Below are 57,671 nucleotides of genomic sequence, written 5' to 3' on the forward strand. Positions count from 1 at the left end.
GTGGCAAGGCCGGCGGCGCCGGCGAGACCGGTGGCAAGGCCGGCGGCGAGAGCGGCAAGGGCAGCGGTGGCGCTGGCTAGGCCGATAGAAGCTTGAGACTATCGGGTGCCGGTAATGGTTGTTCCCTTATCGGCATCCGTGTCCAACAACTGGCGCAATTCATCCGCGCGAGCAGCAAGTCCCATCACTGGTCACCAGTCCGAACCGGCATAGCGCGCGGCCTCCTTCCACAGGGCGAGCGCAACCTGTGGGGAACGGGCTTTCACCTCGAAATCTTGACCTTTGTATTTCCCGGCCGCGACCCAAACTGTTTTTGAGCGCTGATAAACAGTGACGCCTAGAGCGCCGGCGAGCGTTCGCCATTGTGGATCATTTGCATTCATACATTCCAGCCCCCGCGCCATGTAAGAAGCAACGAGGGATGCCAGATTGGAGTTCCAAGGAATGTGATCATTTTAACACTTCCCGATCCGAACCTCCCATTCGGCAACCGAAACAACCCGCCGCTGGCGTGAGCGGCGGCATCGATCCGGTCTTCGACGATTGCAAGCCACCAAGGGGCCAGGCACTCCCCCGACCAAAAGTCTAGCAAGAACACCCAAATGCCTGTCTGGGATCGTTGGGCCTAGCGGCGATACCATGCACCTCATGATCTGCGCGTAACAGCAGCCGCTTCGCTTGGTGCGCAACGCTTGATCGCCCGCCGCACCAACATGCGGAGAGCAATTCTCATCGGATGGTGCGCATGCCTGTATCGCCAAAAGCCTGGATCGCCAAAAGTCCCTTCGCCTTCGGGCAAAATTCAGCGCGGTTTGGCCCTCTTCATCTCCGGAGGACCGACAGCGTCCCCTGCGATTCATGGGAGCGTGCACCGTCCTTGTCCAGAAGAAGGTCCACCCTGTTGGATGATCGGCCGTAGGTAAGGTCTTGCTATGCGGGCACTGTCGCGAAGGACGTTTGGGCAGGGAGCCATATTCGGCTTGCTGCACTGGCTGGGCGCTGGCAAGGCAGCCGGCGCGTACGCTCAGCCAGGCGATGGTGTGACGTTGGTGGCGGGAGGCAGACCCGCCGTCACGCTGGTTATCCCGGACAGGCCGAAGGACTCCGTCCGCTATGCTGCCGTGGAGCTCGGCTGGCATATCGAGAAAGCGACCGGCTTCCAACCTGCCATGGCGACTGAAAGCGAAGTGACGTCGGCGAGCCTGGGCAAACCCCATATCTATCTGGGCGATACCCGGTTTGCCCGAAAGGCCGGCATCGATTCCGGCGCATTGGAGCCGGAATCGTGTGCAATCCGCACCGTTGGCCGCCATCTCTGTATCGCGGGGCATGACACGAGCGGCAGCCCTCTTGATGAGGACACCTCCGCGGGAACGCTCTTCGGCGCATACGAACTTCTCGATCGCTACTTCGCGGTTCGGTGGCTATGGCCAGGCGAACTGGGAACGTTCGTTCCAAGAGCGGAGTCCGTGGTCGTTCCTTTTCAAGACCGTATCGTAACGCCTCGATTCATGCAGCGCCACGTGCGCTCGGCTGCGGGCTTGAAGGCCAAGGATCATCCCGAGCTGGGCTTCACTGCCGCGGCGGCCGAAGAATACATGAACGCGCAGGCAACATTTCTGCGCCGCAACCGCATGGGCCGCCGAATCCCGGCGAAGTACGGCCATGCCTTCGTGGACTGGTGGCGGCAGTATGGCGCCGAGCATCCTGAATGGTTTCAACTGGTCAACGGCAGACGAGGCCCCTCAAGGCTGGGTGCGCGCTTCTCCATGTGCATTTCCAATCCGGGTCTGCGCGAAGAGATTGTCGCGCAGTGGCGCGAGCATGGAGGCGATACCCCGGGGCACCTTCCAACCTTCGTCAATGCTGTCGAGAATGACGTGCCTGGCCAATGCGAATGCGATGCATGCAAGGCGCTCGATGGCCCGGAGCCACCGGATTATCGAAAATTCATTCCGTCGAAATCAAAGATCGCCAGCAAGCCTTTCGTATCCGACCGATATGCGCGTTCATGGCAAGCCATCCAGCAGATCGCCGCGAAATACAATTCGAACTCGGTTGTCGTCGGCTACGCCTACATGAACTACTTCGCCGCCCCGACCTCGGGCATAAAACTGGGGCCGAACATCATGATCGGATTTTGCCCATCATCCTGGTTCTATCCCCGAAGCGGCGACGAGCAGGATTGGATGAAAGCCCAGTGGCGAGGATGGGCGGAAACCGAAGCCCGGCTTTTCATGCGGACGAACTATTTTCTGGACGGATATTGCATGCCGCACATATTTTCCAGCCAGTTCGCCGACGAGTTTCAGAGCGCCGCGAACAACGGGATGATCGGGACCGATTTCGATTCGCTGACAGGTCATTGGGCGACACAAGGCCCAAACCTTTACCTGTTGCTCCGCTTGCAGATCCACCCCGACATGCCTGCCAGCTCCCTGCTGTCCGAATATTACTCCGCCTTCGGACCCGCGGCGGCTGACGTGAGGAGATATTTCGATTTCTGGGAGGCGTATACGTCCGGTGGGCGAGCCCGGCTGCGTGACACTTTCGAGGCTCTTGGGGCTTCGCGTTGGCGAAGCTGGGCGAAAGCGGCGCATGCGATCTATCCAGAGGAGAGCTTCGCGCCGGCCGAAGCATTGCTCGACAAGGCAGCCTCCTCCGCGGCGGCAGACCAGCAAGCGTCAAGGCGGGTGCAGTTCCTTCAATTAGGATTGCAGCACGCGAAATTGTGCTCTTTGGCCTCCACCAAACTTACGCTCGGCGATCCGGAATCCAGCTACGAGAGAGGCAAGGTGGAATTGCAGGCGCTGTTGGAATTTCGACGAGCGCACGAGCGCACGTGGGTATCCAACTTGAATCACTGCGCGTGGGTCGAGAGCACCAGCTGGGCCCTTCCCGGCGCTGCAGTCCAATTGCAGGCGCCCGATCCGGAGTGACCTTCTTCAAGCAGCGAAACTTCCAGCCTGGCCTTCAGTCACCAACAGGGAAGGCACCCCGCCAGCATGCACGCTGGCAAGGGTGCGCTCTTTGCGACCTGGCAGGATCGGCAGGGCGGTCAGCCGCCCTTGCTGCCGCCACCGTCTCCAGCGCCGCCGGATTTCCCCCCGGACTCACCGGCGCCGCCAGCCTTGCCACCGGACTCACCGGCGCCGCCGGCCTTGCCACCGGTCTCGCCAGCACCGCCGGCTTTGCCAGGTTCTGCAGCGCGCCCTGCCTTTCCGGGTTCTGCGGCGCGACCTGCCTTGCCTGCTTCCACAGATTTAATTTTGGTCGCCGATTCGGCAAAGCTAGTCGTCGAGACGGATGCGACAGATACAGCAAGAGAAATTGCGGTAAGAATGCGAATGATCATGATAAGCCTCCTTAACAGGGTGACATTCAGCCCCTGAGGATCTTGTCGTGTATTTTTCCGGGAAGATCGAGTCTTGTACGAGGGTAAGCCCGTCGGCATGTTTTATAATTAGTGAAAAAATTTTCGAACGAAATTTTACTCATTTTTCTTTGGAAATAGGCGCATTAGTGATTTCTTGGATATCTGCCTAAAACTTGCAACTCAATGTGATCGGTCGCAACAGTCACCTGCATCGATCGCGAGGGCCAGCGCTCCGGTGTGGCGTCGCCAAGTAGAAAATGACGTATCTATTTAAAACTCCGGGGAGCTGGATCGTCAGCTCGGTTTGACTGTTCGCACATTCTTGACGTCCGAGCCGACAAATCCCAAAGTTCAGAGGCAACAATTTGTTAACTATCTGACAATGTTGTGGTGATGGTCGCGTGCAGTGTTGCACTTTGGGCACGCACATAGCGATTTCCGTCTATCCGCCCCGATCTTCAGGCTTGTGCCCGGCGATCGACAGGTCAATCGGGCCAACCGCGCGTGAGCCGGGATGGCCAGCGCCTGGGGCTGCGAATGGATGCTTACGCGTCGGCGATCCCGGTCACTAAATCCGCTGACCAGCATATTGAGCGGCTTCCATCCATAACGTGAGTGCAACCGCGGGCGAGCGGGCTTTCACCTCGAAAAGGCGGCCTCGGTAGCTTCCCGTGGCCACCCACACTGTTTTTGAACGTTGAAGGATCGAAACCCCAAGAGCATCCGCCCGATGGAAAATCTCGTCGTGATCGCGGTGCATTTGCTCTGGCCTTTGGCTCCTAAAACGGGCGAAGGTGCTCCTTCATTGGCAAACCATAGCTTGGTCTACGTTCATATGGGGGCGCTGTCATTTGCATTTGACATAGATGCCGGCTTCGTACGAATCCGTCATAGCATCCCAACAGTCGCTATGACCGTGCAAAGCCACGGCCTTGATAGGTCAGCAGCCAGCCGCTCACCCTCATCGCCCATGGGACTTCAGTCTTATTTGCGTTATTGCTAATATGTCTATAATTTGAGCAGTGCGGGGGACACCCAAACCAACCCGCAGTGGCCGGTGTGGCGCAAATCAAGCTGCCCAACGCAGCGCAGCCGCACCGGCCATTGGTTCCCAAAAGCTCGGAGTTTGTCATCATACGGTTGCAATGACATCTCGACTGCGACGCCTTCCGACGCCGCTTGGCCTCATCGATCAGCTCGCCACCCAAAGACCTGAGTTGTCGATAGGCCGCAAAGAGATGAGATTGGATCAGATTGCACTTTGATGGCGCGAGCCGCGCGGACCCGTGACGGCTCGAGCAAGGTCCGGAGCCGATCCAGGCAGCCGACACGCAGGCCAAACCGATCATATCGACGATGGGACGCTCAATCGGCCGAAGACTAAACGGAGCCAAGACTTGCCGTCTCGTTTCATCACATAATCTTCAGTCTTGGCCATTTTCTTACACCAGCGGCCAATCGTCGACGGAGTTCCTGGGAAATAGCGCGAGCAGTAGCCGCTGCCTCTTCATCGTCGTCGATATCGTCTTCAATCAGCATAGCCAGCGTTTCGACATCGTCGAATGGAAATTCATCGGCGATGTCATCGGCAGCACCCCGTATCACCTCGGCATGGGCACATACGATTTCGGCGGGCTCTTCCAACATCCGCAATTGCCGGAACAGCGATGCAATAGTTTCGGATTGTTGGGACATCGCTCCATGCCTCCGTGTGGGGCAGGAGTAAGTCTATGGCTCCCAAGCGCTAGCGCCCAAAATATTTGCTAACGACAGCACTCCTTTTAGGGTTTCGTGCAAAACCCGTAAAGTCAACTGGCGAAGAAAACTGTTCACAACCCAAGCCAGGTCCGCGCGTCCCGGCAACAGGGACAGACCATTCGCGCTCCTGGTCCCTGCGGCGAGCCGCCGAGCTTGAGCCGTCTCGCGGCTGCGGATGCTCGAGCTTAAAACGCCGAACCTCTATAACGTGTCGCTTCCTTCCACAAAGCGATCGTTGGCTTTGGAGCACGCCCCTTCACCTCGAAAGTACGGCCACGATAGCTTCCCCTGGCCACCCAAACTGTTTTTGAGCGTTGATAGATGTTGATGCCCAACGCGCATGCTCTTGCAAGCAATTCTCTATCATTTCGCATTTTGATCGACCTCGTCACGGCTCCTTGAAAGTTGAGATAACAATGATGCCCAGAGTTTGTTGCAGTATCGTGTCGGACCCCATTCCGTCAGGTAACCTGTCGTCACGAAGGGCCGATGCTTCCGCGTTCGCGAGGCGACCCATCTAAGAAACCCGCCGCCCCATTCACGGCAGCGACGGGCCGCCCCTGTGATTTTTGGGACTTGCCGGGCGTTGGGTCCCTGCCACCACCAAACCATTAGATAGACCTCATGTTCCTGGATCGTCGCGATGGTACTTTTTTGACGATTCATCGTCGCACGGGCGAAGCTGCGTCATGCGGCGCAGCCAGCGCGCGGTGAGTTTTGAGACTACATTCCGCAGGTGTGGAGCTTCACAGTTCTTGGGCCTAAGCGGGTGGCTGCGCGTGCTTGCGGTCGCTAAGCTCCCGAATGACGTGGCGAGTTCCTTAGCCCTTCGGTCGCTGAGCTTCACCCCATGGCGGAAGCCCACTGTCCAAATGGAGAGGCGGAACAAGACGCATCCCGTTTAAATTGGGCCTCGCTGACCATGGAGGCCCGCTTGAGGTTCATCGCGTTGCAAGATCCGGCCGACAACTGGATGGTGTATGATCTACATTCCGAGGTTCCGGCGGAATTCACTTGCAAAGTGCTCTACGGTCTCTCGCGCGAAGAAGCAGAGCATCTGACCGTTCTGGCCAATGCGAAATTTCGATCCAGAACAGCTATCGCGGAGCCCATGCTTGGCCGACCGGCGCTGGGTTGAAGGATCACACGCCCCTCACAACGCTGGATATGGGACTGGTAGCTTCCTGCCCGGATTTGTGCCTGGGGGATGCGCCGGATGGCTCGGGGAAAGGCGGCAGCGCTCTCCCGCGACCAAATCATGATTAGAGTTGACTCGGGCGTCGAACAAGGCAGGGGATCGTGCTGTGGCAGGCTGCGATCCCCCTTGGCATTCAGCGCATTATCCTTTGCCTTAGCCAGGCAATAAACCTGTTCCCGCCAATCGTCGCGCGGACCCGGCTGGCAGCCCAGCCCGCCTTCATCGTAGCGCCGACGTGACAATCGCAGACGATGTCGTGCAGTTGCCAGTCGCTCAGCCCGAAGAAGCGTTTTGCCTCACCATAGCTGTCGTCTTTCAGGCCCGATGCGCGCAGCACCGGATCTTCGAAGGCCACAGAAATTGCCGATCCTTCCCCACGCACGCTGTCACGTTCCTCCAGGCGCAGATATTCGGTGCCTGTAAACGCTGCAAGGCGTCGCTCGGGATGTTGTTCGAGAAGTTCGGCCCAACGTTCGATACGCTGGTTCCGCGTCATCTCCGAATATGCCGCCGAGGATTCGATCTTGGCGACGGCATGCAGTTGGTCGAGTGTCTGATGTTTCATGGCAGGCTCCTGTCGAGAGTGAGAAGCACCCACGCCTTCAGGGAAATTATCGCGCGGTGATGCCCCGACAAGAGCGGGAGATTGAGGCGGTCAGGATTGTAAATGGACCGATTGCATCGGCCAGCAGAACCAGGCTGCCCAGAACCGGGCTGCATGAATCCAGCGACTGCAGCTACTTTTTAATGATGTTTCCGTTGCGCAGGTCGAAGGCTTCGGAACCGCGGGTCTGGCGGTAGAAATCATCCTGCAGTTCGCCCCATTCGCCAAGAAAGGCACCGCACTTGCTGCAGTGAATTGGCGTCGACTCCTCGGCGTTGTCGGGAATGTCCATTTGGATAGTCCCGCATACCTTGCAATCGAGTTTGTCGTCCAGCCGGCGTTCCATTTTCCAAGGATTGCGCATTTTCAGTCAAGAGCCAATTGTTGGTTTCGTACCAAGGAACATAGACCAGCGCCAAACCTTCGGCCATCGATCACTCACGAGAGTCAAAAAGGACGGCTAGGCCCAGTTCCCGTGCCAGATCGACGATCTTCTCGGTCAACTCGTCATCCGTATCTTGCAGATAGGGCGCATCCCTGCGAGCGGCCTCTATTGCCGCTTTGACCGAGACGATATCGCCATATCGCGCACTTCGAAGCTCTGATGCCAGAAACTCCCTAGCGGTACCGACGGGTCTTGTTGCCCATCTGGCGATGCTCATGCGGTTCCTCCCATCACCCTCGGCTTCATCTTGATCCCGTCCAAGGCGCCGATCAATCGATGGTACGATTCCGTACCAAATCGCTCAGCCATAAGAAGGCAACGGCGGCACGGCATCGGCCGGGCCTTGGTTTGGGTGTCGCGAAGTTGGCCGCGCGAAATTGTCCGGCGAGGCAATCGCGATCTACGAAAGGCTGGCTTAGTCATCGCACTTTCCGCAGCGGTCATCATGCTGCCTATCTACCGGCAAACCGCCGACCCAAGATCGATTGGATCCTCGCGTCGGCGTTACCACAAAGCGCCGCCGGTCACCTGGATGTTCTCCATGGTGATGCCCCTGGCGGAGTCCGAGCACAGGAACACCGCGAGCGCCGCGATTTCCTCCGGCTGCAGCATGCGCTGCTGCGGGTTGCCGCGAACGATTTCGGCCATGGCTTCCTCTGGCGTGCGGCCCTTGCCCTCACGCTCGACCACTTGCGCGACGTTGCGGCGCATCAGTTCCGTCTCCACCCAGGTCGGGCTGATCATGACGCAGGTGACGCCGTGTGCGGCCCCTTCCAGCGCCACGCAGCGCGTCAGCCCGAGCAGGCCGGCCTTCGAGGCGCAATAGGCAGGATTGTCCTTCCAGCCAACCGAGGCCGCGGTGGAACCAATGTTGACGATGCGGCCCCAGCCGCGTCCGATCATGCCCGGCAGCACGGCGCGTGTGACACGGAAGGCACCGGTAAGATTGGTGTCGACGATCTTGTCCCAGAGTTCGTCGGAATGCCCCACGACCGGCTGCTCGGCTGTGGTGCCGGCGGCATTTACGAGGATGTCGGCCGGCCCGATCGCCGCCTCCGCCTCGGCCACGAAACGATTGCTGAGATCGCTGTCGCGCACGTCGAGATGCGCGGCGTGGACGCTTGTGCCATGCGCCGCCAAAGCCGAGCGTACCCGTTCGATCTCGCCGGCGCCCGGATAGTAGGCGGCATCGGTCCGGCCCGGGCCCGGCGCGGCCACGTAGGAGCCGACAGCGACATTGGCCCCGGCCCTGGCAAGCGCGGTGGCGATGGCGAAGCCCATGCCGGAAAAACCGCCGGTGACGATGGCCCCGCGGCCCGAGAGGTTGGTCATCGAACTGGATCTCCGCAATCAAACCACAAGGCAGTCGCCACCGACCGTCATTTCGGAAGTCGCGACGAACCTATCCAAGGCCCGGCAACCGGCCTGGTCAAGGCTGCAGCGGCTTGCCCAGCCATTCGCGATAGAAGCCTTCGAGGTCCGGCTCGAAATCATGCACGATTGGGTAGCCAGGCGCGGCCGCTTCCACTTCGTGCATGGTCCCGCATTGCGGGCAGATGAATTCGCGGATCTCCATCCACTGCGGATCGGGAATATCGCTGTTAGGATAGATTTCGCGCAGCGTCTCCTCGGTGTTGCGCACGATGATCGCCGCCTTCAGCTTCCAGTTCTCGCGATAGTCGCCGAAGGAGTGGCCGCACTCACAGCGGGTCACCCGCTCGTCACCGCTCTGGCAGATGAACAGATGATCCGAGACCGGCAGCAGGATCGGATCCTTCCAGCCGACGCGATCCTGCAGCACCGCGACGTACTTGAAGAAACGATCGTCGTCCTTGTAGGCGCTCATCACGCGGCGCGTCTGCGGCCAGGGCAGCGTGCCCGCGACCAGATCGGCGATGACTTCCTTGCTGTACGAGGTCATGGCTTTGCTCCCGGCATGAAGATCGATTTAGCGTCGACGTTCCAGAAATCGCTGAATTCCCTGGTGAAGCGCGAGGAAAGCCCGATCGCGCTGGCGTACATCTTCTTCACCTCGGGCGCGAAGTCGGCCTTCTCGACACGGTCGCGTTCGGTGGCGATCCACTCCGACACCGGCTTTGCCTGCGCGATCCGCCTGGCGCGCATCTCGGCGCGGTGACGCTTGGTGGCCTCGATGTTGGCAACGGGATAGCCATCCCCATCTTCGTCGAGGATGATGCCGAAAATGCCCTCGGCCGCTTCCTTGGTGAGATAGCCGTTCTCGACATCCAACGCCGTCTTGAGCGGATCGCGCTCCAGCACGTCGCCATAGCCGCCACCGCCATTGTAGGAATGGGTGAAGACGTCACCGGTCTTGTGCGGGGCGGTGATGTAGGGGCCCTCCATCGTCACATGCTCGCCCTGCAGCCGCAGCTCAAGCTCCGAGCGATGCGGATCGGTGCCGGTGTGGTGCGCCAGCGGTGCCCTTTTTTCGGCAAGCTCGAAGATGTTGGAGTTGCGCACCGCGCGATGCTTCTGGCAGGTCGGCGCCGGATAGCCGCCGCACATGCCGCCATTGTCGAACACGCGGGACGAATGCTCGGATGTAACCAGCCTGAGATGATCGGTCTTGCTGACCAGCCAGGTCGACAGGAAGGAACAGCCGCCGCGATACTTGCCGGCGCCGCCGGAATTGGGAACGATCGAGCGGCCGATATAGACCATCGGCATGTTCTGTTCCCAGATCTCGATGTTGCCCATGTCGGATTCCGGGTTCCACCCGACATAGGCGGTGTCGAGCCCGTCCTTGATCGCCAGCGCGCCGGAACCGGCGGCCGCGCATTCGAAATGCGCCATGCCGAACAGCTTGCCGTACTGGCTGGTGCCGCCCATCTCGATCATCGGGCTGTTGACCTGGCCGACGAAGGCTTCCTCGACAAAGCCGCGTCCGATGAAGGAGCGCGACAACAGCCGCTGGAACACGCCATAGGCCGGAAGCAGCAGGGCCCATGAGGTGGCGGTCGCCACCATTTCGTTGTCCGGGTTGGTCCATGTGCCGTGCGGCAGTTTCAGTTCGGTCGCCATCCAGGCCCCGTCATTGACCAGCCCCTCGAAATTCATGTGCTGGGTGAGCGTCACGAACATGCCGCCATCCATGCCGGCCGGGGTGCAGTTCATCGAATGGTACCCCCAGGGTTGCGTGCCCTCAAAGTCCATGATGATCTTGCCGTCGGTGGTGATCTCCATCTCGATCGGGATGTTGTACAGCCAGTCGGGGTCGCCGAGCGGCTGGTAGCCGGGCTTGCCCGCTGTGACATGGCCGTAGAAGGTGTGGCCGCGGTAGATGCCGGGCACGGTGAGCTGGCGCGTGCGGGCGAGCTGGGCGCGGCGGCCTTCCTCGATGAACTCCTTCGACACCTTCATCCAGTAGTCCAAGCCGATCTCGTCGATCAGCGCCTTGACGCTTTCGCGCATGTCGATGCAGGAGGCGACCTTGGCCTTCTCGTCCAAGACCCAATAGATCGGCATGCGCAGATTGCGCTCGCAGCGGATGACATAGTCGCGGCGGATCTCGTCGTTCTCGCCGATTTTTTCGGCGCAGACGAACAGCCCTTCCGTGAAGCGCTCCTGCGCCAGCGCCACGTCACCACCGGGCGTGATACCGCCGACCTCGAGCTCGTGGCAGACCGCGCCCGCCCAGCCGACCAGTTTGCCCGAGTGGAAGATCGGCACCACGTCCATCACATCGGGCACCTGCACGGTGCCGATGAAGGCGTCGTTGTTGGCGAAGATGTCGCCGTCGCGGATGCAGGGGTTTTCCTCATAGCCCTGTCTGATCATCCATTTGATGAAGCGGCTCATCGTGTGGACATGCACCATGATGCCGTTGGAAAGCGCGATCGCATCGCCTTCCGGCGTGTAGATGGCGACCACCATCTCGCCGACCTCGCGCACGCCGGGCGAAGCCGAGATGCGGCGGGCCATCTCGCGGGCCGAGACACAATAGGCGCGCAGCTTGGTGTGCAGCGTCTCGAATTTGAGCGGATCCTGGTTGCGCAGCGAAAGTTCCGTGATGCCGTCGTAGCAGCCGGTCTCTTCCATGAGCCGTTCGGATTCGATCAGCCGTTCGCGGATGCGGAGCGCGGAGGCGGGTTTGTCCAGCATGGCGTTCGCCCTTCTCAAGCGTGGTTGTAATGCAGCAGCGTCCATTCATCGACATGGACACGGTCCTGCGGGTGAACGACGAGCGTTGTGGCGGGATGTTCGATGATAGCCGGGCCGGTGACCTCGTGGCCGGGCTGCAGCAGATCCATCTCGTAAAGATTGGCCTTGTGCCAGCGGCCGCCGATATAGGCCTCGCGCACACCCTTGTGGGCGGCTGCCGGATCCGACTTGCCGAGCGGACGCCTGAGCAGCACCGGCTTGACCTTGTCGGCGGTGGCGATCAGGCCAAGCTCGGTGATCGAGAAGCCGGCTTCGCCATAACGCGAGACGCGGTGGTTGACCTTGGCATAGACGGCCTCGAATTCATCGATGACACCGCGCATATCGTCGGCCGAACGGATGGCCGAGAGCGGCGCCATCACCTCGACATCCTCGAGCTGGCCGGTATAGCGCATCATCAGGAACGGCACGGTCTTGATCTTGTCGCGCCCATGGCCGTCCTCGATCATCTCGTCGACGGCTGCCTTGGTGAGTTCGTCCCAGACATTGGTGACCTTCGCACCGAAGGCCATCAGTTCTTCATCGCTGGCGCGCGCGCCGATGTCATGCTGCGTCGACACCGAATGGCGGCGCATGAAATCGGCCGTCGTGCAGCCGAAGGCCGAGAAGGCGGCGGCGAACTGGAAGGTGATGATGTCCTTGAAGCCGATTCCCCTGGAGCAGCCGGCCAGATGCAGCGGGCCTGAACCGCCATAGGAGAGCAGCGTGAATTCGGAGGGGTGGATGCCCTGGCCGGAGATGACGCGCCGCAATGCATTGTTGGCGTCGGCCTCCAGCATGTCGATCATGCCCTCGGCGGCCTCCTCGACGCCCACACCGAGCAGGCGCGCGCACTTTTCCTCGAAGGCTGCCCTCGCCTTCTCGACCTGCAGAACGACCTTGCCGCCAAGGAAATAATGCGGGTTTAGGCGGCCCAGGATGGCGTCGCAATCGGCGATGGTGGGTTCGGTGCCGCCCTTGGCAAAGCAGATCGGGCCGGGATCCGAGCCCGCACTTTCCGGCCCGAGCGAGACCTTCTTGGTCAGGGGATCGACCTTCAGGATCATGCCGGCGCCGGCGCCGATCGTGTCGAGATGCAGCGTCGGCACGTTGAGCTTGAAACGGTCCATCAAAGGCTCGTTCTCGATCCGCGTCTGGCCGCGCGTGATGACGCCCATGTCGAAGGAGGTGCCGCCCATGTCCGAGCAGATCAGCGAGTCGTTGCCGATCAGCTTGCCGACATAGGCCGCGCCGAGAATGCCGCCGATCGGGCCGGAGATCATGGTTTCGTGCAGGCGCGGATGGTTGATCGAGGTCAGGCCGCCGAAGGACAGCAGCGTCTGCACGCCATATTTGAAGCCGTATTTCTTCGAGACGTCCTCGATACCCTTGAGCTGCTTGCGGCCGCGCGACGTCGCGTAGGCCTCGATCAGCACCGAGTTCAGCCGTGACTGTTCACGGATGACCGGGCGGACTTCGTGGCTGGTGTAGACGGTGATCTCGGCGCCGGCCTTTTCGATCTCCTCGCGGCAGATCTCGGCGATGCGCTTCTCGTGCACGGGATTGACGTGCGAGAAGATCGTCATGATGCAGATGCCCTCGACCTTGTCGGCGATCAGCTTCCTGGCGGCGGCAGCCACCTCGTGCTCGTAGAGCGGCAGGATGATGTCGCCGAACTGGTCGATGCGTTCGGTGACGCCATGGGTGCGGCGGCGCGGCACCAGCGGATCGGGATGATGATGGGTCACCGCATGCAGCCGGTCGGCATAGGAATAGTCGGCCCAGGCCTGCAAGCCGCGGCCCATCAGGATCATGTCCTCCAGGCCCTTGGTGGTGATAAGCCCGAGCCGGCGGCCGGTACGCGACAACAGCGTGTTGAGCATGCCGGTGCCGGAATAGAGCACGACGTTGACACCGGAGAAGAGCTGCTCCAGCGAGATGCCCCAGGCATCGGCCGCGTCTTCGGCGGAGGCCAGGAAACCTTCGGCTTCGTTCTTCGGCGTGGTCGCCGACTTGCCGATCTTGAAGTGGCCGTCCTGATCGACAAGGATGGTGTCGGTCATGGTGCCGCCGGCGTCGATACCGATGACGATTGGATTGCCAATGATCGGAGGGGTGCCGACGATCGGGCCGACGGGATTGAGTTGGGTCACGGGCGCCTCGGAATGTGGTCTAGGTTGAGGCAAGGCTAGAATCCTTGGGCGGCCTCGCGCCATATGCCAAAAGACACAATGACGGTCGGGCCGGGATCGCCGAGAAAAGGGCATGCGCATGGGCAATATCTGGGCGCCGCTCGCCAAGGCGATCGCCGCCACCGGCACGGACAGGCATGTCGACTGCCTGATCGACCTGATCGGCGCCGACATCGAGCATGACCTCGTCACGGTGACGCGCTATTCGGCGACGCAGACACCGGAATTCGTCAAGCACCGGCGCTTCTCGGACGAGATGGTGCAGCGCTATCTCGCCAGTTACTACGTGTTCGACCCGTTCTATGCCTCGTGGCGGCGCGAGCGGCGGCTTGGCATCATGCCGCTGAAACGGCTTGCCGACGACGAGGCCAAGCGCGGCCAGTACATAGCCGGCTTCCTGGCGCAGTCGGAAATCTGCGACGAAGTCGGCATCATGCTGGCGGATGGCGGCGACTGGTGTCTCGGCATCTTCCTCGACCGTTCGAGCGCCGCTTTCAAGGACAGCGAGATCGCGCGGCTGGAAGAGCGGCTGCCCGTGTTCGCAGCCCTGCACGCACTCGACATAACCGCGCGCGGAAACGAATTCTCCCGCACATCGATGCCGACAGGACCCGGCGCTTCGCCGCAGCAGAAGCCCAGCATTCCAGCCAGCCTCTGGCCAGAGCTTTCACAGCGGGAACGCGAACTCGTCCAGCTCGTCCTGGCCGGACATCCGACCGCCAGCATCGCCGAGCGGCTGGGGATCGCGGTCGGCACGGTCAAAAATCACCGCCGCCGCATCTATGAAAAACTCGACATCACCACGGAGCGCGAATTGTTCCTGCAGTTCTTTCAATCGCGGGCATCCCGGTTGAATGGTCCCTGAGATTTCGGGCTAGACCGACCTGTTTCGACGCCGCTGCACGCCTATTGCTTGACCGAGGTGGAAGTCCCCCATGTGTCCGACAGCACGTAGCCTTGCGGGTATGGGTCCGTCGGATCGAGGTAGTAGGCATGCTCGCCGGTGATCCAGGCTCGGCCGGTGATTTCCGGAACGATCGCCTTGCGGCCGCCGATCTCCGTCAGCTCCACGATCTTGCCGGTGAAGCGCGAGCCGATGATCGATTCGTGGATCAATACGTCGCCAACTCCCATCAGGCCACGGGCCTGCAGCACGGCCATGCGGGCCGACGTGCCGGTTCCCGTCGGGCTGCGGTCGGAGCGTCCCGGCGAGACGATGCAGGTGTTGCGGGTGACATTGCCGGGACCCTGGAACGGCATGGCGAACTGCACGATCGACACGCCGCGCACATGCTCGAATTCAGGATGCACGACATCAAGCTGTTCGCGAGCGGCCCGTCGAACCTTCTCGCCCATCACCGCCAGCTCGCGAGCCTCGTCGGGGGCGACCGAGAAGCCGAGCGCCTCGGCATCGACGATCGCGTAGAACATGCCGCCATAGGCGACGTCGATCGTGAGCGTTCCCAGCCCCTCGACTTCGAGGTTGGCATCGAGACGTTCGGCGAAGGCAGGCGCATTGCGCAAGGTGATCGACACGCATTTGCCGTCACGGCATTCGGCGCGCACGTCGATGACGCCACCCGGCATGTCCAGCCTGAAGCGCGTCTCGGGCTCCTGCATCGGCACCATGCCGGTCTCCAGCAGGACCGTGGCGACGCAGATCGTATTGGAACCGGACATCGGAGGATATTCCGTCGGTTCCATGATGATGGCGCCGGCGATGCAATCGTCACGCGTCGATGGTACGAGCAGGTTGACATGGCGCGCGACGCTGCCGCGCGGCTCGCAGATCAGCATGCGCCTGATATGGTCGTGATCACGTTCCATCGTGATCATCTTCTCCATCATCGTGCGGCCCGCCGGCGGCAGCACGCCACCCACGATGACGTCGCCGACCTCGCCTTCGGCGTGACAGCCGACGACACGAATGCTGGCTTTGGTGCGCATTGTTGAATGCCTGTTCTAGACGGCGCGCGTTATGCCGCCATCGACGCGGATGTTCTGGCCGGTGATGTAGGCCGCGCCATCCGACGCAAGGAAAGCGATCGTGGCGGCGATTTCCTGGCTGGTGCCATAGCGCCCCAACGGCACGCTGTCGCGACGTTCCTCGGTTGCGGGCAGGCTGTCGATCCAACCTGGAAGAACGTTGTTCATGCGAATGTTGTCACCGGCATAGGTATCCGCGAAGATCTTCGTGAAGGAAGCCAGTCCGGCACGGAAGACGGCAGAGGTGGGGAACATCGGGCTCGGTTCGAACGTCCAGGCGGTGGAGATGTTAACGATGACACCCGATTTCTGCTTCTGCATGATTGGTGTGACCAACCGCGTCGGACGAACGGCGCACAGGTAATAAACGTTCATTGCGTCATGCCAATCCTCGTCGGTAATCTCGAGGATGGGCTTTCGTGGGCCGTGGCCAGCACTGTTAACAAGCACGTCGACGCGACCCCACCGCTCGACAGCGCCGTCGACCAGCCGCTTGAGATCGTCATTGGATTGATTCGAGCCGGTGACACCGAAGCCGTCGAGTTCCTTCGCCAGCGCTTCACCTTTGCCTGAGGACGAGAGAATCCCGACCTTGTAGCCGTCCGCGGCAAGTCGACGGGCGGTCTCCGCGCCCATGCCGCTTCCGCCAGCGCTAACCAACGCAACTTTTTGTCCTGTCATCGTACTTCCTTCGGCTACCAACTCTCGTGCATTTTGCGAAATGCGGCAAAGTCTGACACATCGCCGTGGGTATGGCTAAACAGAAAATCGGCCATCGCCCAATAGGAAAATTATCGAATGACTCAAATGGCTGAAGGGATCGCCTCGGGGCTCCGCGCCAACTTCCGTCGAGCAATGCGGGAAAAATAGCCGTAGGCGGTCACTCGCCCAGTATGACCCCGGATGCCATGATCTGCGCCGTGCGCTCCGTCAGTTTTCCGCATTTTACAAGCGTGGGTTTGACGTAGGTTTTCTTCTTCATGATCGCCATCCGATGGCAGTGGCACCGGACTAAACGACCTTCGGCACAGCAACGTTCCATGAGATCCGGCCGGCATCGAAGGCAGCCGCCTTCTCCTCACTTTGCGCTCAACGCGACCATGCGGTCGAGCGCAGCGCTCAGGCCGTGCAGCGACACCGGAAATGTCAGCGGGGTCTCGGCATCCGTCGTGACATTGAGCTTCAGCACCGTGCCTCCCCGCATCTTTCCAACCAAGGACCGATCGATGGCAAAGACGGCGAGGCAGCCCGTCGGCAAACAGGTCCTGAAACGCTGTTGGGACGATGGCGGCTGATCGTCGATCTGCAGCGTCACACCCGAATCGAGCAGGATGCCGAAAGGCAGAAGCAAGGTAGCCGTCGTCGAGCCGTCCGCGCGTCTCTGTATCTCCACGGCAAGCAACCTTTGGCCGTTCTTCTGGACCTGGTCCTGCGAAAGCGAGCAGACCCTCGCATTCTCCTGGACAGAGCAAGCCACGCTCCAGTCCTGGTAGACTTCGCGCAGCGATGAGGGGCCATCCGCAACAGCCGCCACCTGTTGCTGTGCCGATGCGGGCGCCATCAACGAAAACAGAATTGCCCCGCATGCCGAGACTGCCTTGAGGCCACGCTTCATGTGCAGACCCATTCGCGGATCTTGCATTTCTCGCCCGTCGCCTCGCAGGCCTGCAAGGCGAGGTCCTCGGCTTCGCGGCGGGTCTCGGCCGAGTTCACGCCCCAGGGCGTGAACCGGTTCTCGACTTTGTCGGCCAGTGCGAGCGCACCGCAGTGCTTGTAGGGAAAACCGGTTTTGTCGTCATCGTTCCAATGGCGATGGTTTCGGAAGACGGTGACGACATTGCAGGCCTTTCCGCCCGCGTTCTCGCAATATTTCTGCGCGATGTCCTTCGCCTCCTGCCGCTTGTCGGCGCCCCAGAAGAAGCCGTATTTGCTATCGGCCTGCGAATAGGCGATGGCCGCCCAGATGCCTTTTTCCTCTTGCTGCGGCTCCGATGGAGCCACCAGGTCGGCCGAGACGACTTGTCCGCTCCACAACAAGGTCAAACCCAAAACCGCCAAAGCTTGCAATCTCATGGTCGGCACCCCTTTCCTCGATCCCACTCGCTCGCCTACTTCGCCGCCGAAGCGACCGAGATCACCACGCAGCTTTTGCCAGTCGGCAGGAGAAGCGCTTCACCGGCGTTGCCTCCGAGCTCATACACCTCGACCTGCCCGAGATGGTCGGTGATCTTGCTGCCTTGCGGCAAGATGGCGGGGATGTCCGCGCACGGGCTGGCGAATGGCGCCACCCGCACCATGGCCCCCTCGCAGCCCGACGCGGTGGGCGATGCGAAAACGACGCCGGCGGCCGGCCCGTTGTAGCGTTCCGACGCATAGTCCATGCCGACAAAGGCCTGGACCGCATGCTTGTCGGCGGCCTGGTCGTTCCACAAGGATTTGACGCTGTATTTCGTGCCTGTCGTCAGGATCTGTCCGAGCACCGGATAGACGGTCGAGCAGGCCTGCACGCCGGCTTGCTTGACGTGCTCGAGGAAAGGCGTGTCCGGAAGCGCGGGCGACGGCGTCGAAGCCTGTGCGGCGGTCGCGCCGCCGACCAGATTGGCGATCGCGGCATAATTCCCGGCGGCGAAGCCTACGCCCGCCACCACCAGCCCCAACAGGGAAAATCCGACGACGCGCGGCCACCGCCGCCGCGATGGCTCGACGAGCCTTTGCCGATCCGCCTCGACGGCCGGGTTGCTGCGTTTCGCGGACATGAACTGGTCCTGCTGGCTCATTGGTGCTGCCCCCTTTATTTGACTGGCGAAAGGGCTTCCGTCAGCCCCCTGAGCGTTGCGGTCACGGTGATCGTCTGGCCGTCGACGGTTGGATAGGAGATCGCCGGGGTCGCCTTGCGTGCAATCTGCTGGCGCATCACCGGCCCCACCGGCAGCATGCCGACACAGACCATTTCGTTGCAGCCGTTCAGGTGCACGTCGATCGGCTGTGCCTGTCCATCGAACTTCAGCGATACCAGACCGTCGCTCCTGGCATTCGGCGCGGTGCGCAGGATCATGTAGGGCTTGCCGTCCTGCGTGGCGGCAAGCGACCAGCTGAAGGCCATCTTGCCAGCAGCATCCTCGATGATCTGCGAGACGTTGCAGACCTTCTTGCGGGCCTTGAGGTTCTCGTCGCAGATCAGCGTCCAGTTCTCGAACGGACGGATGGTGCGCTGGTACTCCCCCAGTTTTGCCTCGGGAGGCACCACCACGTCCGAGGGCTTGATCCTGTAGGGCGATGTAACCTGCCCGGCGGCCGGCACGAGGCCGCCGCAGAGCGCCAGGCAGGTCAGGGCAACAAGTCCTTTCATTCCTGCCTCAGTTCAAGGTGAAGCTGATGCCGGCGCCGACGCCGACATGGCCACCGGCGGCAGTACCGGACAGGTTGCCGCGGATGCGGCCGTCCTCGCTGGTGTAGCCGGCGCCGAAGGCCAAGGCGCTCGAATCCCGCCAGAAGCCGCCACCCGCCGCGACGCTCAGCTTGCCGGGACGATCATCGTAGCGCAGCGAGGCAGCGGCGAGCCCGATCGCGGCCGCTTGCCGTGCTTCGTCGCGTATGCCGCCCAGGTCCGTATTGAGCTGGCTGAGCTTCTGATCGGTATAGTCGTTGGCCTGTTGCAAGGTCGTGCCGGCCACCTTGTCGGTATAGGAGTTGGAAGTGTTGATGGCGTAATCCACGCGGTTGTTCATCTGGTCGACATTGACCGCATCGTTGCCCTTGACGCCAGGGCCGACATTGGAGATGACGACCGGCGCGTTGACGTCGCCGCCCTGCAGCGTGATGGTGTTCGTCTTGGCGCCACCCTGGGTATCATAGGTCACCGCATTCTGCGTGAGACCCCCAACGCCGGCTTTCAGATCCTCGATCGCCGTGTTCGTAGCGTAGAGCTGCGAGCCGTTTATCGCGTCGGTGCTGTCTGAAGAAACGCGGCCTGCGGCGACATTGGTGATCGTCCTCTCGGCGCCGGCATCGCCGACACTTACGGTCCCGGTTGGAGTCGTCCCGGCATAGGCATAGGTCTTGCCGTTGATGACGGTGCTGGCGGTGCCGACGGCGGTCTGCGTCACCGACCCGGAACCGAGCGCCACATCATTGGCATTGTTGGCCTTGGCGCCCTGCCCGAGCGCGACGGCGCCCTGCCCGGTGGCCGTCGAGCCATTGCCGGCGGCGAGGCTGTTGGTGCCGCTCGCCACGCTGGCCGGACCGATCGCGACGCTGTCGGTGCCGCTGGCGATGGAGTCGGCCAGCGTCGAATTGGCGTGGAAATACTTGATGCCGCCACCACTGGTGATATTGGTCAGCGCGTTGTCGACCGCCGTGAGCCCGTCATAGACGGTCGTGTAGGTGTTGCCCTGGACGGTGTAGGTCGGTCCGGTGATCGATCCGTCGGGATTGACCGTGGTGCCGCCGCCGAACAGGTTGCTGATATTTTGCGACACGCCGCGCAGTTGCGAGACGTTGACGCCATCGGTATCGGCCGAGCCCGCCGCGACATTGGTGAGCTTGCGTTCGGCCCCGGCGGCGCCGATCGACACCTCGCCGACCGAGGTCTGCGGGGCGGTAAGGCCAAAACCCGTGTAGCCGGTCTGGGCGCCGACCGAGGTGATCGACTGCGCGCCGAGCGCGACGCTGTTGATGAAGGTGCTCTGGGCACCGGCGCCGAGCGCCACCGACTGGATGCCGGACGCCAGCGAATTGGTGCCGAGCGCCAGGCCGTCGGCCAGCATCACATGCGCGTTCTGGCCGATGGCGGTGCCGCCAGGTGCTGTCTGGTCGACGATGGCACCATTGCCGATGCCGATGCCATTGTCGCCGTTGACGACCGTCGTCGGACCGACCGCGACCGACTCGGCCCCGACGGCGAGCGAGTCTCCCGCCGTCGAATTGGCATGGAAATACTTGGTCGACGTCGCCGATACGGAAGCGATGGCGCCAGCGAGCTGGCGCACCGTCACCGCATCCTGATCCTGCGTGCCGTCGGCAACGTTGGTGATCTGCCGGTAGGACGTGGCGGTGCCGACCGAAACGGCGCCGAGCAGCGTCTTGTCGGTAGTGTTGTACTGGATGAAATTGGACGGGCCGGCGGGCAGTTGTCCGGAAGCGGGAGCGATCGCGCGATCGGAGACCGAGCCGGAACCGAGCGCCACGCTGCCGTCGATGCTGGCCTGTGTGGCGCGGCCGAGCGCCAGCGCGCTGTCGCCGGTCGCCGTCGCCTGGTAGCCGACGGCGGTGGAGCCAACGCCTTGCGCGAAGGAATCGGTCTGCGCCAGCCCGGCCTCGTTGGTGCGGGCGTAGCGGATGCCGATGCCGTTGGCGTCGGTATAGGCGGTCGAGGTGTCGCCGGCGATGGTGTTGAACGTGTTTCCGAGATTGGTCACGCCACTGTCGATGTTGGCAATGTCGGTTGTGTTCTGCGTCACCTGCTGGTTGGTGGCGAAGAGCTGCGAGCCGTTGACCGCGTCGGTCGAGCCGCCATTCAACTGTCCGGCCGCGACGTTCTGGATCTGGCGCTCGGCGCCCGCCGAACCGACCGAGAAGGCGCCCGCCGGCGTGCCGCCGGCGAAGGTATAGGCGGTACCGCCGATCGTGGCGCCGCCGACATTGGTCGTTGCGCCCGACGTCGAATTCAGGCCGATCGCGACATCGCCGGCATTGTTGGCCACCGCGTTCGGGCCGACGGCGACGGAATCGGTGCCCAGCGCCTGGGAGTCCGGCAAGGTCGAGTTAGCGTGGAAATACTTGATGCCGCCGCCGACATTGATGGTGTTGAGTTGGGCGCCGATGGCGTCCACCGCCTGGTTGGTGGCGAAGAGCTGCGAGCCGTTGATCGCATCCGTCGAGAGCGCACTGATCCGCCCCGCTGCCAGATTGGTGAGCGTCCGTTCCGCGCCAGGTGCGCCGATGCTGACCGTCGAAGTCGGATTGGTACCCTGGAAGGCGTAGGTCGTTCCGTTGACCACACCGCTGGCCGTGCCGACCGCCGTAGTGGTGACCGAGCCCGAACCGAGCGCGACATCGCCGGAGCTTGCCGCCGCCGTCGCGCCGTCGCCCAGCGCGACATTGCCTGCCAGACCGGCGGCTCCCGCGGTCGAGCCATTGCCCAGCGCCACGGAGCCCTGCCCGATCGCCTTGTTGTTGTTGCCGATGGCGACAGCACCGTTGGCCGTATTGGCTGCGGTGGCGGTCGCTGTGCCGTCGCTGTTGGCGATGTTGTTGGCGCCGCCGGTGAAGGCGCCGGTGCCGCTGGCGTAGCTGGGGTCGCCGATCGAGACCGCGCCGTTGCCAAAGGCGGTGTTGCCGGAACNCGGAACCGATCGAGACCGACTTGCCGCCGGTCGCCACCGCATTGGTGCCCATGGCGACCGCCTCGGCGGAATCGGCCTTGGAATTCATACCAACGGCGATGGCGCTCGTGGCGCTCGCCGTTGCGCCAAGTCCCATCGCGGTTGCTTGCGCGGCGGTCGCGGTGGCGTTGTTGCCGACTGCCGTGGCCGAGACCCCGGTAGCCTGTGCTCCCGATCCCATTGCCGACGAACCCGTTCCACTCGAAACAGCCCCGTTGCCGATTGCGGTGCTAAAATCGGCAGTGGCCTGAGTGGCCTGGCCGAGCGCGACGCCGAAACCGCCGGAAGAGACCGCATTGGTGCCGATGGCTATGCTGTTGGGCAGAGCCGTGTTGGCCTGGACGCCTGCAATCGCGCCCGTGCCCAATGCGATCGACTGGTTGCCCCAGGCACGGGCGGTGGTACCCATCGCCATGGCGGCCGTCCCCGTTGCCTTGGACGCGCGTCCGATCGCAGTGCTGTCGGCCTGAGACGCCGTCACATCCGTACCGATGGCAATGGCGCTCTGGGCCAATGCCCCCGTTCCGGCGGCGGTGCGCGAGCCGAGATAGACGGCGTTTATCGCCGTTGCGGTCGACTGGAAGCCGACAGCGATGGCATTCTGGCTATTTGCAATGGTGTTGGTACCTTGGGCAACGGTGTCCAGTCCCGAGGAGACTGCCTGGCTCCCGATCGCGATGGCGCGCGTCCCGGTGGCCTGGGACCCCCAGCCTCCGGCGAAAGATGTGCCACCGCTGGCCAAGGAGCTGACGCCGACGGCAGTGGAGTTGCCGCCCGAAGCAACGGCAAAAGTGCCGAGAGCGCTAGCGCCGGCCAAGGTGGCGCTGGCATTGACGCCGATCGCTACCGTATTGACATTGTTGGAGATTGTTCCGGAGCCGATCGCCACCGCGCCGCCGGCACCCGTCGCCGATGCGGTGCGGCCGATAGCCACGCTGTATTGTGCTGCCGCGTTGGACTGAAAGCCGAGCGCTATGGCCCAGTTAAGGCTGGCTGTTGAGCCATTTCCGATCGCGACGGCCTCGGGAGCAGTCGCTGAGCCGCCGCCGGCTTGATATTGTGCCAGAGCAGGCGTCGCGGCCAAACCAATCGCGAAGACACTCAGCACCGCCGCCGACCCGCCGCCAACGCCAAGCGTTCCCAACCCCAAGCGCTTACGCCCCATGCTAAGCGCGCGATGCGCCATCCGCAGCACCGCCATCAGGCGGCGGCGAACCGAGCGCGAACCATGATCGGCCCCCGCGATCCACTGCCCAGCGAAATGCGCCGCGCGACGCTGAACAAGCGAGCCGCTCGCAATCTGGCCGCTCGAAATCTGGTTGTCGGTCATGGTTCCCTCTCCGCTGGCCGGCACGAAATGTCTGACAATTCCGTTCGCCACCAGAAAGGCATGATTCCTGCTCGCGGTATTTCACGAAATTGCTGTCTTGTGAGAAAAGATCGGAGCAAACCGACAGAGGTTAACGGCGCGTTACCTTAGGAGACGCTTATAAGCCAAGTAGTCAAACAATTTCGTAAGCGCCGTTTCATCTAAGCTTGGCGTTAAGCTTGCCCACCCGCGCCTGCAATGGCGTCGTCTGCCGATATTTCTTCATAAGGGTGGTAAAATGGCTCTGGCTGGAAAAGCCGGCCAGATGGGCGATGTCGGCGATCGTCATCCGGCTCTCGGCAAGCAGCCTTTCGGCGAAGTCCAGCCTGAGGTCGAGCACATACTGATGCGGCGGCATTCCGAACGTCCTGGAGAAGGCTCGCATGAAGTGATAGGGTGAAAGCCCGCAAACCGCAGCCATCTCGCCAAGCGCCAGCTTGCGTGTGAAGTTCTCATCCAGGAATTCCTGTACCTTGCGTGCGCTGCGGACGGAAAGCCCGCCTTTTGCGTGCAGCGCCGGCTGTTGTGCGGAACCCGTCCCGGGAGCCGATCCCGCAGGATCATCATCACGCCGCCGCATGCTCCGGCCTCCTGATACGTCCCAGTTGGAACTCAACCCTAGGCTGCCCTCCCTGTTCCCCTGAAAAACAATTCGTGATGGATCCGACGGTAATGCTGGCCGACCTCATCTCAACGATCTGCAGCTCATCCATGCCGAACGGGGGCGGCTGAAGCGATGTATCGGGGAAATCGACCTCATGGGCCGGGGGCAGGAACTTCTGCGGCCCGGGATCGCGGACACAATGGATGACGCCCCGCGCGAGGTAACGCTCCCGCGCGCCGGGGTATGCCTGGGACCGGCAATTTCCGGAATGATGTCCAAGAGGTATCGGGCTGTCCGATCGACGCCCCGGGAAACGCCGCTTTCCCGAGCTTCGTCCGCTTTGTTCATGCATGCCGCCTCAGCCGTCTTGCTGTAGCTTGAAATCCCCTTGCCCGACCCGCAACCAGCGTAACGCACAGGCCTTGGATAGGAAAGAACTTCCACGTGCAAAGAAAAATTTTTGTTCGAGAAAACAAAGAAGTGACCGGTGGAGGAAGTTGGCGAGCATTCCATTTCCGCCGCATGGCGAGCCTTCGCCATGCGCGAGTTCCGCGTATCAGCCTGGCGAGAGCGATTCCGCGATTTTCATTGATTGTCAAACAGGGCCTGCTGCGCCTAAGCTGGCGTCGTGACGTCCAGTGTCAGGCTGACCGGCAATAGGGGCCTGTGGCAAGAACACGGGTAACAACACGCCCCTGGCCGCTGCGAACTTCAAACTGAGGCGTAATTTTACAGATCACCGCGACGTTTCTCGTAGAGATCCCAGGAGAGTTCCACAAAAGCCAGAAGAACATCGTCCCGGCTCCACCCCGCCGCGACCGCTGCCTGGACGATTTCATGGATGAAAGGCAGCAGCTGGCCCTGGCATTCGGCCGACACGTCGCCGTCCCCCACGGGAGGCCCCTTGAAGTTGAATGTCATCATTCGGCGCTCCCCCTCGCCTCCGATCAAAGTGTTATATCGCCAATTTCATTCCTCTTGATATACAATAGATGTGGCACCAAAGTACAGGAAGCCCTGGAGTATCAAAACAGCTCAGGACGATGCCGGATCGCGCCAGTTCTATGCTTTACCCAAGGTCAGGGAGGGCTTTGCACGACGACATTCTATCGGAGCTTGGTCGGCTCACTCTCTGACGTGAAGGATGGTATTCTTCAGTCGAACCGCATACCGTTTGGCAGCCCTGCAAGCCCCGTCAACATCACGCGTGCCATCGCAATGGCGCCAGGGAAGGCATCCCTTCTATCGCGCTGCCCGGTTTGCCTCCGTCGAGTTGCTGCAGCAGGATTCGTTCGGCCAGGCGTACCATCTCGTGCGGGCTCTGGCGTCGCCGCCTGGCCGACCTCGGTTCAAATCCTTGGCCAGCGATACCACGCCATCGGGCTGCGAGGCATGAGCTGATGCATTGCCTTCTGCAATCGCTCGCTGGATAGTCCCGGCAATGTTCGAGACTATTGCGACTCACGGGACCACAATCCTGGCGATCATCTCAGTGGCGATGGCAACCGTCGGCATCGCCCACGCCGTCATGACCAAGGAAGACGTCCGCGCTGCCACCGGCTGGGTCGGCGTGATGGTGCTGTCGCCGATCCTCGGCGTGCTGATCTATGCCGTCGCCGGCATAAACCGCATCCGTCGTGCCACGATCAGCGCACAGCGCCCGCTTGCCGGCGATGCGGTGTCAGCCAAGCATGAGCGCGACCTCGTCGCCGAGGAGGCACTGATCGTCGAGCGCTACGGACAGCGCTTCACGGGTCTTAGAACGCTCGGCGACCGGGTGGCGAGACGCACGCTCAACCCGGGAAATGCAATCGACGTGTTGGAGACGGGCGACGAGGCCTACGCCGCCATGTGCGCGGCCATCGATGGCGCCGAGCGCAGCGTCCTGCTCGAGACCTATATTTTCGACAATGACGCCGTCGGCCTGCTCTTCGTCGAATCGCTGGCCAATGCCGTCCGGCGCGGCGTTACCGTTCGCGTGCTGATCGATGCCGTCGGCGCCCGCTACTCGGTCCCCAGCATTTTGGGGCACCTGCGCGACGCGAAGATTCCCGTCGATCTCTTCAACGGCAACATCGTCATGGGCCTGCGGCTGCCCTACGCCAACCTCAGGACCCACCGGAAGATCCTGGTGGTCGACGGCACGGTTGCCTTTACCGGCGGCATGAATATCCGCAAGGGTTTTTCCGCGGAGTTCGCTGGCTCGAAGAGCGCCAGGGACACGCATTTCCGGGTAACCGGCCCAGTCGTCGCCGACCTCTTCTCGGTCGCCGCCGAGGACTGGCGTTTTGTCACCAAAGAGGCGTTGAAGGGCGATGCTTGGCGCATAGCGTCACTATCGCCGGCGCCCGGCGTCCCGATGCTGGTGCGAGCGGTCGCTTCCGGCCCGGACGCCAGCAACGAGACCAACCACAAGCTGCTGATCGGCGCGTTTTCCGTCGCGCGCAAGTCGATCCGCCTGATGTCGCCCTATTTCCTGCCCGACCGCGAATTGGTCAGCGCGCTGATCACCGCCGCCCGGCGCGGCGTCGAAATCGACATCGTCGTGCCGGCGGTGAACAACCTTTTCCTCGTCGATCGCGCCATGACCGCGCAATTCGATCAGGTGCTGAAGCACTATTGCCGCGTCTGGCGCACCGAAGGGCCGTTCGACCATTCGAAGCTGCTGTCGATCGACGGCGCATGGGCCTATATCGGGTCGTCCAACCTCGATGCCCGGTCGTTGCGGCTCAACTTCGAGATCGACCTGGAGATCCTCGACGCAGGCTTTGCGCGCGAGATCGAAGCGCGGATCGGATCGGCAATGACCTCCGCCGTGCCGGTGACGCTCGATGCCTTGCGCGCCCGGCCGTTCCTCATCAGGCTGTTCGACCGGGTCCTTTGGCTCGGTTCACCCTATCTCTAGATGGGTTTGCCCTATCTTTAACAAAACGACGTGTTTGCCAGATAGTTTGACGCCGATCATGGAACACAGACCGAAAGACTCTATTTGATGTGCATGATGAAAGCGGCTGAAATGGCGGGCACGCGATGCGGATGAACGGACGCAGCCTGCCAGCGAGCATGCTTTTGTCCATCCGCGACCGTCGGATGCAGAAGGCAAACGCCGCCGCGCACAAGACGACCGGCACCACCGGCACGCTGGTCGCCTCCTACAACGTCCACAAATGCATCGGCGTCGACCGCAAATTCGATCCCGAGCGCACCAGCCGCGTCATCCGCGAAATCGATCCCGATGTCATCGCTTTGCAGGAAGCCGATAATCGTTTCGGCGACCGTGACGGGCTTCTCGACCTGCCCCGGCTCGAACGGGAAACCGGCCTTGTTCCCGTGCCGATTTCGGCCACCGGCAAGGGCCATGGCTGGCATGGCAATGTCCTGCTGTTCAAGAAGGGCGTGGTTCGCGACGTGCATCAGATCAAGCTTCCGGGGCTGGAGCCGCGCGGTGCCGTCGTGGCGGAGATCGAGATGGATGGAAGCCAGACTTTGCGCGTCATCGCCGCTCATCTCGGCCTGTTGCGCCACTCGCGTTCCCAGCAGGCACGTGTCGTGCTCGATCTCATGAACAGCCCGGACGAAAAGCCGACCTTACTGCTTGGCGACCTGAACGAATGGCGGCTCGGCAACCGCTCGGCGCTCAACACGCTGCATGCGACGTTCGGTCCGCAGCCGCCGGCGGTTCCCACCTTCCCGTCAAACCTGCCGCTGCTGGCTCTCGACCGGATCATGACCAATCGGCACGGAATGATCGCGGCGGTGGAGGCGCACGATACGCCGCTTTCGCGCGTTGCCTCCGACCATCTGCCGCTCACGGCGCTTGTTCGCCTTGATCGTATGGCCGCCGCTGATAACGCCATGATGTCTCCGGCGTCGCAAAGCGTGTAGATTTGACAGGGAACGCCCGGTTCTTCCATGAGTTTATAGGTCGAGTTCATACGTTTTGGACAGGCAGGAGGATGGGATGAAAAAACTGATTTTGGCTTCCATGTTGGCATTTGCCGCGACAGCGGCAGTGACTGCACCAACGCGAGCCGCAAGCGTGACTATCCAGTCCGACGACGGCAACCGATATTCATCGGACGATGATTCCGACAGCGGAATTGTTATTCGCCGTCACCACAATCGACATTATGACAACCAGTATGATGACGACCAGAGCGTCCAGTACGACAGTGATAGCGACTACCGGGATCGCGCATACCGGCGCCACCACCGGCACCATCGCTGCCACGTCGAAACGGTCGTGCATTGGCGCCACCACCACAAGGTGGTTGAAGACGTTCGCGTCTGCGGCTGATCTCGTGCGGCGAATGCCATGACGCGCATGGCTGCGGTCTAATTGATGGACATGGCTATGCCGCATTGCACAATTTGACGGCCTTGCCCACAATGCAGGCATGATCCGCCCCGCTCTAGCCGTCCTGGTGATCGATGAAAATCGCATCCGCGCCTCGATAATCGAGGCCGGCCTGCGCGAGGCCGGCCATCAGCAGGTCACCGTCATCCACGATGTCACCGGCATTGCGCGGCGGATCGCCGAGATCGAGCCTGACGTCATCGTCATCGACCTCGAAAACCCCAACCGCGACATGCTGGAAAACATGTTCCAGCTGTCGCGCGCCGTGAAGCGCCCGATCGCCATGTTCGTCGACCGCTCCGACCAGGCCTCGATCGAGGCCGCGGTCGATGCCGGCGTTTCGGCCTATGTCGTCGACGGCCTGCGGCAAGAACGCGTCAAGCCAATCCTCGACATGGCCGTCAGCCGCTTCAACGCCTTCTCGCGCATGGCGCGCGAACTGGAAGAGGCGCGCAGCGAGCTGGAGAGCCGCAAGGTGATCGACCGTGCCAAGGGCATCCTGATGAAGTCGCGCGGGCTGACGGAAGAAGCCGCCTACACGCTGCTGCGCAAGACCGCGATGAACCAGAACCGCAAGATCGGCGACATCGCCCAGAGCCTGGTGACTGCCGCCGGGCTGCTGGGACCGGCGGAGGACGAATGACGATGGGCGCCGAGCACCAGATAACCGCCGGCTTCATGCCGCTTTTCGACAGCGCCGTGCTGGTCGCCGCCGGCGAGCTTGGCTTCGCCAGGCGCGAAGGCATCGACCTGACGCTGCATCGCGAGACCTCCTGGGCCAACATCCGGGACCGCATCGCTATCGGCCACTTCCATCTCGCGCATATGCTGGGACCGATGCCGCTCGCCTGCAATCTCGGGCTGACGCCGCTCGCTTCCGAGACCATCGTGCCGTTCTCGCTTGGGCTCGGCGGCAATTGCGTCACCATCTCCAACGCGGTGTGGGAGGGCATGGCGGCGCACGGCGCGGCGCCCGATCTCGATCCGGCGCGCGCGGGTGCGGCACTTGGCGCGCTTATCCGCGAACGCGCGGCCGCTGGCCACGATCCGCTGCGCTTTGCAGTCGTGCACCCGCATTCGGGGCATAATTACGAACTGCGCTACTGGCTGGCCGCTTGCGGCATCGATCCCCAGCGCGAGATCGAGATCGTCATCGTGCCGCCGCCCTTCATGGCCGACGCGCTGGCCGCGGGCCGCATCGACGGCTATTGCGTCGGCGAGCCTTGGAACAGTGCCGCGGTGGCGGCCGGCACCGGCCATATCGTCACCGTCAAGGCGCTGTTGTGGCGCAACAGCCCGGAGAAGGTGGTCGGGGTGCGCAAAGCCTGGGCCGAGCAGTCCCCCGAAGCCCTGGCGGCGCTCTTGCGCGCACTGCATCATTCGGCGCGCTGGTGCCAGGATCCGGCGAACCGCACCGAACTGGCCGATGTGATGGCCAAAGCTGGTTTCCTCGGCCTGCCGCCGGCTGTCCAGATGCCGATCCTCACCGGCCATCTCCAGTTGGGTGGCGGGGCGGACCTGGATATCGAAGACTTCTTCGTGCCCTTCGACAAGGCGGCGAACTTCCCGTGGAAGAGCCATGCCTTGTGGTTCTACACGCAGATGGTGCGCTGGGGGCATGTCGCGCACACGCCTGACAATCTCGCCATTGCCCGCGACTGCTACCGTCCCGACCTCTACCGTTCGGCGCTGAAGCCGCTGGGCGTGGCGCTGCCGGGCGCCAATTCGAAGGTCGAGGGCGCGCTCAAGGCCGCAACCGCGGTCGGCGCGACCGGGGCGGGCCTGGTGCTTGGCCCCGACGGTTTCTTTGACGGCCAGATCTTCGATCCGGACCAGATCGAAGCGTATGTCGAGAAGCAGAAATCGGCCCGCGCGAAAGCTTGATCGTTTCCTCGCCATTCTTGTGCATTGCACAAAAATTGTGCGCGCGATTGCTCTACTGAACAATCTTTGGTCTGCTCGCCATAGCGCCTGACGCGTCGACGACCGGCGTTTATCAATGATTTCATTGATATTTTTCCCTCACCGTCAAACTGGCACGGTTCCTGCTTTGAAATAATCAGGCCCTTCGCGGGTCACGGAACAGCGTCCAATGGCGGGCGCTACGGGCAAAGCTGCCGCTCAGGTCAAGACGCGATCCGGATTCCCGGACGCGACGACCTGGCCGGCGGCTTTTTTGTTTTTGGGTCAATCGACGGCGCGGATCGCGTTCAACCGGAGACGACGATGAAGAAGACAATGAAGAAATTAATCGGCACCGGCACATCGCTCGGGGATGTGACACGTCGTGATTTTCTGGTCAGCAGCGCGATGACGGCCGGCCTGTTCATGGCCGCCCGCAAGCTCTTTCCGTCCGGCGCCCATGCCGCTACCTCCGCCCCGGAAGTCACTGGCGCCAAGCTCGGCTTCATCGCGCTGACCGATGCCGCACCGCTGATAGTCGCCAAGGAGAAGGGGCTGTTCGCGAAATTCGGCATGCCCGATGTCGAGGTGCTGAAACAGGCCTCGTGGGGCGCGACGCGCGACAATCTGATGCTCGGCGGCGCCGCCAACGGCATCGACGGCGCCCATATACTGACGCCGCTGCCCTATCTCATGCACACCGGCAAGGTGACCCAGAACAACCAGCCGATGCCGATGGCGATCGTGGCGCGGCTCAACTACGACTGCCAGGGCATTTCGGTGGCGCAAGAATATGCCGCCACCGGCGTCGGCCTCGATGCCTCGAAGCTGAAGGACGTCTTCGCGGCCAAGAAGGCGGCCGGCAAGGACATCAAGGCCGCCATGACCTTCCCGGGCGGCACCCATGATTTATGGCTGCGCTACTGGCTCGCCGCCGGCGGCATAGATCCCGACAAGGATGTCTCGACCATCGTCGTGCCGCCGCCGCAGATGGTGGCCAACATGAAGGTCGGCAACATGGACGTGTTCTGCGTCGGCGAGCCGTGGAACGAGCAACTCGTCCACCAGGGCGTCGGCTTCACCGCCGCCACGACGGGCGAGTTGTGGAAGGGCCATCCGGAAAAGGCGCTCGGCCTGCGCGCCGAGTTCATCGACAAGTACCCGAACGCCACCAAGGCGATCCTGATGGCCGTCATGGAAGCCCAGCAATGGTGCGAGGCCACGGAGAACAAGGACGAGATGGCCACCATCATCGGCAAACGGCAATGGATGAACGTGCCGGTCGCCGACATCATCGGCCGCCTCAAGGGCGACATCAACTACGGCAATGGCCGCGTCGCCACCGGCACCGATCTCTACATGAAGTTCTGGAAGGGCGGCGTCTCCTATCCCTTCAAGAGCCATGACAGCTGGTTCCTCGCCGAGAACATACGCTGGGGCAAATTCGGGCCGACCACTGACATCAAGGCACTGGTCGACCAGGTCAACCGCGAGGATCTGTGGCGCGAGGCGGCCAAGGATCTCGGCATTNTCTCGGCATTGCCACCGCCGACATCCCGGCGTCCTCCTCGCGCGGTGTCGAGACCTTCTTCGACGGCAAAGTCTTCGATCCGGCCAACCCGTCAGCCTATCTCGACAGCCTCAAGATCAAGGCTTCGGCCTGACCAGCGCAAACGGCGCGTTGCGCCGTTGTCGTCCCCAGCGCAACGGCACCGTTCGTGCCGTCGCACTGGCCCTCACCATCTGCCCACGGAGTTTTTCCCAGACATGTCTATCCAGACGATCGAGGACACCAAGGTGAAGGCCTTTCCCGCCAAGCCGGCCGAAGTCATCGCCTTCACGGTCAAGGCACGACGCCGCTTCGATCCGGTCGCGATCGTCGGAAAGCTGGCGAGCACGCTGGTGCCGCCGGTCGTCGTCATCGCTTTGATGCTCGTCGTCTGGCAAATCGCCTGCTCGTCGCCGACATCGAGCCTGCCGCCGCCCAGCCAAGTGTGGAACGAGGCCTACGACCTCATCGCGCATCCGTTCTTCAACAACGGCCCGCAGGATATCGGGCTGGCCTGGCGGGTGCTGATCTCGCTGCAGCGTGTTGCCATCGGCTTCGGCATGGCGGCGGTCGTCGGCGTTGCACTTGGCGCGCTGGTCGGCCAGTCGATCTGGGCGATGCGCGGCCTCGATCCGGTGTTCCAGATCCTGCGCACCGTGCCGCCGCTCGCCTGGCTGCCGCTGTCGCTGGCCGCGTTCCGCGATTCCAGCCCGTCGGCGCTGTTCGTCATCTTCATCACCTCGATCTGGCCGATCATCATCAACACCGCCGTCGGCGTGCGCAACATCCCGCAGGATTACCGCAACGTCGCCCGCATCCTGCGGCTCAACCCGCTCGAATTCTTCATCAAGATCATGGTGCCGGCCGCGGCACCCTACATCTTCACCGGCCTCAGGATCGGCATCGGCCTGTCGTGGCTCGCCATCGTGGCCGCCGAAATGCTGACGGGCGGCGTCGGCATCGGCTTCTTCATCTGGGACGCGTGGAACTCGTCGCGGCTGCCCGACATCATCGTCGCGCTCGCCTATATCGGCGTCACCGGCTTCTGCCTCGACCGTCTGGTCGCCGCGGTCGGCGTCTTCGTCACCCGCGGCACGACGGCAAAGTGAGGAGAGCGTGATGACCGCCTACCTGAAACTCGACCATATCGACAAATCCTTCGCCCGCGGCGGCCAGGTCAGCGAGGTCCTGAAGGACATCCGGCTGACCATCGACAAGGGCGAATTCGTCTCCATCATCGGTCACTCAGGCTGTGGCAAGTCGACCTTGCTCAACCTGATCGCCGGGCTGACCACGGTGTCCGCTGGCGCCGTGCTGCTCGAGAACAAGGAGGTCGACAGCCCCGGACCCGAGCGCGCCGTGGTGTTCCAGAACCACAGCCTTTTGCCGTGGCTGACGGTCTATGAGAACATCAACCTGGCGGTGTCGAAAGTCTTTGGCCGTTCCAAGAGCAAGGCCGAGCGGCATGACTGGATCATGCGCAATCTCGACCTCGTGCAGATGGCGCATGCAAGGGACAAGCGGCCGGCGGAGATCTCGGGCGGCATGAAGCAGCGCGTCGGCATCGCGCGCGCGCTGGCCATGGAGCCGAAGATCCTGCTGCTCGACGAGCCGTTCGGCGCGCTCGACGCGTTGACGCGCGCCCATCTGCAGGACGCGGTGATGGACATCCATTCCAGGCTCGGCTCGACGACGATCATGATCACCCATGATGTCGATGAGGCGGTGCTGCTCTCCGACCGCATCGTCATGATGACCAACGGCCCGGCCGCGACCATCGGCGAGGTTCTTCCCGTGCCGCTGGCCCGCCCCCGCCGGCGCATCGAACTCGCCTCGGATCGCACCTTCCTGCGCTGCCGCGAGGCGGTGCTGAAATTCCTCTACGAACGCCACCGCTTCGTCGAAGCCGCGGAGTAGACCAATGACCGAAAAACTCGTCATCATCGGCAACGGCATGGCCCCTGGGCGCATGCTGGAGCACCTGTTGGAGCAGGCCCCGGGCCGCTATCAGGTCACCATCTTCAACGCCGAGCCCAGGGTGAACTACGATCGCATCATGCTGTCGCCGGTGCTGTCCGGCGAAAAGGCGTATGAGGAAATCATCATCCACGGCGATGGCTGGTACATCGCCAACGACATCACGCTGTACAAGGGCCACAAGATCGTCGCCATCGACCGGACGACCAAGACCGTCACCTCGGACCACGGCGTCACCGAACCCTACGACAAACTGGTCATCGCCACCGGCTCGGTGCCGTTCATCATCCCGGTCCCGGGCCACAATCTGCCCGGCGTGCTGACCTATCGCGACCTCGACGACGTCCAGGCGATGATGCTTGCCGCCCAGTCCAGGTCCAAGGCCGTGGTTATCGGCGGCGGCCTGCTTGGGCTCGAGGCCGCGGCCGGCCTGAGTGCGCAGGGCATGGATGTCACCGTGCTGCACGTCATGCCGACGCTGATGGAGCGCCAGCTCGATCCGGCCGCCGGCTATCTCCTGCAGCGCGCGGTCGAAGAACGCGGCATTAAGGTCGTCACCAAAGCCAATACACAGGCAATCACCGGCAACGGCAAGGTCGAGCAAGTCGAACTCGCCGACGGCACCGTCATCCCGGCGACTTTGGTGGTGATGGCGGTCGGCATCCGGCCCAATGCGGCGCTGGCCAAGGAGGCGGGCATTGCCGTCAATCGCGGCATCGTCGTCGACGCCGGCATGCGCAGCAACGACCCCGACATCTTCGCGCTCGGTGAATGCGCCGAGGTCAACGGCATGGTCTATGGGCTGGTGGCGCCTCTCTACGAGATGGCGCGCGTTGCCGCGAGCCAGCTCGCCGGCGACGAGGCCGCCGCCTTCGTCCACATGGACACGCCAACCAAGCTCAAGGTTACGGGCATTGACCTGTTCTCGCTCGGCGATTTCGCCGAAGGCGAGGATCGCCAGGAGATCGTGCTGCGCGATGCGGCGGCCGGCGTCTACAAGCGGCTCGTGCTCAAGGACGACCGCATCATCGGCACCGTGCTCTATGGCGAGACGGCGGACGGCGCCTGGTTCAACGACCTTAAGAAGAAACAGACCGACATATCGCAAATGCGCGATACGTTGATCTTCGGCCAGTCCTACCAGGGGGGTGCCCCGCTGGACCCTATGGCGGCCGTTGCAGCCTTGCCGGATGATGCGGAAATCTGCGGCTGCAACGGCGTCTGCAAGGGCAAGATCACCAGTACGATCACAGCCAAGGGCCTGACCTCCCTCGACGACGTCAGGGCTCACACCAAGGCGTCGGCCTCCTGCGGCTCCTGCACCGGGCTGGTCGAGAAGCTGATGGTGCTGACCATCGGCGACAACTACAACCCGGCCGCCGTACAGCCGATGTGCGGCTGCACCACGCTCGGCCATGACGAGGTGCGCCGGCTGATCAAGGCCAAGGGGCTGAAGACCATTCCCGCCGTCATGCAGGAACTGGAGTGGACGACCTCCTGCGGCTGCGCCAAATGCCGGCCCGCGCTCAACTACTACCTCGTCTGCGATTGGCCGGACGAGTACGCCGACGACTATCAATCGCGTTTCATTAACGAGCGCGTCCACGCCAACATCCAGAAGGACGGCACCTATTCGGTGGTGCCGCGCATGTGGGGCGGCGTGACCAATGCGGCCGAGCTGCGCGCCATCGCCGATGTCGTCGACAAGTTCGAGATCCCGATGGTCAAGGTCACTGGCGGCCAGCGCATCGACATGCTGGGCATCCGCAAGGAGGACCTGCCGGCGGTGTGGGCCGATCTCGGCCAGGCCGGCTTCGTTTCCGGCCACGCCTACGCCAAGGGCCTGCGCACGGTGAAGACCTGCGTCGGTTCCGACTGGTGCCGCTTCGGCACGCAGGATTCGACGGGGCTCGGCATTCGCATCGAGAAATTCATGTGGGGCTCGTGGACCCCGGCCAAGGTCAAGATGGCGGTGTCGGGCTGCCCCCGCAACTGCGCCGAGGCGACCTGCAAGGATGTCGGCGTCATCTGCGTCGACAGTGGCTACGAGATCCATTTCGCCGGTGCCGCCGGCCTCGACATCAAGGGCACCGAAGTGCTCGGCCTCGTGAAGACGGAAGACGAGGCGCTGGAGCATATCGTGGCGCTGACGCAGATGTACCGCGAGCAGGGCCGCTATCTCGAGCGCATCTACAAATGGGCCAAGCGCATCGGCATCCCCGAGATCAAGCGCCAGATCATGGACGATGCGGACAAGCGCAAGGCCTATTACAAGCGCTTTGTCTTCTCGCAGAAATTCGCCCAGGTCGATCCGTGGTCGGAGCGCGTTTCGGGTAAGGACAAGCACGAATTCCGGCCGATGGCTTCGGTCGGGTTTGCCGAGGCGGCGGAGTGATGGAGATGTTTGCGCGAGGCGCCCCCCTCTGGCCTGCCGGCCATCTCCCCCGCAAGGGGGGAGATCGGATGTCGTTTCGGTTTTCGCCAATCTCCAAAGCCGGCAGCTGGATGCCACCGTCGAAGCTGCCAATCTCCCCACTTGAGGGGGAGATGTCGGGCAGGACAGAGGGGGGCGCCTGGGCATTTACACATCAAGCAGAGCCGGGAGCGCCCACATGAACTGGATCGCAATAGGCACCCTTTCCGACATCCCGCGCCGTGGCGCGCGCTGCGTTGCCACGCCTGAAGGCAAGGTCGCTGTCTTCCGCACCGCCGACGACCAGGTCTATGCCATCGATGACCATTGCCCGCACAAAGGCGGGCCGCTTAGCCAGGGCATCGTCCATGGCGCCGCGGTGACCTGCCCTCTGCACAATTGGGTGATCTCGCTGGAGACGGGCAAGGCGCTCGGCGCCGACGAGGGCGCGGTCCGCACCATCCCGGTGAAACGGGAAGGCGAACATCTGTTCATCGCGCTGGAAGCGCTGGCCAGCCGCGCGGCCTGAACATGGACATTGAAGCAGCGCGCGAGGTGAGGACCACCTGCCCCTATTGCGGGGTAGGCTGCGGCGTGCTGGCGAAGGTTGCCGCGGACGGGCAAGTGTCCGTCCGCGGCGACCCCGACCATCCCGCGAATTTCGGCAGGCTCTGTTCGAAAGGTTCGGCTTTGGCCGAAACCATCGACCTCGACGGCAGGCTGCTTCATCCTGAAATCCACGGCAGCCGCGCCGGCTGGGACGAGGCGCTCGACCTTGTCGCGTCGACCTTCTCGCAAACCATCGCCGAGCACGGACCGGATGCGGTCGCCTTCTACGTCTCCGGCCAGTTGCTGACCGAGGACTATTACCTCGCCAACAAGCTGATGAAGGGTTTTGTCGGCTCGGCCAACATCGACACCAATTCGCGGCTCTGCATGGCCTCGTCGGTCGCCGGCCACCGCCGCGCCTTCGGCTCCGACACCGTGCCGGGGAACTACGACGATCTCGAGCTTGCCGACCTGATCGTGCTGGTCGGCTCCAACCTCGCCTGGTGCCATCCCGTCCTCTACCAGCGCATCGCCGCGGCCCGCGAAAAGCGGCCGGACATGAAGATCGTGCTGGTCGACCCGCGCCGCACCATGACATCGGACATTGCCGACATGCACCTGGCGATCGCGCCGGACGGCGACGTCGCCTTGTTCACCGGTCTGCTCGCCTGGCTCGGCCAGCACAATGCGCTGGACCGCGGCTATATCACCGCGCACACCACCGGCTTCGGACAAGCGCTTTTCGCCGCCTCGGCGCTCGATCTGGCGGGCGTTGCCGCAGCGACGGGCCTCGGCGAAGACGAGCTTGTCCGTTTCTACAGCCTGTTTGCCGCGACCGCCAAGACGGTGACCGTCTACAGCCAGGGCGTGAACCAGTCGTCCTCCGGCACCGACAAAGTCAACGCCATCATCAACTGTCATCTCGCCACCGGCCGCATCGGCAGGCCGGGCGCCGGACCATTTTCGGTGACCGGCCAGCCCAACGCCATGGGCGGCCGCGAGGTCGGCGGCATGGCCAACATGCTCGCCGCCCATATGGAGATCGAGAACCCCGAACACCGTGACCGCGTGCGGCGCTTCTGGAATGCACCTGCTGTCGCGCAAAAGCCTGGCCTGAAGGCGGTCGAGATGTTTCAAGGCGTGGCCGACGGGCGCATCAAGGCGCTGTGGATCATAGCCACCAACCCGGTCGATTCGATGCCGGACGCCGATGCCGTCGAGGCCGCGATCAAGGCCTGCCCGTTCGTCGTGGTCTCCGACGTGCTGGTGAGCACCGACACCGTCCGCCACGCCCATGTCCGGCTGCCGGCCGCCGCCTGGGGCGAGAAGGACGGCACTGTCACCAATTCCGAGCGCCGCATCTCGCGCCAGCGCGCGTTTCTCAGCCTGCCCGGCGAAGCGCGGCCCGACTGGTGGATCATTGCCGAGGTGGCGCGTCGGATGGGATTTGGCGAAGCGTTTGCGCATGAGACGCCGGCGGCGGTTTTTGGCGAGCATGCCGCGCTGTCGGGCTTCGAGAACGATGGCGCGCGGGATTTCGATATTGGTGCTTATGGGGGTGTCGATGCGGAGGAATACGACGCGCTGGCGCCTTTCCAATGGCCAGCGCCGAGCCCAGGCACCCCCCTCTGGCCTGCCGGCCATCTCCCCCGCAAGGGGGGAGATCACCTATTGTCGCGGCCTTCGCCAATCACCAGCGACGCAGGAAACCTGCCGGCGTCGAAGCTGCCAATCTCCCCCCTTGCGGGGGAGATGGCCGGCAGGCCAGAGGGGGGTGTTCAAGCTGAGCTTAAACCAGAGGGTGAAAGCACCCGCTTCTTCGCCAACGGCAATTTCTATACCCCCGACCGCAAGGCGCGCTTCATCGCCATCCGCGCCACCACGGAAATCCGCACCACACCTGACTTCCCACTCGTCCTCAACACCGGCCGGATCCGCGACCATTGGCACACGATGACGCGCACCGGCAAAAGCCCGCGTCTGTCCCAGCACATCGCCGAGCCCTTCGTCGAAATCCATCCGGCGGATGCAGAACACCATGGCATTGGCGATGCCGACATCGTGCGCATCTCCAGCCCGCGTGGCGAAGTGTTCGCGCGTGCGCTGATCACGGCCCGCCAGCGCCGTGGCAGCCTGTTCGCGCCGATGCACTGGACCGATCAGTTCGCCGCCAAAGGGCGGCTCGACACGCTTACCGCGCCGCTCACCGATCCAATCTCAGGCCAGCCGGCGCTGAAACACGTCGCGGCCCATATCGAGAAATTTGCGGCCAGGGCCTTTGGTTTCGCGGTGACGCGGCAACATCCCCAGGCAATTGCCGCTCCCTATTGGGCGACAGCCCGCTGCAAGGGTGGGTGGCGGGTCGAGCTTGCTTTCGCCGAGGCCGAGGTCGATTGGACGGGCTTTGCCCGGTCACTGTTTGGTGTGGAGCCGCGAGCAGAAATGCTTGCCTATCACGACCGCGAGGCCGGCCAGCATCGCATTGCCGCTTTCGATTGCGAGCACCTTGTCGGCGCCTTGTTCGTCGCGCCCGGTCCGGTCGCGGTGTCGCGCGGCTGGGCGGCTGAACAGTTGGAAACATCCCACGCCGGCCAGCGCGAACGCTTCCGCATCGTCGCCGGTCGTGCCGGCGCCGAACGGCCCGATGCCGGCGCGACGGTCTGCTCCTGCTTCAGCGTCGGCGTCAACCAGATCGTGACGGCCGCGGCGGCCGGCTGCACGACCGTCGAGGCCATCGGCGATGCGCTGAAGGCCGGCACCAATTGCGGCTCCTGCCGGTCCGAGATCCGCGCCATCATCCTGGCCAACCGCGTCCAGGCCGCGGAATGAGCTGCGTCCAGGGCGAACGGATCAGCCATGTTCCACGCGCCGGCGGCCCGCCAAAAACAAGCAGGCCGTCGGCGTTTTTGCCAACCACGATCTTTTTTCGATAATCCACTCGGTCACTCGCATATCGGAAGTGGAGCGCGGCAAAGCTTCGCCGCCGGGCGATGTCTTATCGCTCGTCAGACCATGGCTGGTCTGCACTCATGTCCGAAAGGCGTGCCCCGCCGCTCGGAATGACGCGGAAACCATGCCTGGCCCTCATGAAGGTCAATTAAACGAGCGGCCGTTCGGCTGACTATTATTGGAAGGGTTTTCCAAGCCCTAGCAATCAGTTAGCGGACTGGACCATGACCCATCGCCGTAGCTCCATGCTTGGTTGGCCCAGTTCTCCGCAATTGGTACGTCTGGACACAAGTGTTGAAGACTGGAAAATGGGAAACGTAACTTCGCCATGCGAGTTTGATTCAAGCATCAGGAGACCAGCGCTGAATCTGGAAGACATAGCCCGACATCCGGCCCTGCACCGCTACGTTCAAGAACAGTCGAAGGCGCTGATCCGAATCTATGAGGAGAGCCCACGGCTGGCGTCCATTTTTGCCACGCAGCAGCGCTGGCTGTTGGGTCATGTCGGCCTGGCCATGCACTTCAGGCGCGACCCGAACGACCGCCGCAAGGACCTGACCGTATCGCGCTTCATCGAGGTCGTGCACAAGAACGAGGTAGCCAGCCGCAACACTGCGGACGCCTTCATCAAGGAGATGCTGCACTACAACATCGCCGAGTATGTGGCGGGTGGGGATGGCCGCACCCATCCCCTGCAACCGACGGCGGCCACCATCGAGAGATTCACCGGCTGGGTGATCGCCCATCTACGCACGCTTGACTATATCGATGGGGGCGACCGGCTGGCCAGATACCTGGACCGGCCCGACATGCTTGCCACGCTGCAGCCTCTGGTGGCTGACGGCCTGCTTGCCTCGAAGCCGGTGCGCGAACCCAACCAGACCTTTTCCCTGTTCATCTGGCTCAACAATGGCGGCATCGTCATGGATTGGCTAATGTCAGGCATCGATCCCGATCATGCCGACCTGGAGCGGATTCCGACCAGCGTGGTTGCGATCGGCGACTTCGCCAAATGGCTCAAGCTGTCGCGGACCCATCTCGGCCGCAAACTGCGCACTGCCGAGGAACTCGGCAGCATCGGCTGGCTCGGCCAGCGAGGCCATTCGGTGATGTGGGTATCACACGGATTCTACGAGGAATACATGACCGTCCAGGCCGCCAAGTTGGCCGTCGTCGACGATGCCTTCAAAGCTTGCTTCCCGCCATCGCAAGCCGGCACCTGAGAGGCGCCGCGCGAGAGGGACGCGGTCAAGCTGGCCATCATCGCCAACGCCTTGCCAAAGCCCGTGTCGATTGATGCTCGCCGAGCACACTGACACGGGCCTTGGTCGGCGATCTCAATCGATGTCGAACGAGACGCCCTGGGCAAGCGGCAGCGCCTTCGAATAGTTCACCGTATTGGTGGCGCGCCGCATATAGGCCTTCCACGCATCGGAGCCGCTCTCGCGGCCGCCGCCGGTTTCCTTTTCGCCGCCAAACGCGCCGCCGATCTCGGCCCCCGACGTGCCGATATTGACGTTGGCGATGCCGCAGTCCGAACCGTCGACGCCGAGGAAACGCTCGGATTCCTGCAGGTCGCGGGTGAAGATCGACGACGACAGGCCGGCGCCAACCGCGTTGTGCTCGTCGAGCACGGTATCGAAATCCGAATATTTCATCACATAAAGGATCGGCGCGAAGGTCTCTTCCGTCACCGGCGAAACCTGTTTCGGCATCTCGACCAGCGCCGGGTGCACGTAGTAGGCGTCCGGATGGCCGTTCTCGACCCGCGCGCCGCCGGTCACCTTGCCGCCATGCGACATCGCTTCCTTCAAGGCCTTCTGCATGTTGTCGAAGGCAGCCTTGTCGATCAGCGGCCCGACCAGCGAAGAGGTCTCCAGCGGGTTGCCGACCGAAACACTTTCGTATGCCTTCTTCAGACGTGGAACCAGGGCGTCATAGACGCTGTCATGCACGAACAAGCGCCGCAGCGTCGTGCAACGCTGACCAGCGGTGCCCATCGCTCCAAAGGCAATCGCGCGCAGCGCCACGTCGAGGTCCGCCGTCGGGCAGACGATACCGGCATTGTTGCCGCCGAGCTCCAGCACGGCGCGCGCGAAGCGCTTGGCCAGGCGCGGCCCGACGTCCCTGCCCATGCGGGTCGAGCCGGTGGCCGAAACCAGCGGCACCTTGGGATGGTCGACCAGGATCTCGCCGACCGCACGATCGCCGATCAGCACCGGCGCCAGGCCCTGCGGCGCGTCCGCGCCGAAGCGCTTGACGGCGCGTTTGAAGATCGCCTCGCAGGCAAGTGCGGTCAGCGGCGTCTTCTCCGACGGCTTCCACACCACCGCGTCGCCGCAGACCAGCGCCAGCGCTGCGTTCCACGACCACACCGCGACCGGGAAGTTGAAGGCCGAAATGACGCCGACGACGCCAAGCGGATGCCAGGTTTCCATCATCCGGTGGCCTGGACGCTCGGTGGCGATGGTCAGGCCGTACAATTGCCGGGACAGACCGACGGCGAAATCGCAGATGTCGATCATCTCCTGCACTTCGCCGAGGCCCTCGGACGGAATTTTGCCGACCTCGATCGACACCAACCGGCCGAGCTCGGCCTTATGCGCACGCAGTTCCTCGCCAAGCAGGCGCACCAGTTCGCCGCGCTTCGGACCCGGAACCAGCCGCCAGGATTGGAATGCCTTGTGCGCGGCATCGATGGTATTGGCCGCCTCAGTCGGCGAGATGGTCTTCAGCGCCGCGATCTCCTCGCCCGTCACCGGGCTGCGCACGATCAGGTCGCCGCCAACAAGCGCGTCCTTGGCGACACCCAGTTTCGCCAGAAGTTCGGCCGTTTCCTTCGCTATCGTCATTTTTGTCCCTTTCAGATCCCGTCGCTCAGATGGCTTCGGTCAGAGCTTCGCGCCACGTTCCCGCGTGCCGGCTGGCATCTCGGGCACAGTCATGGCGTGGCATTACGCGTTTCAGGGGGAAATCGCCACCCCGGCATGGTCCAAGCCCAACCTGCACGATTGAGCCAGGCAGACGGAGCTTAGTTGGCCTTTTTTGCCGGCGCGCGCACGGCGCCGTCCTTCATCAAGCGGTCGATATGCATGCGGATATGGGCCGCTTCGGCCGCCGTATTGGCAAGCGCGATGGCGCGGTCGAAAGCGATGCGCGCCTCGTCGCCCCGGTCGAGCTGCATCAACAGCCCGCCCTTGAGGCCGAAGAAGTGGAAATAGCCGGAAAGCCTCGGCTCCAGCGGTTCGATCATGGCAAGGGCTGCTTCCGGGCCGCTCACCTTGGAGACCGCAACCGCGCGGTTGAGCGTCACCACCGGCGATGGCTGCATTTGTTCGAGCAGGCCGTAAAGCAGGTCGATCTCCACCCAGTCGGTATCCTCGGCCTTCGTAGCCCGGGCGTGCAGCGCCGCGATTGCCGCTTGCACCTGATAGGGACCGGGCTTGCGATGGCGCAACGCCTTGTCGACCAGCGCCAGCCCTTCGTCGATCATCTTGCGGCTCCACAGGCCGCGATCCTGGTCCTCGAGCAGCACGATCTCGCCGTCTTGGTCGAAACGGGCCGGCGCCCGCGCATGCTGCAGCAAAAGCAGCGCTGTCAGCCCCATGATCTCCGGTTCGGTCTGGAACAGCCTGAGCAGCAGCCGGGCCAGCCGGATTGCCTCCTCGCAGAGCGGCGCACGGGCCGGCGCCTCGCCGCTGTTGGTCGAATAGCCTTCGTTGAAGATCAGGTAGACCATGGCCGCCACCGCAGCCAGCCTTTCCGAGCGCTCGACAGCGCCCGGCGTCTCGAACGGCACGCCGGCGTCCGCGATGCGCGCCTTGGCGCGGGTGATGCGTTGTTCCATGGCGCTTTCGCCGACCAGGAAGGCGCGCGCGATCTGCTTGACGGTGAGGCCGGAGACGATGCGCAGCGCGACGGCGATCTGCTGTGTCGCGGGCAAATCAGGGTGGCAGCAGATGAACAGCAGCCGCAGGATGTCGTCGCGGTAATGCGCGCCGTCCAGCCGCTCGGCGATATCGCTTTCGGCATCCTCCAGATCGGAGATCTGGTCCTCTTCCGGCATCGGCGCTTGCTTGGCGCGCTTGCGCACCGCGTCGATGCCGCTGTTGCGGCCGACGAAGATCAGCCAGGCCGCCGGGTCGCGCGGTGGCCCGTTCTGCGGCCAGTTCTTCAACGCCCTGAGGCAGGCATCCTGGAAAGCTTCCTCCGCGGTGTCGAGATCGCGGAAATAGCGCAGCAGCGCGCCCATCGCCTGCGGGCGGGCGGCGCTGATCGCGGAGCTGATCCAGGCAAGTTCGGTCATACGGCAACCTTGGTGGGATTGAAAATGGAGACCGGCCGGATCTCGTAGGAACCGCCGCTCGGGTTGACCTCGGAGAGTTCGCGCGCGAATTCGACCGCCTCGTCGAGATCGGCGCAATCAAGCGTGTAGAAGCCGAGGAACTGTTCCTTGGTCTCGGCGAACGGCCCGTCGATGACGACCGATTCGCCCTTGACCTTCCGCAGCGTCGTCGCCGCCGTCGTCGGCAAAAGCCGCGCCACCGGGCCGAGCCGGCCGGCATTGGCGTACTTCTGCTGAACGTCGAGGAGATCGGTCATGACCTTGTCGTCCTGCTCCTTGCTCCAGGAGCAGACGACGTCTTCGGAGGCATAGCAGAGGATGGCATAAAGCATGGGCGGTCCTTTTCTGTATCAAAGGACGAAACAGTAAGGCCGATCCCGACATGACGTCGATAAAAAAATCCGACGGCTTTGGATTTGGCGCCGCCGGCAACCGCAATCAACCTTCATGTGCCCTCAACCATCTCAGCACGAGCGCTTCCTCCTCGTCGAGACCGTCGATGGAACGCTTGCGCCTGTTGGCTTCGGCCATTTCGGCAAGCAGGCGCCCCTGTGACCAGGCTTCGAAGACCTGCGGGTGGATATAGCATTTTCGGCAGACGGCGCGGGTGTTGCCCAACCGCTCGGCCACCTTGTCGATGACGCTGTTCATCACCCGCTTTTGCTGTGCCTGGCTTTCGGGCAATTCCGTCTGCGCAAACAGCGACGCGGCATGGATGGTGCCGCCCCATGTGCGGAAATGCTTCGAGCTGAACGCATCGCCGGCAGCGCCCCTGATATAGCGGTTGACATCGTCGGAGCGGACCGGACGCCTGTTGCCCTCCTCGTCGAGATACTGGAACAGCTTCTGGCCCGGCAGATCCTGCGCACCGCGCACGATGCCGGCGATGCGGCGGTCGACCAGCTTCAGTTTCCATTCCTTGCCGGATTTGCCCTTGAACGCAAAGCGCAGGCTCGATCCCTTGATGTCGACATGGCGGTCTCGCAACGTCGTCAGGCCGAAGCTCTTGTTGTCGCGGGCATAGGCGGCATTGCCGACGCGGATCATCGTGTTGTCCAGCAACCAGACGATAGCGGCAACGACACGCTCGAACGGCAGGCCGTGACGGCGCAGGTCGCTGTCTATGGTGCGCCGCAGCTCCGGCAGGCTTTCGGCGAAGGCGACGAGGCTCGAATATTTGGCGCTGTCGCGTTCTTCGGCCCATTGCGGATGATAGCGATACTGCTTGCGCCCCCGCTGATCCCTTCCGGTCGCCTGGATATGCCCGTTCGCGTCGGGCGAAATCCAGACATCCGTCCAGGCCGGCGGGATGACGATCGCCTCGATACGCGCCCTCGCGGCATTCGAGACCGGTCGTCCGTCAGGTCCCTTGTAGGAAAATCCCTTGCCTGCCTTCAGCCGGCGAATACCGGGCTCGGCATCGCTGACATAGGTCAGCGCGGCGTGTTCGGCCGAGGTTTGCGCCCCGTTTTTCGGCACAGCGCCGCTGTCGGCCGACGTGCCGCGCGATAATCCGGATCTCTGCAGCATGACCGCTCCACGCCAAATATCCGTAGATAAGCCGTTGGCTGACCGCTGGTTCCACCGCCGGCCGCAAAGTCGATGGCAACCGACATCCGTCGGCCGGCGAGATGTGGGGAATCCAGAGCAATTCCAGGAAAAGTATGAAACGGTTTCCCGGAAAAGCGCAGCGCTTTCCCTTTGGGAATTGCGTCAAAAAAAAGAGTTAGAGGGCGCTTTGCAGCTCTATCCGTGGTGCCGACAGACGGCATCGCACGGCGAGCTTCAGCCTGTAGCGCAGGCAGCGCCAGGCTTCCGACCGCCGCTTCGGCGCGGCCGCGGCTACCGCCAGGAACCGCGCGGCGGTGTCGAGGTCGCCGCGTGCATAGTGGACGCGCGCGATCTTGAGGGCGACAAGCCCCTCCCTGGTCTTCAGCGCCGAGACCGGGATGCTGCAATCGGTGAGTTTGCGCAATTCATGGCGCCACTCCAGGAAGCGCCGCACCGGGTTGATCGCGAAACGATCGTCGGAACGGGCCGGCGAAACCTCATAGACCATGACGGGCTGCGGAATCATGGCCAGCGACGCCTTGCTCATCAGCCGCGCCCAGAACAGCGTGTCCTCGTCATAGGCAAGGCTGACCGGAAACCGTGTTTCGCCGATCAGGCGCCGGGATGCCAGCACGCTGCCCACGGCCACCGAACGTATATCGCCTTTGACATAGGCCGAAGCGTTTGCGAGGCAGGCGTCCTGATAGCCGTTCGGCACCTTGATCTGCCGGTCCTGGCCATTCACGCGTCGGCGGTAGGCGCCAACGATCATGTCGGCTTTCGGCTGGCTCTGCGCCTGCCGCAGCAGCGCGCGCAATCCACCTTGAAGATGCAGGTCGTCGGCGTCGATCAGATACACCCAGGGATGGAGCGCCTGCGCCAGCGCCCCGTTGCGGGCGCCACCGGCATCGCGGCAGTCGGCCGGCAACACGCGTAGCGGCAGCGACAATTGTGCCGCCGCCTGCCGTGCGACCGCCGCCGTGTCGTCCGTCGATGCGTCGTCGACCAGCAGGACCTCGCCGATGACCTCCGCCTCGCCTCGCAGCGACGCCAACGTTGTCCCAATGGTAGCCGACGCGTTGTGGGCAGGAATGACGACGCTGACCGCTTTCAATTACAAAATCCCGCGCCTGCGCGCTCTAGCAGTATAATGGCTGTCCCCTCGAAACGAACATAGAATAGCGGCCCCTTCGACGTTTGAGAAGCCGCTTCATCCACCCGCATTTGCAGCGACAGGGTGCGCCTCCTGTTTCGGTCCGCCTCATGCCTTTTCGAGGGCGACCGGAATGACGTCGACAGCCTGCTCACCGACCTGCCCGCCGGTGGTCTTCAACACACCAACGATCGGTGCCACGTCCGAATAATCGCGGCCGAAGCCGACCGTGATATGGTCGTTGCTGGCCCGCATGCCGTTGGTCGGGTCGAACTCCTGCCAGCCGGCGTCGCGCCCGCACCACACCTTGACCCAGGCGTGCATGGCATCGGCGCCTTCCAGCCGTGGCTTCCCCTTCGGCGGAATGGTGCGCAGGAAGCCGCTGACATAGCCGGCCGGAATGCCGAGCCCACGCAAACCGGCGATCATGATGTGCGAAAAATCCTGGCAGACCCCACGTTTCAGCTTGAAAGCATCGCTGGCCCGGGTCCGCACCGTCGTCGCCTCGCCATCATAGGTGAAGTCGCGATGGATGCGCTCGCACAGGGTCATCGCCGTGCCGGCGGCCGAGTTGCCGACGCTGTCCTGCGCATAGGCGGTGATCGCCGCATCGATGCCCGCGTGGCTGCTGGCAGTCAGAAAGTGATGCGGCGAGGCAGACGCCAACGACCGCACCGCGGCGAGTTCCTGCCTGAGCCGGCCGATATCGGGCGACACATCGAGCCCCGGCTCGGGCCTCGACACCGAAACGCGCGCGCTCATCCTGATGTCGAGCGCGTCATGCGCATCGCGAAAGGCGATCGAGGTAACACTGTTGCCGAAGAAGTCCGAGAAATCCGACCGTTCATTGGGCGCCGGCGCAAAGGACAGGGATGCCGCGATGACGCGCTGCACGCCGGAAATCGTCGACGGCAGAACGCGGATCTGATGGCGGCCGCCGCCGGCCGCGGCTGCGTAGTCGTAATGGAGATGAAGCCTGATGTCGTAAAGCATGCCCTACTTTTCTTGTCTTGGCCCGGGTTCCTGTCGCAAAACCGGGCGATCCGGGCTTAGCCGAAATAAGCCTTGGAGAGGCTGCTGTAGAGGCCGCCTATCTCGCTGGCGAGATCGTCCAGAGCCTTTGCCGTCATGTCCGACGGCTCCTTGATGGCGATGGCCGTGTTGAGTTGCAGGATCTCCTTCGCCGCCGGCGACATATGCCCCTCGCCGCCAACCGAGGGCAACAGGCCGATCTCGGCCTTCAGCCTTTCGAGCTGGAACAGGATAGAGCGCGGATTGAGCGGGTCGAGCGCCAGAAGATCGATCACCGTGCGACGGCCTGCCTGCACCGGATATTGCCGCCGATGGGTCATGACGCTGTCGCCGATCTCCAGCATCATGTCGAGCGCCCCGTCCGGCGCCTTGGTGCTGGTCAGCCGGGCGAGCGTGCGGGCGATCTGGATGCCGCGCTCCAGCCGCCGGCCGATCTCGAGGAAGCGCCAGCCCGCGAACCGGTACATGTTCTCGTGCAGCAGGCCGGAAAAGCCGGCGAGCTTGCGCAGGATGACGGTCATGGCCCGCGTCGCGTCATCGCCCGGCGCCACCGTCGTTGCGAACTGATGAATAGTCTTCGACAGGTCCTTGAGCGCCAGCCAGCCATCCGGCGAGAAGCGGTCGCGGATCTGGCCCGCGCTGTAGACGGCGCTGTCCAGCGTACCGATCAGTCCCGACGGTATAGCCGTTTCGACGTCGATGCCGAACGGTTCGAGATAATCCCTGACGTCGGCCAGCAGCGGCATGTCCGCATCGGACGTCTCGGCGAGCCGCACATGATAGGCGCGCAGGATGCGCACCGTGTCTTCCGAGCGTTCGATGTAGCGGCCGAGCCAGGTCAGGTTTTCCGCCGCGCGGCTGGGCAGGCTCCCTGGCCTTGTGCGGTTGAAACTGTCGCCCTCCTGCGGCAGCAGCGTTTCGCGCTCCACCGGCCGGTCGCTGACCACCCAGACGTCGGCCGCCTGGCCGCCGCGCTGCATGGCGATCGCCGTCGGGTCGAGCGACAGGCCAACGCGGGCAAAACCGCCCGGCATCACCGTCCAGCCCTCGGGCGTGCGCGCCAGATAGACGCGCAGGCTCGCTGGCCGCGGCTCCAGCCAACCGCCGACATAGACCGGTGTCGTCGAAAGCGTCACCGCTTCCTGGCCGACGAAGGCGCCGCCCTCGCGTTCGATGTGCGCCACCAGCTCCGCCCGCTCTCCGGCCGACAGCGCCGAGCCGAGCTTGGTCTGGCCGTCATCCTCGAAGGCAAGCCTCGTCGATAGTGCCGGGCCGATCACCATGCGGTCGATATTGGCCAGCACATGCGCGCGTTCGGATTGTTGCCCGCACCACCATGTCGCCACGCTGGGCAACTTGAGTTCCTCCCCGCGCAGCTCGCGCGCGATCTTGGGCAGGAAGCCGAGCAGCGCCCGCGTTTCCATCAGCCCCGAACCCAGCGCATTGACCGTCGCAACCGCACCCTTGCGGATCGCCTCGACCAGCCCCGGCGTCCCGATCTGCGAATCCGATCTCAGTTCCAGCGGATCGGCGAAAGCGGCATCGAGCCGTCGCCATAACACGCTGATCGGCATCAGGCCCGACACGGTGCGGACCATCAGCCGGCCGCCGGAAACGGTCAGGTCCTCGCCTTCGAGCAGCATGATGCCGAGGTAGCGGGCGATATAGGCGTGCTCGTAATAGGTTTCGTTGAGCGGCCCCGGCGTCAGGATGGCGACGCGGCCGTCGGTTTCCTTGGCCATGCCGATCAGCGCATCGCGGAAGCGACGGAAGAAACCCGCGAGCCGGTGCACATGCATCTCGCCATAGATGTCGGACAGTGCGCGCGTGGTGGCGACGCGGTTCTCCAGCGCGAAACCGGCGCCGGACGGCGCCTGCGTGCGGTCGCCCAGCACCCACCACCTTCCGTCTGGTCCACGGCCAAGCTCGAAGGCGCAGAAATGCAGGAAATGGCCGCCGGCCGGCCTGGTGCCGACCACCGGCCGCAAATATTCCGGGCTGGCGGCAATCAGCCCCGCCGGCAGAATGCCCTTTTCGACAAGCCGGTTCGGCCCATAGATGTCGGCGATGGTTTCCTCGAACAACTCGGCGCGCTGGACGAGGCCAGCGCTGATGTCGGCCCATTCGGCGTCTTCGATGAGCAGCGGCACATGCGCCAGCGGCCATTCGCGTTCATTGGCCCCGGCCTTGTCATAGACGCGGTAGTAGACGCCGGCATCGCGCAGATACTGGTCGGCGCGGGCGAAGCGCTGGCCGAGCCTTTCGGCGCCGAGTTCGTCGAGCGCCTCGATGAAATGCTTCCAGACCGGGCGGGGATTGCCCGACGCATCGACCATCTCGTCGACGACGCCGTCAATCGGCTGGTAGTGCTCCAGCAGGCTGTGGGTCTGCGGCTTGCCGCGTACCCTTCTGTGATTCCCCTTTGCCATCGCTGATCAGAGTCTTGCCGGCCGCCGAAGGTCAAGGGTCATCGGGAAATCTTCCGCCGGTTGTTCCTCGCGCAGCACATAGCCCGATGGCGTGTGGCCGCGCGGTTCGAAGCGGGCGAGCCGCCGTGCCTCGGCCTCGTTGCCGTTGACCGGGAAGGTGTCGTAATTGCGCCCACCGGGATGCGCGACGTGGTAGACGCAACCGCCAACCGCCCGGCCGGACCAGCGGTCATAGATGTCGAACACCAGCGGCGTGTTGACCGGCAGCGCCGGATGAAGGCCGGAGGCCGGCTGCCAGGCCTTGAAGCGGACGCCCGCCACCGCGACCTCGCGGTTGTCGGTAACCTTCATTGGCACGATGCGGCCATTGCAGACGATCGCATGACGCTCGGGATTGAGACCCTCGGTCTTGACCTGCAGCCGCTCGACCGAGGAATCGACGAAGCGCACGGTGCCGCCGATGGCCCCCTGCTCGCCCATCACGTGCCACGGCTCCAGCGCCTGCCGCAGCTCCAGCTTGATGCCAGCATGCTGGACCTCGCCGCAGAAGGGAAAGCGGAATTCGAGCTGGGCGTCGAACCATTCCGGGCGGAATTTGAAGCCATTGAGGTTGAGGTCGTCCAGCACATCGAGAAAATCCGCCCAGACATGATGCGGCAGCATGAAACGGTCATGCAGCGAGGTGCCCCAGCGCACGAAGCGCCCGTCGAGCGGGTTTTTCCACGCGCGAGCAATGATCGCCCTGACCAGCAATTGCTGTGCCAGCGACATACGCGCGTTGGGCGGCATCTCGAAGCCGCGGAATTCGACCAGCCCAAGACGCCCAGTCGGACCGTCCGGTGAAAACAGCTTGTCGATGCAGATTTCCGAGCGGTGCGTGTTGCCGGTGACGTCGGTCAACAAATTGCGGAACAGCCGGTCGACCAGCCACGGCAGAGGTGCAGAGCCGGTATTCGGATGCGGCACCTGCGCCATGGCGATCTCGAGTTCGTAGAGCGAATCGTGACGCGCTTCATCGAAGCGCGGCGCCTGGCTGGTCGGTCCGATGAACAGGCCGGAGAACAGGTAGGACAGCGAGGGATGCCGCTGCCATTGCAGCACCAGGCTCTTCAGCAGATCGGGCCGGCGCAGGAACGGGCTGTCATTGGGCGTCGCACCGCCGACCACCACATGGTTGCCGCCGCCGGTGCCGGTGTGCCGGCCATCGATCATGAACTTGTCGGCGCCAAGCCGCGTCAGCCGCGCCTCCTCGTAGATCGCCGTTGTCGTCGCCACGCAGTCCTGCCAATTGGCGGCCGGATGGATGTTGACCTCGATGACGCCGGGATCGGGTGCCACGCGGATGACGTTGAGGCGCGGATCATGTGGCGGGCCATAGCCCTCGATATGCACGGGAAGGCCAATCGCCTTTGCTGCATTCTCGGCCGCGGCGACCAGTTCGAGATAGTCCTCCAGCGCCTCGACCGGCGGCATGAAGACGCATAGCCGTCCATCGCGCGGCTCGACCGAGAGTGCCGTGCGCACGGCGCCGCCGATCTCGGTGATTTCCTGCTCGACCCGGTCCTGCTGGCCGGTGGCGGCCGTGAATGAAGCCGCCTGCTGGCGCCGCGCCATCTCGTCGGCGCCTTCAAGCTCGGCTGGCGCGGGCCCTGGCAGCATGGCTTCACGCGCGGGCAACGGGCCGCGCGGCAGCGACGGGTCCACCGGTACGATGTAAGGGAATTGCGCAGGCGGCACATAAGGCAGCGTGCCGAGCGGCAGCCGATAGCCGACCGGTGAATCGCCTGGCACCAGGAACAGCCGGCCGCGCCGCGTCGTCCATTTTTCGGACCGCCAGCGAGGGTCCGACGCCTGGCTGTTCCACCGCTGCACCGGCAGCACATAGCCCGACGGCTTGGTCAGCCCGCGCTCGAACACCCTGGCCATGCGGCTGCGTTCTTCCGGGTCTTCCAGCTTGGAGTTCGACGGATCGACATTCTCCGGCAGCTTGCCTTCCTTGATCAGCCACTCGGCCGGATCCTCATAGGCCTCGCTGACCATGGACGTGTCGATGCCAAGCTCACCGGCGATCGCCGTCAGCAGGTTTTCCGCCTGCTGCGGGCCAACATTGTCGGCCGCGCTCTTTTCGTGCGCGATCAGCGACGGGTCGCTCCATACCGGCTGACCGTCGGTGCGCCAGTAGAGTGAAAAGGTCCAGCGCGGCAGGCTTTCGCCGGGATACCATTTGCCCTGGCCATAATGCAGGAAGCCGCCAGGCGCGAAGCGTTCGCGCAGCCTTCGGATCAGCGCATCGGCCTTTTCGCGCTTGGTCGGCCCGACGGCGGCGGTGTTCCACTCGGCGGATTCAAAATCGTCGATCGACACAAAGGTCGGTTCGCCGCCCATGGTCAGCCGCACGTCCGCGGCCGTCAGTACGGCATCGACCTTGTTGCCGAGCGCGTCGAGCGCCTGCCAGCTTTCGTCGGAGAACGGCTTGGTGATGCGCGGATGCTCGGCGATGCGATCGACCCGCATCTCGAAGCCGAACTCGACATTGGCGAAGCTCGCCATGCCGGAAATCGGTGCCGCATTGCGGAAATGCGGCGTTGCCGCCAACGGCACATGGCTCTCGCCGGTGAGCAGGCCCGAGGTCGGATCGAAGCCGATCCAGCCGGCGCCCGGAAGATAGACCTCGCACCAGGCGTGCAGGTCTGTGAAATCGACGGATGTACCGGCTGGACCGTCGAGCGCAACGAGATCAGGCTTGAGCTGGATCAGATAGCCGGAGACGAAGCGCGCGGCGATGCCGAGATTGCGCAGGATCTGCACCAGCAGCCAGCTCGAATCCCGGCACGATCCCTTGGCCGCGGCCAGCGTCTCCTCCGGCGAGAACACGCCGGTTTCCATGCGCACGATATAGGCGATCTCGCGCTGCAGCCTGGCATTGAGATCGACGAGGAAATTGACCGTATTCTCCGCGCTGCGGTCGATGGTCTTCAGGAAGGCTGAGAGCAGCGGTCCCGCTGGCTCCGGCGCGCGGTAGATGGCGAGGTCGTCGCGGATCTCTTCCGGATATTCGAACGGAAACGTCTCGGCCGACGGCTCGACGAAGAAATCGAAGGGATTGTAGACCGTCATGTCGGCGACGAGATCGACCTCGATCTTGAGCTCCGTCACCGGTTCCGGAAACACGAAGCGAGCGAGGAAGTTGCCGTAGGGATCCTGCTGCAGGTTGACGAAGTGGTTCGCCGGCTCGACCTTCAGCGAGTGACTCAGCACCTTGGTGCGGGAATGCGGCGCCGGCTGAAGCCTGATGATTTGAGGACCGAGCACCACCGGCCGGTCGTATTTGTAATGGGTCAGGTGATAGACGGCTGCCAGAATTGCCATAGGGCCCCGGAATTCAGCGTTTCAAACGAACGCTAGACCCTGACACATCAGGCGGCCATTCTCCAAGCAGAGATGTTGCGGTGCACCTAATTTAAGCAACGGTTGCCGCTCAGAAAAACGCCTGTATCCCCGTCTGCGCCCGCCCGAGGATCAGCGCGTGCACGTCATGCGTGCCCTCGTAGGTGTTGACCGTCTCCAAATTCTGCGCGTGGCGCATGACGTGGTAGCCGATCTGGATGCCGTTGCCGCCGTGCATGTCGCGGGCCTGGCGAGCGATGTCGAGCGCCTTGCCGCAATTATTGCGCTTTACGATCGAGATCATCTCCGGCGCCATCTTGCCTTCATCCATTAGCCGCCCAACCCTGAGCGAGCCCTGCAGGCCAAGCGCGATCTCGGTCTGCATGTCGGCGAGCTTCTTCTGGAACAGCTGCGTGCCGGCGAGCGGCTTGCCGAACTGCTTGCGGTCGAGGCCGTATTGGCGCGCCCGGTGCCAGCAATCCTCGGCGGCACCCATGGCGCCCCAGGAAATGCCGTAGCGCGCCCGGTTGAGGCAGCCGAACGGGCCACCGAGGCCCTTGGCGTTGGGCAGCAATGCGTCCTCGCCGACCTCGACGCCTTCCATCACCACCTCGCCGGTGATCGACGCGCGCAGCGACAGCTTGCCGCCGATCTTCGGCGCCGACAGCCCCTTCATGCCCTTTTCCAGCACGAAGCCGCGAATTTCGTCCTTACCGTTGTCACCCTTCAACTTCGCCCAGACGACGAACACGTCTGCGATCGGCGCGTTGGAAATCCACATTTTGGAGCCGGTGAGCTTGTAACCGTTGGCGGTCTTCTCGGCGCGCGTCTTCATGCCGCCCGGGTCCGAGCCGGCATCCGGCTCGGTAAGGCCAAAGCAGCCGATCCATTCACCCGACGCCAGCTTCGGCAGGTATTTCTTGCGCTGCGTCTCCGAGCCATAGGCGTGTATCGGATACATAACCAGCGACGACTGCACAGACATCATCGAACGATAACCGGAATCGACACGCTCGACTTCCCGCGCGACCAGCCCGTAGGTGACATAGTTGGCACCGAGCCCGCCATATTCCTCGGGGATGGTGATGCCGAGCAGACCCGCCTCGCCCATCTCGCGAAAGATGCCGGCATCGGTCTTTTCCTCGAGATACGCTTCCTCGATGCGTGGCGCGAGCTTGTCGGCGGCAAAGGCCGCCGCACCGTCGCGCACCATGCGCTCGTCTTCCGAAAGCTGGCCCTCGATCAGGAACGGGTCTTCCCAGACGAATGCATTCTTGTCGGCGGCCATGGCTTCTTGATCCTCAAAACGGGTGAAGTCCGGCTTATCGGTCCGTGGCCTGAAAAAATCAAACGAAATTGCTTCACCAATCAATGAGCGTTAGGAATGAATGATGAGTGTCCAGCGCCGCCTTTTGCCCAACATCAGCGCCCTTGCAGCCTTCGAGGCGGTGGCCCGGCTTGGCAGTTTCACCGCCGCCGCGCAGGAGCTCGATCTGACGCAGGGCGCAGTCAGCCGTCAGATCAAGCTGCTCGAAGACCAGTTCGGCCGCCGGCTGTTCGAGCGCGACAGCCGCAATGTCCGGCTGTCGACAGCGGGCGAAATCTATTCCGACGCGGTGCGTTCGGCCCTCGGCCAGTTGCGCGACGCAGCTCTTGGATTGATGAGCAATCGGCATAGCGGCATCCTGAACCTGGCCATCTTGCCGACGTTCGGCACGCGCTGGCTGATGCCGATGATCCCCGATTTCGTGGAAAGAAATCCCGATATCACCATCAACTTCGTCACCCGCGTCGGCCGCTTCGACTTCGCCCGCGAGAGGCTGGACGCCGCTATCCACTACGGCCTGCCGGATTGGCCGGAGGCGGACTCGACGCTCCTGGTGCGCGAGACGGTGGCGCCGGTGGTGTCGCCGGAATTCCTCGCCGGCCGCGCCATTGCCACGCCGGCCGATATCGGCCGCCTGCCGCTCCTGCACATGGCGACGCGACCCGGCGCCTGGACCGAATGGTTCGAGCACCAGGGCCTGAGCGCGCCGACCGGACCGGGCATGCAGTTCGAGCAGTTCGGCACCGCCGCCCAGGCGTGCATGGCAGGGCTCGGCGTCGCGTTGTTGCCGCTCATCCTCATCACGGGTGAATTGCAGCGCGGCCAGCTCGTGCTGGCGCCAGGCCAGCCCATGCAAAGCCGCAGCGCCTATTATCTCGTCGTGCCTCACGACAAGAGAGGCCACCCGCCCGTCGCCAGTTTTCGCGACTGGCTGCTGGGCCAGCTTGAGAAGGAGCCGGCCGTTCTGGCTTGGTAGCTACTTCCGCTTCAGCGCATCCGCCAGCGCGGCGCCAAACGCGCCCTGCTGGGCCGGCCGTTCCGGTTGCCGCTGCGGCATTGGCGAACGTGGCGTCGGCTTGCCGCCACCATTGTCGCGTGGCCCTCTCGATGCGCCGCCCTCGCCGCCATCCTTGCGCATGGAGAGCGCGATGCGTTTGCGCTTGATGTCGACGTCGACGACGCGCACCTTGACCACGTCGCCGGCCTTGACCACCTGATGCGCGTCCTTGATGAAACGGTCGGCCAGCTGCGAGACATGCACCAGCCCGTCCTGGTGGACACCGATATCGACGAAGGCGCCGAAGGCGGCGACATTGGTGACGGTGCCTTCCAGCAGCATGCCGGGCTTCAGATCCTTGATGTCGTCGACCCCGTCGGCGAAGGTCGCGGTCTTGAAGCCGGGACGCGGATCGCGGCCGGGTTTTTCCAGCTCGGCCAGGATATCGCGCACCGTCGGCAGGCCGAAACGCTCATCGACGAAGACGCGCGGATCAAGCGCCTTGAGCGCCGCGCTGTCGCCCATCAGCGAACGCACATCACGGCCGCAGGCGGCGACGATCTTCTTGGCCACGCCATAGGCTTCCGGATGCACCGAGGAGGCATCGAGCGGCTCGCTGCCATTGGCAATACGCAGGAAGCCGGCGGACTGTTCGAACGCGCGGGGTCCAAGGCGCGCTACTTTCAGCAAATCCTTGCGACTGGCGAAGGGGCCGGTCGCGTCGCGATGCGCGACGATGGCGTCGGCCAGCGACGCACCGAGACCCGAAACCCGCGCCAGCAATGGCGCTGAAGCGGTGTTGAGATCGACGCCGACCGCGTTGACGGCATCCTCGACCACCGCTTCCAGCGACCGGCCAAGCCGGTACTGGTCGACATCGTGCTGGTACTGGCCGACGCCGATCGACTTCGGCTCGATCTTGACCAGTTCGGCGAGCGGATCCTGGAGACGTCGCGCGATCGACACCGCGCCGCGCAACGACACATCCAGGCCGGGGAATTCCGCCGCCGCCGTCGCCGATGCAGAATAGACGGAGGCGCCCGCCTCGCTGACGATCACCTTCAACGGCTTCGGTCCGCCGTCGGACGGCATGTCGGACAGCATGTCCGCGACCAGCTTCTCCGTCTCGCGGCTGCCGGTGCCGTTGCCGATGGAAATCAGCTCGACCTTGTGCAGGCGAACGAGCCTGGCGAGTTCCGCCTGCGTGCCCCTCACATCGTTCTTTGGCGGGAACGGATAGACGGTCGTCGTCGTGAGCACCTTGCCGGTGCCGTCGACCACCGCCACCTTGACGCCGGTGCGGATGCCGGGATCGAGCCCCATCGTCGGCCGCGACCCTGCCGGCGCGGCGAGCAGCAGATCCTTGAGATTGCGGGCAAAGACATGGATCGCCTCTTCCTCGGCCCGCTCGCGCAGGTCGCGCATCAGATCGAGCGTCAGGTGCAGCGAAAGCTTGATCCGCCATGTCCAGCCCGCGACCTCCATCAGCCAGCGGTCGCCCGGCAGGCTGCCGCCGATGGCATAGGCATTGGCGACCATTCGCTCGACCGGCTTCACCGGCGAGGTGTCATCGGCATCGACCTCGATGTCGAGCGACAGCACCTCCTCGTTGCGGCCGCGCAGCATGGCCAGCGCGCGGTGGCTCGGCACATTTGCCCAGCGTTCGACATGGTCGAAA

Annotated in this window: 43 protein-coding genes and 2 pseudogenes (1 of these 45 running past the window's edge); 16 read left to right on the forward strand and 29 right to left on the reverse strand. The window is 63.4% G+C overall.

Annotation, left to right across the window (positions count from 1 at the left end; genetic code table 11):
* Window positions 1-191: 191 nt before the first annotated feature.
* A complete protein-coding gene (locus tag X741_RS1000000169860; protein WP_156937906.1) occupies window positions 192-383 on the reverse strand; it encodes a hypothetical protein in 192 nt (63 codons plus the stop codon).
* Window positions 384-980: 597 nt separating this feature from the next.
* Between X741_RS1000000169860 and X741_RS150570 the strand changes: the two genes are divergently transcribed.
* Window positions 981-2,939: a DUF4838 domain-containing protein gene (locus tag X741_RS150570; protein ID WP_023778415.1), complete on the forward strand. Its 1,959-nt coding sequence runs from the start codon at window positions 981-983 to the stop codon at window positions 2,937-2,939.
* 119 nt (window positions 2,940-3,058) lie between these two features.
* On the opposite strand, the gene X741_RS1000000169865 is transcribed toward X741_RS150570, so the two are convergent.
* Together X741_RS1000000169865 and X741_RS150560 are read right to left on the reverse strand one after the other, a co-directional pair.
* Window positions 3,059-3,355 (reverse strand): hypothetical protein, encoded by a 297-nt coding sequence (locus X741_RS1000000169865; protein WP_156937907.1) that lies wholly within the window; start codon window positions 3,353-3,355, stop codon window positions 3,059-3,061.
* 1,434 nt (window positions 3,356-4,789) lie between these two features.
* Window positions 4,790-5,071 (reverse strand): hypothetical protein, encoded by a 282-nt coding sequence (locus tag X741_RS150560; RefSeq protein ID WP_031250176.1) that lies wholly within the window; start codon window positions 5,069-5,071, stop codon window positions 4,790-4,792.
* A gap of 997 nt (window positions 5,072-6,068) precedes the next feature.
* Between X741_RS150560 and X741_RS150555 the strand changes: the two genes are divergently transcribed.
* Complete coding sequence (locus X741_RS150555; RefSeq protein ID WP_198023971.1) at window positions 6,069-6,272, forward strand: hypothetical protein; 204 nt, start codon at window positions 6,069-6,071, stop codon at window positions 6,270-6,272.
* 193 nt (window positions 6,273-6,465) lie between these two features.
* On the opposite strand, the gene X741_RS150550 is transcribed toward X741_RS150555, so the two are convergent.
* From X741_RS150550 to X741_RS150525, 7 genes are all read right to left on the reverse strand, one after another.
* Entirely contained in the window at window positions 6,466-6,897 is a 432-nt protein-coding gene (locus X741_RS150550) for a hypothetical protein (protein WP_023778417.1), read from the reverse strand.
* A gap of 172 nt (window positions 6,898-7,069) precedes the next feature.
* Window positions 7,070-7,228, reverse strand: coding sequence for a hypothetical protein (locus X741_RS01000000166835; RefSeq protein ID WP_023765683.1), 159 nt, complete (start codon window positions 7,226-7,228; stop codon window positions 7,070-7,072).
* Between the two features lie 142 nt (window positions 7,229-7,370).
* Complete coding sequence (locus X741_RS150545; protein WP_023765684.1) at window positions 7,371-7,598, reverse strand: hypothetical protein; 228 nt, start codon at window positions 7,596-7,598, stop codon at window positions 7,371-7,373.
* 287 nt (window positions 7,599-7,885) lie between these two features.
* Window positions 7,886-8,713, reverse strand: a complete 828-nt coding sequence (locus tag X741_RS150540; protein WP_023778418.1) for an SDR family oxidoreductase — start codon at window positions 8,711-8,713, stop codon at window positions 7,886-7,888.
* Between the two features lie 97 nt (window positions 8,714-8,810).
* Window positions 8,811-9,302, reverse strand: coding sequence for an acetone carboxylase subunit gamma (locus X741_RS150535; protein ID WP_023778419.1), 492 nt, complete (start codon window positions 9,300-9,302; stop codon window positions 8,811-8,813).
* Entirely contained in the window at window positions 9,299-11,503 is a 2,205-nt protein-coding gene (locus X741_RS150530) for a hydantoinase B/oxoprolinase family protein (RefSeq protein ID WP_023778420.1), read from the reverse strand. The genes X741_RS150535 and X741_RS150530 overlap by 4 nt, the downstream gene beginning before the upstream one ends.
* 14 nt (window positions 11,504-11,517) lie before the next feature.
* Window positions 11,518-13,647, reverse strand: coding sequence for a hydantoinase/oxoprolinase family protein (locus tag X741_RS150525; RefSeq protein WP_031250177.1), 2,130 nt, complete (start codon window positions 13,645-13,647; stop codon window positions 11,518-11,520).
* 160 nt (window positions 13,648-13,807) lie between these two features.
* Here X741_RS150525 and X741_RS150520 point away from each other — a divergent pair, with 160 nt between their 5' ends.
* Window positions 13,808-14,599: a LuxR C-terminal-related transcriptional regulator gene (locus X741_RS150520; RefSeq protein WP_023778422.1), complete on the forward strand. Its 792-nt coding sequence runs from the start codon at window positions 13,808-13,810 to the stop codon at window positions 14,597-14,599.
* 41 nt (window positions 14,600-14,640) lie between these two features.
* Here X741_RS150520 and X741_RS150515 read toward each other — a convergent pair whose 3' ends face one another.
* The 9 genes and pseudogenes from X741_RS150515 to X741_RS150480 all read right to left on the reverse strand — a co-directional run bounded on the left by X741_RS150515 (window position 14,641) and on the right by X741_RS150480 (window position 25,000).
* Window positions 14,641-15,681, reverse strand: a complete 1,041-nt coding sequence (locus tag X741_RS150515) for a proline racemase family protein (protein ID WP_023778423.1) — start codon at window positions 15,679-15,681, stop codon at window positions 14,641-14,643.
* A 15-nt stretch (window positions 15,682-15,696) separates the two neighbouring features.
* A complete protein-coding gene (locus X741_RS150510) occupies window positions 15,697-16,401 on the reverse strand; it encodes an SDR family oxidoreductase (RefSeq protein ID WP_023778424.1) in 705 nt (234 codons plus the stop codon).
* Between the two features lie 397 nt (window positions 16,402-16,798).
* Window positions 16,799-17,347 (reverse strand): invasion associated locus B family protein, encoded by a 549-nt coding sequence (locus tag X741_RS150505; RefSeq protein WP_023778426.1) that lies wholly within the window; start codon window positions 17,345-17,347, stop codon window positions 16,799-16,801.
* Window positions 17,332-17,793 (reverse strand): DUF4189 domain-containing protein, encoded by a 462-nt coding sequence (locus tag X741_RS150500; protein WP_023778427.1) that lies wholly within the window; start codon window positions 17,791-17,793, stop codon window positions 17,332-17,334. Before X741_RS150500 ends, X741_RS150505 begins: the two co-directional genes overlap by 16 nt.
* A 35-nt stretch (window positions 17,794-17,828) precedes the next feature.
* Window positions 17,829-18,497, reverse strand: a complete 669-nt coding sequence (locus tag X741_RS150495; RefSeq protein ID WP_023778428.1) for a hypothetical protein — start codon at window positions 18,495-18,497, stop codon at window positions 17,829-17,831.
* Between the two features lie 14 nt (window positions 18,498-18,511).
* Window positions 18,512-19,069, reverse strand: a complete 558-nt coding sequence (locus X741_RS150490; RefSeq protein ID WP_023778429.1) for an invasion associated locus B family protein — start codon at window positions 19,067-19,069, stop codon at window positions 18,512-18,514.
* A gap of 7 nt (window positions 19,070-19,076) precedes the next feature.
* Window positions 19,077-23,433: pseudogene (locus X741_RS01000000166840) on the reverse strand (YadA-like family protein).
* 196 nt (window positions 23,434-23,629) lie between these two features.
* Window positions 23,630-24,052 (reverse strand): AraC family transcriptional regulator, encoded by a 423-nt coding sequence (locus X741_RS150485; RefSeq protein WP_023778430.1) that lies wholly within the window; start codon window positions 24,050-24,052, stop codon window positions 23,630-23,632.
* Window positions 24,053-24,805: 753 nt separating this feature from the next.
* On the reverse strand, window positions 24,806-25,000 hold the full coding sequence (locus X741_RS150480) for a hypothetical protein (protein ID WP_013893264.1): 195 nt from the start codon (window positions 24,998-25,000) through the stop codon (window positions 24,806-24,808).
* Between the two features lie 517 nt (window positions 25,001-25,517).
* On the opposite strand from X741_RS150480, the gene X741_RS150475 reads away from it, so the two are divergent.
* From X741_RS150475 to X741_RS150430, 12 genes and pseudogenes are all read left to right on the forward strand, one after another.
* On the forward strand, window positions 25,518-26,981 hold the full coding sequence (locus X741_RS150475) for a phosphatidylserine/phosphatidylglycerophosphate/cardiolipin synthase family protein (protein WP_023778432.1): 1,464 nt from the start codon (window positions 25,518-25,520) through the stop codon (window positions 26,979-26,981).
* A gap of 125 nt (window positions 26,982-27,106) precedes the next feature.
* Window positions 27,107-27,961 carry an endonuclease/exonuclease/phosphatase family protein gene (locus X741_RS150470; protein WP_023778433.1) on the forward strand — a complete coding sequence of 285 codons (855 nt, stop codon included), beginning with the start codon at window positions 27,107-27,109 and terminating at the stop codon, window positions 27,959-27,961.
* A 76-nt stretch (window positions 27,962-28,037) separates the two neighbouring features.
* On the forward strand, window positions 28,038-28,373 hold the full coding sequence (locus X741_RS1000000168645; RefSeq protein ID WP_084018670.1) for a hypothetical protein: 336 nt from the start codon (window positions 28,038-28,040) through the stop codon (window positions 28,371-28,373).
* A 100-nt stretch (window positions 28,374-28,473) separates the two neighbouring features.
* Complete coding sequence (locus X741_RS150465) at window positions 28,474-29,076, forward strand: ANTAR domain-containing response regulator (protein WP_013893260.1); 603 nt, start codon at window positions 28,474-28,476, stop codon at window positions 29,074-29,076.
* Window positions 29,077-29,078: 2 nt separating this feature from the next.
* Window positions 29,079-30,317, forward strand: coding sequence for a CmpA/NrtA family ABC transporter substrate-binding protein (locus X741_RS150460; RefSeq protein WP_031250180.1), 1,239 nt, complete (start codon window positions 29,079-29,081; stop codon window positions 30,315-30,317).
* A gap of 354 nt (window positions 30,318-30,671) precedes the next feature.
* A pseudogene (locus X741_RS01000000166845) lies at window positions 30,672-31,999 on the forward strand (CmpA/NrtA family ABC transporter substrate-binding protein).
* A 265-nt stretch (window positions 32,000-32,264) separates the two neighbouring features.
* Window positions 32,265-32,993 carry a nitrate ABC transporter permease gene (ntrB, locus tag X741_RS150455; RefSeq protein WP_245272739.1) on the forward strand — a complete coding sequence of 243 codons (729 nt, stop codon included), beginning with the start codon at window positions 32,265-32,267 and terminating at the stop codon, window positions 32,991-32,993.
* A 10-nt stretch (window positions 32,994-33,003) separates the two neighbouring features.
* Window positions 33,004-33,801 carry an ABC transporter ATP-binding protein gene (locus X741_RS150450; RefSeq protein ID WP_013893256.1) on the forward strand — a complete coding sequence of 266 codons (798 nt, stop codon included), beginning with the start codon at window positions 33,004-33,006 and terminating at the stop codon, window positions 33,799-33,801.
* Between the two features lie 4 nt (window positions 33,802-33,805).
* Window positions 33,806-36,256 (forward strand): nitrite reductase large subunit NirB, encoded by a 2,451-nt coding sequence (gene nirB / locus X741_RS150445; protein ID WP_023778437.1) that lies wholly within the window; start codon window positions 33,806-33,808, stop codon window positions 36,254-36,256.
* A gap of 217 nt (window positions 36,257-36,473) precedes the next feature.
* Window positions 36,474-36,803: a nitrite reductase small subunit NirD gene (gene nirD, locus X741_RS150440; RefSeq protein WP_013893254.1), complete on the forward strand. Its 330-nt coding sequence runs from the start codon at window positions 36,474-36,476 to the stop codon at window positions 36,801-36,803.
* A 2-nt stretch (window positions 36,804-36,805) separates the two neighbouring features.
* Complete coding sequence (locus X741_RS150435; protein ID WP_023778438.1) at window positions 36,806-39,652, forward strand: nitrate reductase; 2,847 nt, start codon at window positions 36,806-36,808, stop codon at window positions 39,650-39,652.
* Window positions 39,653-40,080: 428 nt separating this feature from the next.
* Window positions 40,081-40,995, forward strand: a complete 915-nt coding sequence (locus tag X741_RS150430; protein ID WP_023778439.1) for a hypothetical protein — start codon at window positions 40,081-40,083, stop codon at window positions 40,993-40,995.
* A gap of 114 nt (window positions 40,996-41,109) precedes the next feature.
* Here the strand turns inward: X741_RS150430 and X741_RS150425 are convergent, their stop codons facing one another.
* From X741_RS150425 to X741_RS150385, 9 genes are all read right to left on the reverse strand, one after another.
* Window positions 41,110-42,624: an aldehyde dehydrogenase family protein gene (locus X741_RS150425; RefSeq protein ID WP_023778440.1), complete on the reverse strand. Its 1,515-nt coding sequence runs from the start codon at window positions 42,622-42,624 to the stop codon at window positions 41,110-41,112.
* A gap of 179 nt (window positions 42,625-42,803) precedes the next feature.
* Complete coding sequence (locus X741_RS150420) at window positions 42,804-44,078, reverse strand: RNA polymerase sigma factor (RefSeq protein WP_023778441.1); 1,275 nt, start codon at window positions 44,076-44,078, stop codon at window positions 42,804-42,806.
* Window positions 44,075-44,449 carry a YciI family protein gene (locus X741_RS150415; RefSeq protein ID WP_023765714.1) on the reverse strand — a complete coding sequence of 125 codons (375 nt, stop codon included), beginning with the start codon at window positions 44,447-44,449 and terminating at the stop codon, window positions 44,075-44,077. The genes X741_RS150420 and X741_RS150415 overlap by 4 nt, the downstream gene beginning before the upstream one ends.
* A gap of 106 nt (window positions 44,450-44,555) precedes the next feature.
* On the reverse strand, window positions 44,556-45,647 hold the full coding sequence (locus X741_RS150410) for a DNA topoisomerase IB (protein ID WP_023778442.1): 1,092 nt from the start codon (window positions 45,645-45,647) through the stop codon (window positions 44,556-44,558).
* A gap of 196 nt (window positions 45,648-45,843) precedes the next feature.
* Complete coding sequence (locus tag X741_RS150405; protein WP_023765716.1) at window positions 45,844-46,782, reverse strand: glycosyltransferase family A protein; 939 nt, start codon at window positions 46,780-46,782, stop codon at window positions 45,844-45,846.
* 147 nt (window positions 46,783-46,929) lie between these two features.
* A complete protein-coding gene (locus X741_RS150400; protein WP_023765717.1) occupies window positions 46,930-47,814 on the reverse strand; it encodes a transglutaminase family protein in 885 nt (294 codons plus the stop codon).
* Between the two features lie 56 nt (window positions 47,815-47,870).
* Window positions 47,871-50,282 carry a circularly permuted type 2 ATP-grasp protein gene (locus tag X741_RS150395; RefSeq protein WP_023778443.1) on the reverse strand — a complete coding sequence of 804 codons (2,412 nt, stop codon included), beginning with the start codon at window positions 50,280-50,282 and terminating at the stop codon, window positions 47,871-47,873.
* 6 nt (window positions 50,283-50,288) lie between these two features.
* Window positions 50,289-53,651 carry a transglutaminase family protein gene (locus tag X741_RS150390; protein ID WP_023778444.1) on the reverse strand — a complete coding sequence of 1,121 codons (3,363 nt, stop codon included), beginning with the start codon at window positions 53,649-53,651 and terminating at the stop codon, window positions 50,289-50,291.
* A gap of 109 nt (window positions 53,652-53,760) precedes the next feature.
* On the reverse strand, window positions 53,761-54,957 hold the full coding sequence (locus tag X741_RS150385) for an acyl-CoA dehydrogenase (RefSeq protein WP_023778445.1): 1,197 nt from the start codon (window positions 54,955-54,957) through the stop codon (window positions 53,761-53,763).
* Window positions 54,958-55,060: 103 nt separating this feature from the next.
* Between X741_RS150385 and X741_RS150380 the strand changes: the two genes are divergently transcribed.
* Window positions 55,061-55,972 (forward strand): LysR family transcriptional regulator, encoded by a 912-nt coding sequence (locus tag X741_RS150380; RefSeq protein WP_023778446.1) that lies wholly within the window; start codon window positions 55,061-55,063, stop codon window positions 55,970-55,972.
* Here X741_RS150380 and X741_RS150375 read toward each other — a convergent pair whose 3' ends face one another.
* Window positions 55,973-57,671, reverse strand: the 3' portion of a protein-coding gene (locus tag X741_RS150375) for a Tex family protein (protein WP_023778447.1). 623 nt of this gene lie beyond the right edge of the window; 1,699 of the gene's 2,322 nt are visible here — the last part of the coding sequence; its start codon lies off the right edge, out of view — the gene reads right to left on this strand; it ends in the stop codon at window positions 55,973-55,975.

The sequence above is a fragment of the Mesorhizobium sp. LNHC221B00 genome, assembly GCF_000502935.1.
Lineage (GTDB): Bacteria > Pseudomonadota > Alphaproteobacteria > Rhizobiales > Rhizobiaceae > Mesorhizobium > Mesorhizobium opportunistum.

Coding starts and splice junctions, on each gene's coding strand:
- X741_RS1000000169860 (WP_156937906.1), bottom strand. CDS start 383: ATGAATGCAAATGATCCACAATGGCGAACGCTCGCCGGCGCTCTAGGC.
- X741_RS1000000169865 (WP_156937907.1), bottom strand. CDS start 3,355: ATGATCATTCGCATTCTTACCGCAATTTCTCTTGCTGTATCTGTCGCA.
- X741_RS150560 (WP_031250176.1), bottom strand. CDS start 5,071: ATGTCCCAACAATCCGAAACTATTGCATCGCTGTTCCGGCAATTGCGG.
- X741_RS150550 (WP_023778417.1), bottom strand. CDS start 6,897: ATGAAACATCAGACACTCGACCAACTGCATGCCGTCGCCAAGATCGAA.
- X741_RS01000000166835 (WP_023765683.1), bottom strand. CDS start 7,228: ATGGACATTCCCGACAACGCCGAGGAGTCGACGCCAATTCACTGCAGC.
- X741_RS150545 (WP_023765684.1), bottom strand. CDS start 7,598: ATGAGCATCGCCAGATGGGCAACAAGACCCGTCGGTACCGCTAGGGAG.
- X741_RS150540 (WP_023778418.1), bottom strand. CDS start 8,713: ATGACCAACCTCTCGGGCCGCGGGGCCATCGTCACCGGCGGTTTTTCC.
- X741_RS150535 (WP_023778419.1), bottom strand. CDS start 9,302: ATGACCTCGTACAGCAAGGAAGTCATCGCCGATCTGGTCGCGGGCACG.
- X741_RS150530 (WP_023778420.1), bottom strand. CDS start 11,503: ATGCTGGACAAACCCGCCTCCGCGCTCCGCATCCGCGAACGGCTGATC.
- X741_RS150520 (WP_023778422.1), top strand. CDS start 13,808: ATGCGCATGGGCAATATCTGGGCGCCGCTCGCCAAGGCGATCGCCGCC.
- X741_RS150515 (WP_023778423.1), bottom strand. CDS start 15,681: ATGCGCACCAAAGCCAGCATTCGTGTCGTCGGCTGTCACGCCGAAGGC.
- X741_RS150510 (WP_023778424.1), bottom strand. CDS start 16,401: ATGACAGGACAAAAAGTTGCGTTGGTTAGCGCTGGCGGAAGCGGCATG.
- X741_RS150505 (WP_023778426.1), bottom strand. CDS start 17,347: ATGGGTCTGCACATGAAGCGTGGCCTCAAGGCAGTCTCGGCATGCGGG.
- X741_RS150500 (WP_023778427.1), bottom strand. CDS start 17,793: ATGAGATTGCAAGCTTTGGCGGTTTTGGGTTTGACCTTGTTGTGGAGC.
- X741_RS150495 (WP_023778428.1), bottom strand. CDS start 18,497: ATGAGCCAGCAGGACCAGTTCATGTCCGCGAAACGCAGCAACCCGGCC.
- X741_RS150490 (WP_023778429.1), bottom strand. CDS start 19,069: ATGAAAGGACTTGTTGCCCTGACCTGCCTGGCGCTCTGCGGCGGCCTC.
- X741_RS150485 (WP_023778430.1), bottom strand. CDS start 24,052: ATGCGGCGGCGTGATGATGATCCTGCGGGATCGGCTCCCGGGACGGGT.
- X741_RS150480 (WP_013893264.1), bottom strand. CDS start 25,000: ATGATGACATTCAACTTCAAGGGGCCTCCCGTGGGGGACGGCGACGTG.
- X741_RS150475 (WP_023778432.1), top strand. CDS start 25,518: ATGTTCGAGACTATTGCGACTCACGGGACCACAATCCTGGCGATCATC.
- X741_RS150470 (WP_023778433.1), top strand. CDS start 27,107: ATGCGGATGAACGGACGCAGCCTGCCAGCGAGCATGCTTTTGTCCATC.
- X741_RS1000000168645 (WP_084018670.1), top strand. CDS start 28,038: ATGAAAAAACTGATTTTGGCTTCCATGTTGGCATTTGCCGCGACAGCG.
- X741_RS150465 (WP_013893260.1), top strand. CDS start 28,474: ATGATCCGCCCCGCTCTAGCCGTCCTGGTGATCGATGAAAATCGCATC.
- X741_RS150460 (WP_031250180.1), top strand. CDS start 29,079: ATGGGCGCCGAGCACCAGATAACCGCCGGCTTCATGCCGCTTTTCGAC.
- ntrB (WP_245272739.1), top strand. CDS start 32,265: ATGCTCGTCGTCTGGCAAATCGCCTGCTCGTCGCCGACATCGAGCCTG.
- X741_RS150450 (WP_013893256.1), top strand. CDS start 33,004: ATGACCGCCTACCTGAAACTCGACCATATCGACAAATCCTTCGCCCGC.
- nirB (WP_023778437.1), top strand. CDS start 33,806: ATGACCGAAAAACTCGTCATCATCGGCAACGGCATGGCCCCTGGGCGC.
- nirD (WP_013893254.1), top strand. CDS start 36,474: ATGAACTGGATCGCAATAGGCACCCTTTCCGACATCCCGCGCCGTGGC.
- X741_RS150435 (WP_023778438.1), top strand. CDS start 36,806: ATGGACATTGAAGCAGCGCGCGAGGTGAGGACCACCTGCCCCTATTGC.
- X741_RS150430 (WP_023778439.1), top strand. CDS start 40,081: ATGGGAAACGTAACTTCGCCATGCGAGTTTGATTCAAGCATCAGGAGA.
- X741_RS150425 (WP_023778440.1), bottom strand. CDS start 42,624: ATGACGATAGCGAAGGAAACGGCCGAACTTCTGGCGAAACTGGGTGTC.
- X741_RS150420 (WP_023778441.1), bottom strand. CDS start 44,078: ATGACCGAACTTGCCTGGATCAGCTCCGCGATCAGCGCCGCCCGCCCG.
- X741_RS150415 (WP_023765714.1), bottom strand. CDS start 44,449: ATGCTTTATGCCATCCTCTGCTATGCCTCCGAAGACGTCGTCTGCTCC.
- X741_RS150410 (WP_023778442.1), bottom strand. CDS start 45,647: ATGCTGCAGAGATCCGGATTATCGCGCGGCACGTCGGCCGACAGCGGC.
- X741_RS150400 (WP_023765717.1), bottom strand. CDS start 47,814: ATGCTTTACGACATCAGGCTTCATCTCCATTACGACTACGCAGCCGCG.
- X741_RS150395 (WP_023778443.1), bottom strand. CDS start 50,282: ATGGCAAAGGGGAATCACAGAAGGGTACGCGGCAAGCCGCAGACCCAC.
- X741_RS150390 (WP_023778444.1), bottom strand. CDS start 53,651: ATGGCAATTCTGGCAGCCGTCTATCACCTGACCCATTACAAATACGAC.
- X741_RS150385 (WP_023778445.1), bottom strand. CDS start 54,957: ATGGCCGCCGACAAGAATGCATTCGTCTGGGAAGACCCGTTCCTGATC.
- X741_RS150380 (WP_023778446.1), top strand. CDS start 55,061: ATGAGTGTCCAGCGCCGCCTTTTGCCCAACATCAGCGCCCTTGCAGCC.